Here is a 57,671-nt window from a genome sequence, read left to right on the forward strand (position 1 = left end):
AGGCCCGCGCACTGACAGGCCGATCATCGGTGCCGGTCCGCAACACGGCGCGCATGACCGCCTCACCCCAGACCTTGTAGTCCGCCGCCCAGGCTACCTGGCCTTGTTCGTCGGTCAGCTCCAGCGGCGCACCGATCTGGTCGCATTGGTACCAGTAGGTGCTGTGCTCTTCGCCCGCTCCCTGGATGGTGGCCAGCGGCACAAAGCTCCCCGGCTCGTAGATGTAAAGCGCCTGTCTTGCGCCCCGCTGGCTGTGCACCATGAGGTCGCCGTCCCAGAGGTAGTGGGTGCTGCCGAAGGCATCGCTTTTGGCGACACGTCGGCCCAGGGGGTCGTAGGCGTAGCGCGTGGCCTGGGTGACGCCATGGCGCGTGGTGTTCGATTCGATGAGCTGGTGGTCTGCGTTCCAGGTCAGGTCCAGCACTTCCTGGGTGCCGGCCTTCTGGTTGCCCCGGGTGCGCTTTGTGACGTTGCCGTGCACGTCGTATTCAAAGTGCAGGTCTTGGTAGAAGCGCAGGCGGTTGTCGCCGACCACGCCAAGAGTGGTGTCCACGGGTTGGCCGTCTTTGCCGGGGATGGAGTCCAGCAGGTTGCCGGCGGGGTCGAAGGCAAACAGTTCGCGGGCCAGCGGGCTGCCTTGTGCGGGCAGGCTGGCTAGGATGCGGCCCGTGGGGTCGTAGCGGAAGTCCTGGCGGCCGCGCAGGGAGTCGGCACGGGCGATGAGCTGGCCTGCGGCGTCGTAGGCGTAGCCACGCTCCAGCGTTGCGTTGGAGTTGCCGGGCCGGATCACGTGGCCGCTGCCTTGCAGCGCGGCGCGGTGGCGCAGCAGACGCCCGGCAGGGTCCCAGTCGTAGCGGCTGGACAGTGCGCCCTGGCTGCGGCGCACTTCGCGGTGCAGGGCGTCGCGTTCCATGTCGGCGATGACCTGGTGCGCCGCCGGAGGCTGGTCAGGGCCTTGCGCTGGAGCGATGTTGATCTGGTGCAGGTGGCCCGAGCCATAGAACAGCCAGTGCAGGGTGCGGCCATCAGGCATGCGGGTGTGGGTGCGGTTGCCCAGTTCGTCATAGCCGTGCGAGAGGCTGCGCTGCAGTTTCTGGCGGGCCTGGCCTGTGGCATTGCCGAGAGCCTGCAGGGTCTGGGTCTCGCTGAGCAACTGGCCCATGGGGTCATAGGCAAAGGCCAGGTGGGAGGCGGCGTTGCTGGCCTGGGTCAGGCGGCCCAGGGCGTCGTAGCGGTAGGTGGTTTCTTCCACGGGGCCGGTGTGGCCCAGGGCGCGCTTGGCCAGCAGACGGCCCAGGGCATCGCGCTCGAAGCAGGTGACCTTGCCGGGCCCGGCGTCGCTGCCACCGGCTTCGATGACGTGGGTCAGTTCACCGGCGGCGTTGTAGATGTAGCGCTGCCAGCGGTCGTCGAAGCCGACTTCGTCGGTGAGCTGGTCGCGTAGGTCGTAGCGGAAGTGGGTGCGGGCGTGGTTCTCGTTGTCCAGGGCAATAAGGCGGCCGGCGCGGTCGTAGTGGTAGGCGAGGCTGCGGCCTGCGGCGTCAATCCGGGTGAGCGGGCGGCCCATGCCGTCGTAGGTGTAGCGGGTGCTCTGGCCCATGGGGTCGGTGTAGGCCAGCAGGTGGCCTTCGCCGTTCCAGGCGTAGAGGTGGATGGGGGTGGTGGGCTGGCTGCCTGGGGCCGCGGGGCTGGACGGCTCGATGACGCGTATCAGCTGGCCCGCATCGTTGTATTCGTAGCGGGTCTGCTGGCCCAGCGCATCGGTGCGTAGCACGGGCTGGCCCAGGGCGTCGTAGGCGAAGCGCGTGGTCTGGCCCGAGCAGTCGGTGTAGGCCACAAGGCGGTCGGCCTCATCCCAGGCCAGGCGCTTGAAGCCTCCCTTGGCGTCAATGACTTCCACGGTGCGGCCCCGGGCGTCATGGCGGTAGCGCGTGGTGCGGCCCAAGGGGTCGGTGGCCTGCACAAGGTGGCCCCGGCTGTCGTATTCCTGTTGCCATTCGTGGCCGAGGGCGTCGCGCAGCGTGGTGACCAGGTCCAGCGGGTTGTATTGCAGCGTGGTGGCATGGCCCATGGCGTCGATGATCTGGACCAGGTTGCCGCGTGCATCGCGGCGCAGGGTGGTGCGGCGGCCCAGGGGGTCTATGCGGCCTGTGGAGGCGCCGGTGGCATCGGTGGGGGTCTGCTCGATGATCTGTTCGGGCGTGCCTTCCGCGATGACGGTGGCGATGATGTTGAAGCGCGCATCCCAGTGGTAGGCGGTGGTACGGCCCAGGCCGTCGGTGTGGCGCGTGACGCGCTCATGGGGCAGGTAAGTGAAGCGGTCGTCGTCCTGGCCGGGTACCGGCGTGTCGGCGCACCAGGAGCGCAGCACGCGGCCCTGGGGTCCTTCGATGTCGTACTGGGCGAAGTAGCGATGCCCGCTGGATTTGCGGTAGCCCACCAGCACGCCAGAGCGCCAGGCGTATTGGCGGTAGGGCTGGCTGCCGTGGTGCGTGGAGATAAGCTGGCCCTGGGCGTCGTAGGCGTACTGGGCCAGGGTCTGCGGGGCGTGCTCCGCGGCATGAAGGACCACGGCAGTCAGGCGTGCGCCGGCAAAGGCGTCCAGCGGCAGTGTGCCTGGCGCGCTCCAGTGCAGGTGCAGGCGGCGGCCTGCGGTGTCGCTCAGGCCGGCGAGCAGGGGGCGGGCGAAGGGCGCGGGTGGTTTGCCCTGTGTGGCGGGGGCAGCACCCTGGCCTGCGGCGTAGCGTGCACTCCAGGTCTGCGTTGTGGCGGGTTCGTCCGAGCCCAGGGCGTATTTCCAATGCAATTGCACGGTGTTGCCGTCGCGGTCCTGGAGCGCGGCCAGCGGCAGGCGCCATTGCTCGGGTGCTTCGCGGCGGAAGAGGCGGGACAGGCCTTCCTTGTAGGTGATGGCCCAGAGGTCGGGTTCGGGGTGGCTGAGCGTGAACTTTTCATAGATGTCGAAATGCTCGGCTCCCACGGCCAGGGAGGGCAATGTGACGTACAGGCCTGTGTCGTCTGCCAGCACGCAGCCATCGGCCGACAGGCGCAGTTCCTGCGTGAATTCATGGCTCCAGCCCCGGCCCCAGGGACTTTCTTCGGCAAGGCCCGAGATGTAGCGGCGCCGCCAGACGATGGGGATGGGGCCTGCGAGGGTGAAATCGGTTTCGTCCAGGTGCTTCTGGCCGGTGGACAGGATGACGGGCAAGGGTGTGGCGCACTGCGAGCAGGGGCCTTTGCCATCGGGCTTCTTGGTGTCGCTGTGCTCGGTGGTGGGGTGCTGATCGCTGTTGCCCTGGCTTTTGGTTTTGCGCTTGAATTTGCCTGTCAGGGCCGCCAGCACGGCCACGCCGCTGCCCATGAGCCACAGCGCCAGTTGCATGCGTGCGTTTTCCATTTGCGTAGGCGTCATCTCCGAGTCCCAGTTGGCCGTGATGTTGCGGATTTCCTCGGCTGCCTGTATGGCCGCCTGGCCCGTGCCCACGGCGCGGTCCACCATGACGGTGCCCCCTGCGATCTGTCCCAGTACAGGGACGCCCTGCACGGCAGTGGCGGCGATGGAGACGGCCAGGCCCGTGTAGGTGTCTGTGTCCTTGAGCATTGCCAGCAATTCCTCGGCCTGGGCCTGACCGGCCGCGCTGAAATGCCGCAATTCCATGCCGGTCAGCACGTTTTTGCCGTTCTCGATCATTTTGGCGGTTTCAGGCGCCAGTCTGATCAGGATGGCATTGGTCAGCGTGGTGACGCCGTTGACCACCATCTCCCCCGCTTCATGGACGACGGACTTGACGTAGGTGACGTGCTGGTTGGCGTGGTCCTTGACCTTGGTGAACAGGCCTGCGAGGACGGTGAGCGGATCGTGCTTGCCGGTATCCATGGCGCCGTAGCGGTTGGCCATGTCGGTGCCGTATTCCTTGACGGTGCCCAGCGGGACCTTGATGGCGCTGCTGTTGTTGGAGTGCCAGGCCACGCCGGGGTCGCCCTTGGGCTTGAGGTGGACCGGGGTGGCCGGGTCGAAGGTCCAGGCGTTGGCGGTCTGGGTGATGGCGCCATCGCCGCCGCTGAAGATGTGCGTGCCCATGGTGTTCAGGACTCCTTGCTTTGCAGAAAGCGGGCCGAGAAGGTCTGCGTTGCGGCGCCGTTGCTGCTGTGGATGGGGTATGCGTTGCGAGTGGACTGGACGCAGATGGTGCGTTCCAGCGCCACGGCGGCCACTTCCTCGCCTTCATCCAGCACCCAGCTGAGGATGGAGTTGGGCGGGCGTGCATCGTGGCGAAGGCGCTGGGCGGCCAGGGCCCAGTGCAAGGGGCCGGTGGCGGCGCCGACCTGGCCGGTCATGGCTGCAGGCTCCCAGGTATCTGGCTGGAAGCTGCCGTCCAGCCGAGCCCGTGCCATGACCTGGATGGCCGCGCGCCAGTCCGATCCGTCGAAATCGGAAACGGCGCAGCCCACGTGTTCCTCCTTCCAGCCCGCGCCGTCGAGGGCGCCGCGCAGCACCTCGGCCAAAGGCGCTGCATCGGCCCGCTGGTGTGGCAGGCGATGGGGGCCGGCGCCGCGTGCCAGGGCGGGGACATGCAGCACCAGATGGCGGTCATCCCGGTAGGTCGTGTCTGGCGCGGCCTGCAGCAGCAGGGCGGCAGCCGCCTCTCCGGCAATGCAGCCCTGTGGGCGGCTGTCGGTCAACAGGCCTGCCTGGGCATGGGCTTGCACCAGGGTGGCTTCGTCCAGCAGGCTGTCTACCGCCAGCAGCAAGGCATGGTCATCGGCTGCGGTGGGCGTCCCCAGGGTCTGCAAGGCGTCATAGCCGGCGCCATGTCCTCCGAAGACGGGGGTCAGGGGAATGCTGATCAGGGGGGCCGACGCTTTGGGGCCTGCCCAGCGTTCCAGCGCGGCAAGTGTCTGGCGCCACAGTGCAGCGGCCTCGTCACCGGATACGCGCATGGGCAATGCCAGCACGATGAGGCGTGGCAGTGCGACCGGGGCGTCGGCGGGCCGGCTTTGCACGTCCGCAATGAGGTCGGCCAGTGCCGCGCCCAGCAGCTTGGCCAGGCGTGCCGTCTGCTGCTCGCCTTCGGTGATCTCAGGACAGGGGGCGATGGTGACGGGATGGGGGCTGACGGCTGCAACGACGAGTTTGCGCATGCGCTTTTGCATGCCGACCCAGGAGGCAGCCGACTGCCAGGCGCTGGTGCCGATGCAGGTGACTGCCCCGGCATGCTGGATGCGCCACAGGCAGGGGGATGAGGGTGGTGTGTTCGAGGAGGCCATGCGGGAACTCATTGCGGGGCGGCGGGGACCGCGGGGGCGTTTTCATGGGCCCAGAGATGGACCACGGCGATGCGTTCCTGCGCGGCAAGGGGCAGCAGGGCGCGCCAGACCAGCGAGGCATCGGCTTGCTCCGTGTCCACGGCCAGCGTGTCCCAACGCAGCTCCTGGGGCGGCAAAAGCGTGCCGCCCGCAGTCTCAGCCTGTGCCACAAGGGCCACCCGTGGCCAGACGAAACGCATCAGCGGCTCGGTGCCCATGTGGTGCAGTGCCAGTACGTCTCCGGGCCGCGGCGACTCGGCCAGCTGCAGCGATTGCGGTGCGGCGTTGCGGTGGCGTGGATCATGGTCCAGGGGCAACAGCGGTGCGCGGCTCTGGCGCCAGGCGTCGTCGAAGCTGCCCTGCAGCGCGCGGCGCGGCTGGTGGTGGGCAGGCACCAGGCCCAGGCCAAGGGCCTGTTCCGCCACGGTGTCATCCCAGTACCTGAGCGGTTTGTCCAGCGCCTGCATCCATGGCAGGGGCGCCGAGGCGGCCTGCGCCGCCGTGCCGTAGAAACCCATGCCGTCCGGGTTGTGCTCGTCCACCAGGCTGTTGCCCCTGGCGTCCAGCGTTTGTCCTCCAAAGGCAAACGGCCGCAGCAGCGGGATGCGCAATGACGGCCCCAGCTCACTGGCCTTCAACTGGCCAAAGTCCTTGATCCATATCCGTGGGCTGAATGCCCTCAGTGCGGCCAGGCGGTGCTGGCGGCCCTGGCGCTCATAGTCCACGGCGACGTCGATGCTGGAGGCCGGGCGCCCGTTCGGCGATACGGCGCAGGCGTCGAGCAGCAGGTCGAACCAGGGTTTGGGAGGCACATGCTCCGGTTCGCAGATCGGCCAGGGTTGCTGTGCACGCGGCTGAAGCACCTGGGCCTGGAACTCGTCCCTGGCAAGACTGCCCAGGGGGCGCAGCAGGCCGGCGCGGTGGATGGGGCGCTGGCGCTCGGCCGGCCGCAGCCTGGGCAGGTTCGTGGCGCCGGCGGCCAGCTCCCAGGTTCCCTTGGCGACGAGGGCCAGCGAGTGCACGCCCTGCGCGTCCGTATGGGGAAAGGCCTGGGCAGCGAACGGGGTGTTGTTGAGGATGCTGCAGTTCATTGCGCCGTCCCGTCGTCTTCCAGGCTGCTGATGAGCTGGATCGTCTCTACGGCAGTCATCTGCCGCCGGGCATGGTCTTCGTGGGACAACGGGAACGGCCGGCCGGTGCGGGCCGCATGCTCCACATACAGCCAGCGGCGCAGGCCGTGGCCTACGTCAAAGGCTTCCTCGAGCGGCAGCACGGTGTGCAGTGGCCGACCCGCACGCAGGCGGATGCCGTCCAGCGGCCAGAGAAGCTCCTTGAGCGCGGGATCTGTCCAATCGCCGATCTGCCCGGGCTCCAGCGCCTGGCAACCATTGGCGGCAAAGACCTCGCAGGCCAGGGTGCGCAGCGCGGCGGTGCGGGCGGGAGCCTGCCCGTGTGTATGGGTGAGCTCGCCTGGCACTTTGCCAAACACCAGCCGCAGCAGATCGCGCTCTGCGGCTGTGACCGGCCTGTCCTGTTGCTCGATGAAGCGCAGTGTCGGCAGCAGGCCTTGAAGACGGCCGGCAAGGGCCACCGTGCGCAGTACGGTGTCGGGGGGCAGACGCAGGCCCTGGGTGACGGCCGAAAGCGCCTGCTCAGGCTGGCGCGCGGTCCACAGCGCCATGGCGGTGTCCGTTGCCGAGGCCCAGAGTCCTGGGTGGGATTCCTCCGTGGGGCCATCGTTGGCGGTGAGTCGCTCGATGTAGCGCGCAAGCTCCCGCTGCAGCAGGCTCCCACCGGCTACGCACAGGATCTCCAGCGCACGGCGCTGCAGCGCCAGGTCATGGCCTTGCAGTACGGCGGCCAGCCGGGGCGCGGCCTGATCGGGCAACTGGCCCATGCGGGCGCAGGCCAGCAGGCAGGCTTCAGTGTCCGCACCCCGCCTGGCCGCTGCGTGTACCGCGTCAAGGTGGCTTGGCAGGGCCAGCAGGCCGGCCAGCTCCACGCCCAGGGCCTGCAGGCGGTCGTCGCCCGATGCCAGCAGGTGGACGCAGGTGTCTTCAGCGGCGTGGAACCACAGGCCATCGCGCACGGCAACGGGATGCTCCGGGAGCAATTGCGCAATCAAGGCAAGCCGTGCTGCGGCATCGGCCTCATGCGCTTCTGAAAGGGCGATGCGGACATGCGCCGAGCCTGCCCGGTCAACCGGCAGTGCCTGTGCGTGGGACGCGGCAGCTTCTTCCTGGGCCACTGTGCCGCCGTAGTAGCGGCATGCCGCCATCAGCATGTCCAGCCGCTGGTCGGTGGCCTTCAATGCCCTGAGTGTGTGTTCGGTCCGCAGCAATGCGGCGCGGCGGCCATAGGCACGGATGGCTGTCGCCAACTGGCGTGACAGCATTGCGGGCAGCGGCGGAGCGGCAGGAGCGCGGAAAAGGGGAGTTGACGTGTTCATTCGGTCGAAGCGAAGGGAAGGGCTTGCGGCGCATGCCGCGTTCGCAGGGGCGTTGCCTTCGGCGGCCTGGTCAGTTGAGTTCGATGGAGCCACCTTCGAGACGGTGGGTTTCGACGGCGGCAGCCGTGATGGTCTGGCCCCGGATCTGTACTTGCCCATCACGGGTGAACTGCAGTCGCGTGTCGGCGCAATGGATGAGCACGCTTTGCACGGCTTGCAGCTCCAGGCTGGCCACGCGCAGGCTCAGGGCACCGCTGGCGCGGTCGAATTCCCAGGGCGGGCAGGCCGGTGCCTGCGCTGCGGGCCAGGCGGCGACGATCAAGGGGGCAAGGTCGTGCTGCCCCTCCTCGGGACTGGGCATTGCGACCAGTACGTGCTGTCCGCTCACCAGTCTGGGCAGGTGGGTGGACGCGACCGCCTGCCACTGCTGGCCAAGGCACTCGATGGTGATGCTTCCATCGTCTTGCTGGGGTTGCAGAACCTGTGCGGGCTGCAGGCCAGATGCCGTGGGGATGGCCTGTGCCTGGGCCGGGCGTTGGAGTGCGGTCATGGGTGTGCTCCTTGAAGACTGGGGTGCTGTTGGGTGTGGCCGGGGCCGTGGCGTGGATCAGTTTTCATGGATGCCGCCGGAACTGGTGGTGACATCGTTGGCACCGATGAGCTGGATGCTGTTGCCATTGACGGTGATGGTTCCGTCTGCCTTGAGCACGAGGCTGCTGCTGCCCACGGTGATGGCGACGCTTTGCGCGTCCATGGTGATGTTGGAGCCGCCGCCGCCACCACCCGAGCCGCTTTCGGACGGCGCAACCACATTGCTTGCGAGACCGCCGCCGCCTGCGGAAGATCCGCCGCCACCACCGCCCCCAACGGTCAGCGAATACGTGGAGCCGACCGTGGTTGTCTTGGTGCTGCCGACCGTGGTGGACTGGCTGCTGCCCACGCTGGTGGTCTGGGTGCTGCCGACGATGGTGGCCATGATGGCGCCCACGTTCAGGTTGTAGGCGACGCCGACGTTTTCCATGCGCCCCACGCCCACGTTCTGCATGTAGGCGATGCCGATGGTCTCGGTCTTCATCTTGCCCACCTTGATCGACCAGTTGTTGCCGATCTTGTCCTTCTCGTTGCGGCCTATGGTCTTGCTGCGGTTCTTGCCGATGGAGATGTTCTCGTCGATGCCAACGTCTTCATTGCGGTTGTCGCCGATGCTGATCTTCTCGTTGTGGTCCACACGCTCCGTGCGGTTGTTGTGCACGGTGATGGTCTCGTCGCGGTCCACGGTCTCGGTGCGGTCCCGGTGGATGACGTTGGTCTCGTCTCGGTCGATGGTCTTGCGCCGGTCGTTGCCCACCCATTTGTCCTCGTCGTTCTCCACTTCGGTGAGCTGGTCCTTTTGCGCGTGCAGCCACAGCTGTTCGGCGCCCGCCTTGTCCTCGAAGCGGATGGCGTTGGCGTCGCCCTGGCCGTTCTTCATGCCCGCGCCTGGGGCGCCGCCCTTGCTCGACCGGGTCTTGATGCCCGATTGCGTGGCGTTGGCCGGCAGTGCCCAGGGCGGCATGTTGGCCGCGTTGTAGACGCAGCCCATGACGATGGGGTGGTCAGGATCCCCGTTGAGGAAGTCCACGATGACTTCCATGCCGATGCGCGGGATGTGCACGGCGCCAAAGCCCGGCCCGGCCCAGCTGGTGGCCACGCGCATCCAGCAGCTGGAGTTCTCGTTCATGCCGCCGATGCGGTCCCAGTGGAACTGCACCTTGACGCGGCCGTACTGGTCGCACCAGATCTCTTCGCCTGCGGGGCCCACGACGACGGCGGTCTGCGGGCCCGTGGTACGTGGTTTGGCGGTGATGCGCTGGGGCTTGAAGGGAAGGCTGGTGGGCTGGGCCTGGAGCACGAATTTCTGCACCGAGCCTTCGCCGCTGCCGCCGTCGCTGACGCGCGGGTTCTCCTCGAAGGCATAGTCGACCGCCGTGACCAGGTAGGCCTGGTTCTGGTCGCCGCGCGGATAGTTGTCCAGCGTGAAGGTGTAGCCCGGCGCCATGGCGCGGTGGTTGGAGCGGCCCTGCACCGTGCTCTGGCGCGTGAGGCTTTGCTGCAGGCGCACGCGGATATAGTCCTCGCCGTCGCCGGTCTCGGTGTAGCCGCCCGGCCATTCGTAGATCTCGTAGGCGTCGTGCGCGTGGCCGGGCGGGTTGCGGCGCATGTTGGACAGCTCGGCGCGGGGCTTCTTGAAGTCGTAGTCGTCGTTGTAGTGCCGGCCGGGCTTGACGCGCTGGTGCAGTTCCCAGGCGTGTATGCATTCCTCGCGCGCCACGGCGGCCTTGCCCGGCGGGTGGAAGGGGATGACGGCGCCGCCCTGCAGCGGGTCGTGCGAGGCGATGACATCGTCGCCCAATGTCAGCACATGCTGGCCCGCGCTGTGCTGGTGGTAGTAGCAGATGCCCTCGTGCTCCATGAGGCGCGAGACGAACTGGAAGTCCGTCTCGTTGTACTGCACGCAGTACTCCCAGGTGCGGTAGGAGCGCGTCAGGCGCTGCTGCATGGGGTGGCCGTAGATGCCCAGGACCTCGTTGATGATGTCCGGCACCGTCTTGTTCTGGAAGATGCGGAAGTCGCTGCGGCGCGTGGCCAGCCACAGCCAGGGCGACAGGCGTGCGCGGTACAGGAAGTTGCGGTGCTCGTCCTGGCCGCGCATGCCAAAGGCAGTGACCAGGCCGTCGATGTAGCGCTTGCCGCCGTCCTGGGTCTCCACCACCACGGTGGCGCCCTTGCCCAGCAGGGCCTTGGGGTCGATGCTGTCGTCCTCGCTGAGCAGGTCGATCTCCAGGGCGAACAGATGGCTGATTTCCTCGCGCCCCTGCAGCCGGCGCAGCTGCAGCTGGTCTGCCAGGGGGGTGTTGATGGTGACTCTGCGTGTCATGGTGTCGGATCTCGCGGTGCTTGGATGTAGACAAGGGGCGGGGGCGTCAGGTCCGGGTGGGCGGACCTGCGTGCGCCGGCGGTGGATCGGGTGGAGAGGTGCCTTTGCTGCTATCGGGCTGCGTACACCAGCCCTGGACGGGCGCCGTCTGCGTCATCCAGGGCTGGATCGATGACGGGATCGGGGCGAAAGGTGTGCCCCAGCGCGATGAACTGGTAGTTGCCGCGCCGGTCGGTGAAAACAGCCAGGCCGCCAGGCGTCAAGGCCACGTTGAACCAGTCGTTGTCGGTGCGCGGTTGGTCCAGGTCCAGCTTGCCGGACTGGCTCAGTGCAAGCACGCTGCCTGCCAGGCTTTCCAGGTTCAGAACGCTGAGCTGGCGGCCGTCAGCGCCATACAGCCGTAGCTCTCCGGTGGCTTCGACCTTGCTGAGGCCCTCGCCAAGGGGGACGGATCGCTTCATGGTGGCCAGCACGAACTGGCCGCCCGGCGCCAAACGCAGGTCCGGGGGGATGTCGCCGGAGCCATGGCGGAATTCGGCCAGGCGCACGATGCGCGCATCCGTGCGCAGCGCCAGCGCTGCGCCCGTGCCGCGCTGATCGGGCAAGGCATAGGTCAGCAGCACATTGCCTGCTGACCATTCGATGGCATTGGCCCAGGTCATCGCATCGGCTCCCGCCCAGGACTGAACCTGCGCGGCCATGGCTGCAGCCGGGTCCTCGTCCCGGGGCTGCACGGTCAGGCTTGCGTTGGCGGAGATGGCCAGACGGGGCGGTGCATCCAGGCTGCCCAGGTTGCGGGTCTGCTGCAGTGTCCATTGGGGCAGCTCGAATGTCAGCAACTGATACGGCTTGCGGCCATCGGCATCGGGATCCACATGGCTGCTGGCAACGATGTGGACCATTGCGGCAGTGCGATCCTGCGCATCGTCCGTGGCCACGGAGCGGGCCAGGCAACCGCCGGGGCGCACTCCCGGCTGTGCAAGCGCCGCAACGGCAGGGGGGCTGCCGCTGCGCTCGGACAGCTGGAAACTGCCCACTTTGGATCGTTGGACGAGGTCCAGGCGATCAACGGTGCCGTTGCAGTAAACGGTATAGAGATAGCGGTACGGGTCCTGGTCGTTCGACGAGGCGAAGCTGGCCGGCTTCGCCTGCACGGACGAGACGGCAGGGCTGTCATCCGCATTGCGCGTGCATGCGACCGACAGCAAAGCGCTGGCCAGCATTACGCCAATGGTCGCGAAGCGGCGGGAAGTAGCACTCCAGGGCATGGCTAGAAGTCCTCGCGGGCAAGCACGTTGTCGACATAGTTGCGATCGCCCACGGCGCCGCGCTCGGCGGCGGGAATCCTTTCCCATTCGGCGCGGGCCGTATTGCCGTCGGCGCTGACCGTCACCCACAGTTGATCGCCTTGCATGCGTATGCGGTACTCATGCAGATTGTTGGCATAGCCGTTGAAGCCGCGCAGGGTGTCGAGTTCGAGCTGCTCGGCCGTGTAGTCCGGCAGTTCCACGGGAATGGCTGGCAATCCTTGTGCGGTTCGGGCCTGGTTCCAGGCTCTGACCAGACCTTTGAACCGCTCGCCCTTGCGCTGCTTGCCAGGATATGCCCTTGCGAAGGCCTCCTTTTCCAGGAAGAGCTTCCAGCCGCCGCGCACGTTGTCCTTCCAGTTCCAGGTCTGATTGGCGGTCGGTGCCGGTCGGGTGAGTTGGCACAGGCCCACGCCACCCAGGCCATCGCTGCTGTATTTCGGCCAATTGCCGGGAGTGCGGAATTGTTGCAGCGAGCTTTCCTGCCGCATTTTTTTTCGAAACACGATCCTGTCGGCGCCAATGCTGTTGGCAAAGGCACGGATGGCGGTGCTCGTGGGATTGGTGCCGACGATGGTCCAGGTGGCGCGCGCCCGGCGCTCCACACCGGCCGCCCGCATCGTGACCTGCACGGTCAGCAGGCCTCCACGGACTTCGGTGAACGGGATGCGCCAGCTCGGGCTGGCGCTGGTCTGCGGTGGCAGAGGGCTGTGTGCAGTGCTTCGGCCACTTCCATACGCGGTGTTGGTAGGCGGTGTGCCGCCTTCGAACGTCAGCGTGGCCGACCATTCGAAGATGGGCGTGCTCCCTGCAGGCAGCGCTTCGTTCTGCAGGACGGCAGTCACCGTGATGGTGGGCATTTGGGCATCGGCCGTGATGGCGAACTGCGGTCCTGCGGGCTGGCTGGTAATGGCAAGTGGCATGTTCAGGGGTCTCCGTAAGACGATGGATGGCTGGTCCTAGCGCGATGCCTGCACAGCGCGGGCGCGCTCCAGGTGGAGCACGGCAGCGTCCAGCAGCGGGTCGCCGCCGGCCTGGATGGAGGCGGTGAAGGCCGCGTCCACGGGCACGCGCAGGCGCGGGGTCACGCCTTGGGCTTGTGCGGCGGTGTTGTTGCCGGCAGTGGGGCCGGTTTCTGCGAGCAGGGGGACTTGCACGATGAAGCCAGCTGGCAGGTGCACGCGTGTGGCGGGGCCGGTGGCGCCGGCCGTGGTGCTGGTGGCGACGATGTCGGCACGTTGGCTGTGCTGCAGCCAGGCGGCGAACAGTTCGCAGGGGCCGGCGCAGCCGGGGCCGGTGAGCACGGCGACGGGGGCCGTGAAGGGCGTGCCCGAGGCGGCCAGCGGCAGCTGGGCCGGCAGGCCCAGGCCGCCACGGCTGCGCCAGACGCGGGCGGCGGGGTCGAACAGGCGCTGGGCGGCGTCCTGCATGCGCAGCGGCTTGTCGCGTGTGTAGAGCGAGGCCAGCATGTGGGGCAGCAGCTGGTAGGCGTCGTCGCCCCGGTGGGCGCGCAGGTCGATGACCAGGCCCGTGACCCTGGCCTGGGTGGCTGCGGCCAGGGCGCCCTCCCAGCGGCTGAGCTGGCCGGTGGCGCCGTCGGCAAAGCTGTCGAGGGCGATGTAGGCCAGGTTGCCGCCCTGGGCGCTGCGCAGCAGGAAGGAGGCGAGGGCGGGCTCGGCCGCAGGCAGGGCCGTGGTTGCGGCGGGGGCGGCGTCCAGGCGCAGGGTTTGCTCCTGGCTGGCCGAGGGTGTGCCCGCTGCGGTGCGCAGGCTCAGCGTGGCGGGCGTGCCCAGGTCCAGCGCCAGCAGGTCGGCGCGGCGGGCTTCGGCACCGGCGCGCAGCGAGGCGGGGGCAATGCGGTCCAGGTAGCGGGTGGGGCTTTCCCCTTCGATGGCGAGGATGTCGCTGCCGGGCTGCAGGCCCGCCTTGGCGGCGGCAGAGCCTGGCGCCACGCCGGTGATGGCGATGCGGCCGTCCTCGCGCAGCCAGGTGCGCGGCATGGGCAGGTTGACGCTGCCGCGTGCCAGCAGCTGCGGGGACAGGCCCCGGTCTGTGCGGGCAGGCCAAGCCTGGCCGCCGGGCAGCAGAACGCGGTACTGGCCATCGCCCAGGCGCTGCCCCATTTCTGCCAGGGCCTGGGCCTGTGCGGCGCTGTCGCCGCGCTCGGCGGCGGTCTGCAGGCGCTGGCCGTAGTCGGCACGCAGCTTGCCGGCATCAAAGCCGCTGGCAGCGGCCAGCGGGTGGCGCTCGGCAATGAGGCCGATGAGGGCCTGGGCCGCATCGCCCGCGCCCAGGCGGGACAGGTCGATGTCCTGCGCGGGCTGGACGGCATGGAAGGCCAGGGCGATTTCCCGGGCGCGGTCGAAGCGCAGGCCCTGCGGCTCCAGCGTGACCACGGTGTAGCCGCGCGGCAGGGTGACCATGGGGTCGTCGGCGGTGAACAGGCGCCCGTCGGCGCCAAAGCCGGAAGGGAAGCGCTGCGTGGCATCGCTGGCCCAGACCAGCAGCTTGCCGCCCGTGGGCTCCAGGATGTCGCCGCTTTGGCGCGGCCATTCGGTGCGCACCGAGCTGGCGCGCAGCATGGCGTGCTGCTCTATGGCGTCCAGGCTGCGCCGGCCCGCGCGCTGGGGCACGTCGGCATGGACGGACAGGGCGAAGATGCGCACGCCCCGGCCCCCGGGGCGGGCACGGCCGGTGGACAGGTCATAGGTCGTGCCGTCGGGGTCGCCGGGCAGTTCGATGGCCACGCCGGTGCTGTCGCCGCGCGGCAGGGCCAGCCATTGCGACTTGGCCGGCGCCACATGGGCGGCCTGGCGCTGCACGAGGTACGGCCCCTGGTCCATGAGCGCGACCACGGCCTGGCCGCGCCGGGCGCTGTCCGTCCAGGCGTCGCCCAGCACGGCCATGACGCGGCGTGGGCCGCCCTGGTCGTCCTGCACGGGGGCGGCGCCGGAGGGCGGCGACTGTGCCGCCTCGGGCTGGGCCTGGTTGCGGTCCCACCAGGCACGGGCCTCGCTGGCGGCGCCGGTGGCCGCGTTGGTGGCCGTGCTGGCCGCGCTGCGGCCGGCCTCCAGCGCCTGCTGGCCGGCTGTTGCGGCGCCCGAGGCCCGCTGCACGGTGTCGGCCGCCTGGCCGATGGCGCCCAGGTCCAGCGCCTGCGCAGCCGGGGCGGCCAGCAGAGCTGCTGCGATCACTGCCGTGGCGGCGCGTGGCAGGCGGTGCCTTCTCATGCCGGCTCCGCAGCGCGGGTGCGCACGTCCAGCGTGAAGTCGTCGCCGCTGGCGCCGGCATGCAGGCTTTGCAGTTCCTGGCCTTGCACGGTGGCCTGCAGGAAGTGGGTAGCCATGCGCGGCAGCAGGTTCTGGGTGAGGATGCCGTCCACCATGCGCGCGCCCGATTCGACCTCGCTGCAGCGGCGGCGCACCAACTCCACGGCGGCTTCGTCGAAGCTGAACTGCGCGCCGTGGCGTTCCTCGATGCGCCGCTGGATGCGCAGCATCTGCAGCCGGATGATCTGCTCCAGCATGGCGTCGGAGATGGGGTAGTAGGGCACGACGGTCAGGCGGCCCAGCAGCGCGGCGGGGAAGGTCTGCAGCAGCGGCTGGCGCACGGCCTGTGCCAGGCCTTCCGGCGTGGGAGCCAGGTCCGGGTCGCGGCACATGTTGGCGATCAGGTCCGAGCCCACGTTGGAGGTCAGGATGATGACGGTGTTCTTGAAGTCGATGTAGCGGCCCTCGCCGTCCTCCATCCAGCCCTTGTCGAAGACCTGAAAGAACATCTCGTGCACGTCGGAGTGGGCCTTTTCGATTTCGTCGAGCAGGACCACGCTGTAGGGGCGGCGGCGCACGGCCTCGGTGAGGACGCCGCCTTCGCCGTAGCCCACGTAGCCGGGCGGCGCGCCCTTGAGGGTGGAGACGGTGTGCGCCTCCTGGAACTCGCTCATGTTGATGGTGATGAGGTTTTGCTCGCCGCCATACAGGGCTTCGGCCAGGGAGAGGGCGGTTTCCGTCTTGCCCACGCCCGAGGGGCCGGCGAGCAGGAAGACGCCAATGGGTTTGTTCGGATCGTCCAGCCGCGCGCGGGAGGTCTGGATGCGGCGCGTGATGGCCTCCAGGCCGTGGCGCTGGCCGATGACGCGCTTCTCCAGCGTGTCTGCCAGCGAGAGCACGGACTGCACCTCGTCACGCACCATGCGGCCCACGGGAATGCCGGTCCACTCGGCCACGACGGCGGCGACCACGCCGGCATCGACCACGGGCTGCAGCAGCGGGGAATCGCCCTGCAGCTCGGCGAGCTGGCGGCGCAGCGCTTCCAGCGAGGCCACGCTGGGTGGCTCGGCAGGTTCGGTTGCGGTGGCTTCGGCGGCCGTTTCCGGCGCCGCAGCGGACGGGTCTGCGGCGGCGCCGGTGGAGAAGACGGGCGGCTTCAGTCCCATGAGGGCGGCCTCGGTTTCCAGGATGCGGCGGGCCAGCGCGCTTTCCTGGCCAAAGCGCTCGGCCAGCGTGGCCTGGCGCTCGCGCAGGCCGGCCAGGTCGGTTTCCAGCGCCTGCAGGCGCTCGGCCGTGGGCAGGCCGAGGGCGGCCTCCCGCAGCAGCACTTCCTGCTCCACGCCCAGGGCCTCGATGCGGCGCTGCACGGCTTCCAGCTGGGCGGGCGTGGCATGCAGGGCCATGGCCACGCGCGAGCAGGCCGTGTCCAGCAGGCTGACGGCCTTGTCGGGCAGCTGGCGAGAGGGAATGTAGCGGTGCGACAGGCTGACGGCCGCGGCCACGGCGTCGGCCGCAATGCGCACCTGGTGGTGGTTTTCCAGCTTGGCGGCCACGCCGCGCAGCATGTCCACGGCGCGAGGCTCGTCGGGCTCGTGCACCTGAACGAGCTGGAAGCGGCGTGTCAGGGCCGGGTCTTTTTCGATGTATTTCTTGTACTCGGCCCAGGTGGTGGCGCCGATGGTGCGCAGCGTGCCGCGCGCCAGGGCGGGCTTGAGCAGGTTGGCGGCATCGCCGGTGCCGGCCTGGCCGCCCGCGCCCACCAGGGTGTGGACTTCGTCGATGAAGAGCACGATGGGCGTGGTGCTGGACTGCACGGCGTCCAGCAGGCCGCGCAGGCGGTTCTCGAACTCGCCCTTCATGCTGGCGCCGGCCTGCAGCAGGCCCACGTCCAGCACGCGCAGCTCCACGCCCCGCAGCGGCGGCGGCACATCGCCCTGGGCGATGCGCAGGGCCAGGCCTTCGACCACGGCGGTCTTGCCCACGCCGGCCTCGCCCACCAGGATGGGGTTGTTCTGGCGGCGGCGCAGCAGGATGTCCACCATCTGACGCACTTCGTCGTCGCGGCCGGTGACGGGGTCCAGTTCGCCCGCCTTGGCGCGGGCCGTCAGGTCCACCGTGTACTGCTGCAGCGCACCGCCCTGGCCGGGTGCGGCGCCCGTGGCCTGGCTCGCTTCGCCCGGCGTGCCTTCCAGCCCGCTGCCATCGGCCGCGCGCATGCGTGCCTCGGGCGAGTCGGGCAGCAGGCGGGCGAAGGCATCGCTGAGCGCGGGCTCGGAGATCTTGTCGAATTCGCGCGAGATGGAGCGCAGCTCATTGGCCAGCGAGCGCGTGCGCACCATGCCCGACAGCAGATAGGCGCTGCGGATCTGGCTGTCGTTGAACATCAGCGTGGCATAGACCCAGCCGCGCTCGATGGCGGTCTCTATGTGCTCGGAGAAGTCGCTGATCGAGGTGGCGCCGCGCGGCAGCTGGTCCAGGCGGCGCAGCACATCGGCGGCCAGGCGGTCGGAGGCGATGTCGAAGTGGCGCAGGATGCGGATCAGGTCGCAATCGTTTTCCTGCAGCAGCTGGTGCAGCCAGTGCACCAGCTCCACATAGGGATTGCCGCGCAGCTTGCAGAACACGGTGGCGCCTTCCAGCGACTTGAACAGCAGCGGGTTGAGCTTGCCGAAGAGGGATTGGCGGCTGATTTCTGTCATGGGTCTTGGGTGCTTAAAAAGAAGGGATCAATGGGCGGTAGGAATTGCCGGCTAGCGTTGGGGGCGGACTTCGACCTTGCGGCCCTTGGCCTGGCACTGCGCCAGCAGCCGGTCGACCCAGGCGCGTTCGACGAGGAAGCTGCTGCCGGTGATTTCCTGCGCCGTTTCACGGACGTCGGCGGCGAGGTGGATGGCCTTGGCTTCGGACAAGGCATCGCCATCCCAATGCGCTTCATCCGGCGATGGTTTGGCGGTGAAGCGGCGCTGCCCCAGATTGGCGATCTGGCCGCCTTCCAGCCAGACCATCCAGACCGACGAGCGCGCAGGGACTGCGCTGCGGTTGTGCTGTTGCACGAAGCAAAAGCGCTGGAGGGCTGAAGGCTTTCCGGGGCCAGTCGATGCCTGGCGGCTCTTCAAATAGATACGCAGGGCGGCTGGAGAAGGAATCAGGGATTGCGCCGGACGCGAGAAATCGGAAGCCCGCCCGCTTTCAGGCGCTGCCAGCAAAGGCAGGGCCGACCCCGCCAGGGTGGCCAGCAGACACCTTGCGAGCAGGCGACGGCCTTGCCTGACACGGCATGGGCCGGGAAAGCGGTTGCGTCCGATATGCGGCATGCGGCTATCGGGCAGGAGTCACTTTGATGGTGCGGCCCTTGGCCTTGCATTGCGCCAGCAGCATGTCCACCCAGGCGCGTTCGACGAGGAAGCTGCTGCCGTAGATTTCCTGGGCCGTTTCTCGCACGTCGGTCGCGAGCTTGATGGATTTCATTCTTGCCAGGCTTTCACCATCCGCTTTGGCGTCTTCTTTCGTCAGCGTTTTGGGCGAATAGAGATGCCAGCCCATATTGACGATCTCGCCGCCATTGAGCCAGACCATCCACACGTTCGGCTCGGGATCGGACGGATGGTCGGGACGCTGCTGCACGAAGCAAAAGGTATTGCTCTGGCGGGCTCTTTGGGTTTCCCAGACTTCATCCTTGAACTTCAGGTATTGCCGCAGCGCAGTCATGGACGCGACTCTTTCCTGCGCAGGCCGAGAGTAGTCGGCAGCCGTCGGCTGGGTTTGCTGGCTGCTGATTTCAGCCGGCGATGCCGGTGGCGGCGATGATTCGGAGGCTTGGGCACCTATCAAGCAGGCGCTCACTGCAATGGCAGTGGCAAGGCTGGCCATTGGGAAATGGCGATGCGGTTTCAAAGCGCTTGATCCGGTATGGGTTGGTGACATGGAGTGCCCTCCTTGGTTTTCGATGTGTTTGGGGATCAGTCGCGTTTGCGCAGCCGGGCATGTGTGTAGAACATGTTTCTAGCCAGCGCGGCGTGCTGAATGAAGTCGGCACCGGGAGAGCTGGATTTCGCAGTTCTCCAGGCGAACAGGCCTGTGGGGGTAGGGTCTGGCGGCACCGCGCCGGTGGCAACGTCCAGGGCCGCCTGCACAAAGTCCAGATAGGCCTTGCGTTTGGGATGCAGGCCGTTGTTGGCGTTGTCCACATAGTCGCGGAGGTTCTTGGCAATGTCGGGACCCAGCTTCGGATAGACGTTGAAGCCATGGAATTGGACCGATCCCCGGTCATCCGCCATGACGATGTCCTCGACGCTGGTGGCACCGCGGGCCATGAAGTCTTCAGGCTTTCCGCTTTTCAAGCGGTTCTCGATGACTCGGCGCATCCATTGCATTCCGGTTTTCACGTTGTCGAGATTCCAGGCCAGTGAGGTGTCGCCCGGCGAGACGCTTTCCGCCAGGAACAGCCTTGCCAGCATCCCCTCCGTCGTGCTCTCCGCAGGCAGCGAAATGCTCTTCTCCACCTGCACGGTGATGGCTGCGGGCATGACGCTGAGCCCGCTTCCCTGCACCGCCACGATGCTGAGCTTGGTGAGCCCGGGCTGCTGCGCCACGAAGTCGAATTGCCAGCTGTCGGCGCGGGCGTTGTGTACGGGGGGCTGGGCCGCAAGAATGCTGGGCGCATCGATCCTGGCACCCAGCTTGTAGGCCTTTGCGACGGCCTCGATCTTGACGCGCAGGCGGTTGCCCTCGACCAGCGTCAGCGTGGAAGGAACCGGTGCGTTGTGCGGGAACTTGATCTGTACGGTGGGCATGTGTGCGAGCAGGGAAGTGGTGATTCAGTGGTTCGGTGATTCAGTGGCTCGAGGACTGGGGCCGGGGCCGGGGCGCCGGCCCCGCACGGGCTGGCGGCGCTGGCGCAGCCAGGCTTCGGGGTCCATGCGGAAGTCGCGCGCGTCCTGTGCGGGCTCGGCATGCGTGAGCCAGGTGGTCCAGCCGAGCTGGGTGCTGCTGCCCAGCCGGGCGGCAGGCACTTCCTGGCGGCGCAGTACCAGCACATAGTCCCAGGCGTATTCGATGCCCAGGTAGTTGCGCACCCAGTCCACCAGGGTCTGGAACAGTGCGGCCTGGGGCAGCAGCTGCTGGTACTGCTCCAGGCCCAGCGGGCCGAGCACCAGGCGGAACTTGCTTTGCGCATCGGGCACGCGCGAGCCCACGACGGCATCCACTCCCAGGCGCGAGTTGCAGGGGCGGCTTTGCAGCCGGGTCTGCTGCCCGGGTTCCAGCTCCAGGTGGTGCAGGCAGTTTTCTTCCAGCCGCACGGGGATCTGGAAGTAGTGCGACAGGGCCTGGCACAGGCCTTCGGGATTGCGTGTCCAGCGGGTCAGGTGGCCGGCCATAAAGCGCTTGGCGTGGTCGGGCACGTCGTCGCGTGTGCGCTGGCTGGGCAGGCCGGTGCCGATGAAGCTGTCTATGTAGCGGCCGAAGGGGTCCTCGCCGGGGCGGTCCAGCGATGCCGTGGGCTGGGCGTCCGACCAGGCGCGGAACAGCAGCAGCAGCATGCGGTGGTGAAAGATGTCTGAAAAACGCGCCAGCGTGGCGTCGTCATGCTGGCGCAGGCGCTCGCGCACGTATTCGGTGATGTGCGTGGGCAGCGGTCCGTTGGGGCCGTAGAGGCCGAAGTTCCAGACCGTCATGCGCTCGGGCTCGCCGGCGCGCGAGGGCAGGATCTCGGCGATGGTGGCGGGCGCGAAGGCCAGCGACGGGTCCTGGCCCAGGCGCAGCGGTTCGTCCTTGGGGCGCGTGGCCTGGCCCAGGCGCGGCAGGCCGGGGTGGCGCGCCTGCAGGTAGCGCAGGCTGTGCATCAGGTCGAACTGGTAGGGCCTGGCGCTCAGGCGCTGCCAGAACAGGCGCGCCCGAGCGTCCTCGGACGCGTTCGCCTGCACGGTGGGCAGCTCCGGGTCCTGATCGGGCACCGGCTGGGCAAGGGGAGCGTGCGCGGCGTTGCTCATATGCCGGGCCGTTGTCCGGGGCGTGGCGCCCAGTGCGCGACGGGGCCGCGCTGGCGAGAGTGCAGCTGCAGCTCGGTGAAGCTGTTGACGCCCACGTGGCGGGCAAAGAACCGCTCCAGCATGTTGGCCAGGGGCCAGGGGCTGACACCGGCCATGGCCGGCTCGTCCACGCTCAGGTGCACGCCCACGCCGCGCCCGTAGACGAGCTGGCGGTGCTGGGGCAGGCGGCGCGTGATGGGTTCGATGCGCATGCCCTGGATGGCGGCGATCTGTCCGGCCAGTTGGTGGTTGCCCAGGTCCAGGTACAGGCGCAGCAGCTCTTGCAGCGTGGCCGCGCCTTCCTCGTCGGACAGGTCGGTCATGGCCAGGTAGTTCAGGCTCAGGTGGGAGATCAGCCGCCAGGTGAGGCCGCCATCGGCCACGGCCGGTATCGGGGCGCTGGGGCCGGCGATGACACGGGCCCAGTCCACCGGTGCCGACTCCTGAAGGGCAAAGTCGCCGCCCGGCTGGTTGACGCGCATGAGCAGGGGCAGGTCGCGATTGGTGCACAGGGTATGCATGGACAGTTGCTTGAGCTCGTCGGAGAACGGCGCCTCGCGCTGGTCCACCAGCGAGATGAAGACTTCCGAGCCCAGGTACTGCGTGCGCGGGCCGCTGCGCAGGCTGCGTTCGGAAAACAGCCGGGGCTCGCGCCGCGTGGTGAAGTAGGCCTGCTCGGTGGAGTGCAGGCCGTGAGTGGATGCGTACAGCGGCGCAAATTCACGGTCCTGCGTCTTGCCTTCGTGGTGCCCGGTGACGGCCTGCACGCCGTAGACCTCGAAGTCCAGCGGCCGCATGCGGTCGGCAACGACGTGGTATTCGTGCACGTTGGAGGCCACGTGCAGGCGGTCCGCCGTGTACTCGAACAGGTTGATGGCCGGAATGCAGTGCATCAGCAGCTTGGCCGCGTCGATCTGCGGCTCCAGCGTGGGCGCGGCGCGGCGCAGCAGCAGCGTGATGCCCACGCCGTCGTGGGCAATGCGGCGCATGCTGCGCGACAGGCCGTTGATCGAGAAGAACCGCTGCCGCGCGGGAAACGCGAAGTACTCGTGCAGCAGCCGGTGGCCCTGGAAGGCGCGGTGCGAATAGGGAATCAGGGCCTGTTCGCTGTCATGGCCCTCGGCGCGCAGCGCATCGGGCGGGAGCACGTCCCAGACCTGGCGCGGGTCCTGCGGGTGGTGGACCACGATGGCCAGCGTCTGCGTGTGGATGAGCTCCTGCAGATGGGAAGCTACGACGTCGCCCGCATGGATGTACACCCACAGCTGGTCCAGCGCCACCTGCATGCACTGCGAGGCATCCAGCGTGGCCAGCTGCAGCCGCAGGTGGCCGCCGGCCTCGCCCAGCTGGGGCACCAGCGCATGGGGCAGGTCCAGCGCCGGGCCGCCCAGGCGGGCCTGGCGTATCTCCAGCGGCCACAGCGTCAGCGGCCCGCCGGTGCGGAAATCGCAGATGGTCTGCTCTTCCTGCACCTTGTGGGTGCGCAGCACGCTGCCCGAGGGCAGGGTGAATCCATCGACCAGGTTGCCTTCCTTGGCACTGGGCTTGAGCTGGACCACCACCATGGATGGCGTGGGCGCCAGGTAATGGGGGCAGACCATTTCCAGCATGCGCTGGGACAGGCGCGGGAACTCCGCGTCCATCTTCAGCTGGATGCGTGCGCTCAGAAAGCTGAAGCCCTCCAGCAGGCGCTCCACATAGGGGTCGGCCACATCGGTGTCGTGCAGCGAAAGACGGCCCGCGACCTTGGGAAAGGCGGCAGCGAACTCGGCGCCCAGCTCGCGCAGATAGGCCAGTTCGCGGTTGTAGTACTCGACGAGGCGGGGATTCATGGTGTGTGTGGCGGCGTCCGGGCTCAGGCCCTGAGGTTTTGCAGCGAGACCTGGCCCGTCTCCAGGTCCAGGCTGGTCTTGAGCAGCAGCTCCAGCGGATAGGGCATGGACCAGAACTGGCAGCGGATCTCGAACTGCAGCGTGTTGTGGTGGTTGAGCTGCTCGGTGGAGGCCAGCAGCGTCACGGCCAGCGTCTTGGGCAGGATGCGCGGCTCGAAGGCCAGGATGCTTTCGCGGATGCTGCGTTCCACATGGCCCCAGTCCAGCTCGGACAGCAGCTGGCCGGCCAGCGGCGGCATGCCGTAGTTGATGACCGAGCGCTGCACATGCTCCAGCCCCTCCATCTCCACGTGGTCCCAGGCATCGCGCGCATTGAGCAGCCAGCCCAGGTCGCGCAGCAGGGCCTCGCGCAGGCGGGATTCGTTCACGAAGACCGCATCGGGCCGCTCGGTGCGCAGATGGGGCTCATGGTCGGTCAGCCGGTCCAGCAGGGCGGGCTGCAGCCGGTCCTTGGCTGCGGTCGCCTGGTTCTGGCGCGTGCGCAGCGTGGGCATGGGGTTGAGGGGACTGGGGCGCATGGCTTGTTTCTTCAGGAACCGGCCGGCCGGGCAGCCGCCAGGGGGGTCACGGGCTCCTTCGCCTTCAACGCCGGGTCTTGGCGGCAGGCGGAAAGAGGGCGCGAACGGGCAGAGAAGATCTGAACGATCTGCTCCTTGTCATCGGTGGACACCTTCATGCAGGCGCAGCCATAGCCGTGGCTGCCATGGCCGGTACGCAACCAGTCACGGTTTGCAAAGCGGGGCCAGTCACCCTGGGCCTGATGGCCGCCCTGCACGCCAACGGTCCAGTCGGTATCGCGATCGGTCAGCGAGGCATTGGCGGGCGTGGGATTGTCGAACCAGCCGCAGCGCAGGGCATTGGCCGGGCCGTGGCTGGAGGCCGATGCAGGCCACGGGCCCAGATACAGCAAGGCAGCCAGCAGCAAGAACGGGCAGCGCAGGGCTTGCGGGGACGCGGGGGCGACTGTTCCGTGCATGGCCTGCTCCGTCATCGCGTGGCGGTGCTCAGCGCCAGCTGGCGCACCTGCAGCATGGGAAAGTCCTCGGAGTCGGTGACCCAGGTGCGCTGGCCGTGGCCGGCGACGTGGCCTGCGGATTCGTCAGGATCGGAGGCATCTGTGTCCAGCGGGCTCCACTGCGTGCGGCGCGACATGCGGACGGCGTCGTCATCGCCGGGCGCCAGCGGATAGCGCGCAGGCATGAAGCCCTGCAGCGCGCCGCCCTCGCGCAGCGTGACCTCGCAGGGCAGCCAGATCAGGTCGCGCAGGTCCTGCACGGGCTCGAAGCCGATCTGTGCAATGGCGTCGAAGGGCAGCCAGTAGTAGCTGCCGTGGGCCAGCAGCTCGCACACGGGCCCCAGGCGGGTATCGCTGTCGGCCAGCCATTCGAAGCGGTGCTCGCCCATGTGGCCGGCCGTGGCGGGCGCTTCGTCCAGGGCGCGGGCGCGCAGGTCCTGGGCGGCCGCTCCTTCATGGGCCAGGGCGTCGATCAGGCAGGCCAGCCATTGCGCGGGCTCGCCCATGAGAAAGGGCTTTTTCTTGCCGGCGAAGACCTCGGCGCGCAGCACCTCGCAGCGGATGGCCTCGCGGTAGGCGCGCGCCATGGGCTCGCACGAAGGGTCGAGCTGCGCGCACAGCTGCAACTGCTCCAGCGCCTTTTGCCATTCGCCCAGCACGCACAGCAGCTGGAAGTAGTAGACGCGCAGGGGCGCCGAGGCCGGGGCCTGGCGGATCTGGTCCTTCAGGGCCTTGAGTTGCTCGTCCAGGGAAAGCTGTGAGGTGAAGCTGGGCAGGGGCATGGTGAAAACGCAGGAAAAAGAGAGGGGCGGGGTGCGGCTGCGCCCCGGTCAGTCGTCGTAGGAGCGGCAGCCCCAGCGCACGGCGTCGGGCGCCTCGCCGGCCACATGGCCGATGACGATGCGCGGTGGCGTCTCGTCCACGCCCTTTCTGAGCGGCATGGCGCGTGCGTACTGGGCGGGCAGTTCGCCGAAACCTTCCAGGTTCCAGCTGCTGCGCGCCTGCGGTCGGGCCTTGGTGCGCTGGACCAGCGCCTGCAGGCTGCCCGTGGCGCGCGCCGCGACAATGCTGCCGCTGCCGCCGCGCACGGTGATGGAGGACACCTGCGTGCCATCGATCTCCAGCGGCGTGGCAAACAGGTAGAGCAGGTCCAGGCTTTCGCCGGGCGCGCGGTCCACCACGGTCACGCCCTGCGCGCGCAGGCGCTGGGCGAGCGCTTCGTCGCGGCCATCGGGAAACTCGATGCGGCAATGCAGGGCGTCGGTGAACAGGGTGGTGATGTCCGCTGCCGTGGCAGGTGCGGCTTGCACCGTGGCGCAGGCCGTGCCGGCCAGCAGCAGGGTGAAGAAGGTTTTGGAACAGGCGTTCATGGCGTGGCTCAATGGGCGCATCAGGCGCATCAGGGATGGCGGTAGATCTTGAAAGCGGGCTTGTGGGTGCGGTAGCCGGGGCCTGCCCAGAAGCCGTTCTGCTTGAAGTCCGAGATCCAGACGCTTCCGTCGAACATCTGCATGTGGCCGGCGGGCGATGAGGTGAAGCCCTGCATCACCGCCACATCGCCTTTCTTGTAGCCACCTTCGGGCATGGCGTCGTAGCGTGTGAAGCCGGCGGCCACCAGGCTGGTGCCGTAGTCCTTGGCATCACGCGTGCGCTGCAGTGCGATGCCGCCAGCGCCGATCGCATCGCGCACATAGCGCGCGCAGTAGCCGGCAGAACTGGCGCGGGCATTGGTCTGCAGGGTGGCGACGGCGTTGTCTACATTCCAGGGCATGAAAAGCCTCTCTGAGTTGGGTCCTGGAGGGGAAAGCTTCTCCAGGCCTGTTTCTTGTTATGGGGCCTGGCCCTGGTGCGAGCGTGTCGGCACCAGGAGCCAGGTGGACGGACAGTCTTACTTCGCGCCCTGCTTCACGGAAGGCAGCTTGGACACCAGGCGCAGCGACACCGTCAGGCCTTCCAGCTGGTAGTGGGGGCGCAGGAAGAACTTGGAGGTGTAGTAGCCGGGGTTGCCCTCGACTTCCTGCACCTGCACCTCGGCGGCGGCCAGGGGCTTGCGGGCCTTGGTTTCCTGCGAGGAGTTGGCCGGGTCGCCGTCCACGTAGTTCATGATCCAGTCGTTGAGCCAGCGCTCCATGTCGGTGCGCTCGCGGAAGGAGCCGATCTTGTCGCGCACGATGCACTTGAGGTAGTGCGCGAAGCGGCAGCAGGCGAACATGTAGGGCAGGCGCGCCGACAGGTTGGCATTGGCCGTGGCGTCGGAGTCGTAGTACTCGGCGGGCTTGGCCAGCGACTGGGCGCCGATGAAGGCGGCCACGTCCGAGTTCTTGCGGTGCACCAGGGGCATGAAGCCGTTCTTGGCGAGCTCGGCCTCGCGGCGGTCGCTGATGGCGATTTCCGTGGGGCACTTCATGTCCACGCCACCATCGTCGGTGGGGAAGGTGTGGGCCGGCAGGTTGTCCACCGCGCCGCCCGATTCCACGCCGCGGATGGAGGTGCACCAGCCGTAGTACTTGAACGAGCGGTTGATGTTGACCGCCATGGCGTAGGCCGAGTTGGCCCAGCAGTACTTGCCGTGGTCGCCGCTGTCGGTTTCTTCCTCGAAATCGAATTCATCGACCGGGTTGGTGCGCGCGCCGTAGGGCAGGCGTGCCAGGAAGCGGGGCATGGCCAGGCCGATGTACTTGGCGTCGTCGGACTCGCGCAGACTGCGCCACGCGGCGTACTCGGTGTTGGTGAAGATCTTGGTCAGGTCGCGCGGGTTGGCCAGCTCCTGCCAGGATTCCATCTGCATGATGGCGGGCGCCGCGCCCGAGATGAAGGGGCAGTGGGCCGCGGCAGCCACCTTGGCCATTTCACCGAGCAGCTCCACGTCCGGCGGGCTGTGGTCGAAGTGGTAGTCGCCCACCAGGCAGCCGAAGGGCTCGCCGCCGAACTGGCCGTACTCCTCTTCGTACACCTTTTTGAAGACGGGGCTCTGGTCCCAGCCCACGCCCTTGAAGCGGCGCATGTTGCGGTGCAGCTCCTTCTTGGAGATGTTCATGACGCGGATCTTGAGCATCTCGTCCACCTCGGTGTTGGTCACCAGGTGGTGCAGGCCGCGCCAGGCGCCTTCGAGCTTCTGGTAGTCGTCGTGGTGGATGATGCGGTTGATCTGCTCGGACAGCTTGCGGTCGATCTCGGCAATGATGGCCTGCACCGTCTGGTAGGCATCGTTGGACAGCGTGATCGCCGAGCCCAGGGCCTGCTGGGCCAGCGTCTGCACGGCCGCTTCCACGGCTTCGCGGGCCTGGTCGGTCTTGGGCTTGAATTCCTTTTGCAGCAGGCTGCCGAATTCGCTGCCGGCCAGCGCCTGGGTCGATTGTTCGAGTTGGGTTGCGGTATTCATGACGTGCTTGCCTTCCTGATGTGCTGCCTCAAGCCTCGGATGCAGGGCCCGAGGCCTGCGGGGCAGTGATATTGGGCGCGGCGGCCAGCGACTTGAGCAGCGCAGGGTCCTTGAGCACCTTGCCGATCAGCTCCTCGGCGCCCTGCTTGCCGTCCATGTAGGACAGCAGGTTGTGCAGCTGGGTGCGTGCCTCCAGCAGCGAGTTGAGCGCGCCCACGCGCCGCGCGATGGCGGCGGGGGAGAAGTCCTCCATGCTCTCGAAGCTCAGGTCGATGTTGAGCTTGCCCTCGCCCGTCAGCGTGTTGTCCACCTGGAAGGCGACGCGGGGCTTGATGGACTTCATGCGCGCATCGAAGTTGTCGATGTCGATTTCCAGGAACTTGCGGTCGGCGATCTCGGGCAGCGGATCGACGGGCTTGCCCGACAGATCGGCCAGCACGCCCATCACGAAGGGGATCTGCACCTTCTTTTCCGAACCGTAGATCTCGACGTCGTACTCGATCTGCACGCGCGGCGCACGGTTGCGCGCGATGAATTTCTGACCACTCTTGCCGGTTTTGGTGAGCGACATGCGGGTGTTCCTTTCAAGAAAAAAATAGGTCGCAGAAGTAAAAAGCCTGGAGTCCCGCCTTGCGGCGGACCGAAGGGCTGAGGGCGCAAGAGGCCGTTTGGAAACGGTCAAAGCCGTGGAAAGGCGCAGATGTCATGGGGACGCTGGCTCCTTGAAGTCGAAGTCCGGCTCCAGCAGATCAGTGCAGGCTTCGCAATAGAGGTAGGACACAGAGCGTTTGCTCTCTGTGGTTCCCCAGCCGGTGCCGTCATCGATGGCCAGCCGGAATTCGCGGCCACCCTTGAAGCGCACGACGGCACTGGCGCTGCAACTACCGGTTTCATAGGCACGCGCGTAATTGAACTGGCTGCTGGGCCTGGCGTGGCGCAGGAAATAGCGCACACGCTTTTCGTCAATGCGCAGTGAATCGCAATGGATATTCGGATCTTCGCTTTTGGCGGCGCTGACCGGGATCGTGATGCGCTCTATGACGGGCTTGGAGCGTGTATCCGCAAAGGCCGCCACGGCGAAGCCAAACGCTACGGCGAGACACCATTTCATTGCCATGTCGCGGTCTCCGCTTCGGTAACGTTCTTGTAGCTGACTGCCGGGTGGCGATGAATTTCGGTTCCCGGAATCTGCAGGCTGTTCTTCAGCTCTTCCACCAGATAGCTCAACGCGCTTTGCTGAGGCCCGTTCACTGCCTCGTAGACGGCGTTTTCGTTGATGAACTCCTGCTGCTTCTTGGGCGTGAGATTCGGGGGCATCTTTTTGCTCGGAGGCAACGACGCGATGCCAACGATTTCAATGCCGATGCTGTCCAGGTTGGAGGGGTAGCGCTCAGGGACGCTCTTGGTCATCTCTGTGCGGCTAATAGCCTTGGGGCCGCTCTTGCTGTACTGCTTGATCTCCGCTGCAGTACACCGATGCTCTGCCAGGCAGCGTGCGCGCACATTGCCAACGTGGTTGGTCCGCCGATACAGCGAAGCTGTCTGGTAGATCGTGCCCTGCTTGCTGATGAGGAAGTGCGCCCCGTTGGCGCCAGGGACCAGGTAGCTGTTGAAAACAGCCTGCTCCGTGGAGGAACCCGTCTGGTGGACGATGATCCCTCGGACCGTGGGCATGGCCGCGCGCTCAATGGCCGTGGTGCGTCGCGGCAGGATGCGTGCGTTGTTGATCACCATCCCGTTCTTGTCGACTTCAAGCATTGCTTGCATCCTTTCGTTTAAACAGCGCCTCGTTCTTGGCGGTGGCCCTCATGTCTGCTGCTCCTGCAGGTGGGCGCCCGTGATCACTTCCACCTGGGCCAGGCTGTCGGGCGACAGTTCGCGCAGGATGTCCATGAAGCCCATGCGCATGAAGCGGGCGGCGCGGCGGATGAGCAGGGGGGCGGGGTTGGAGGGCTCGGTGCGCTCCACGAAGGCGGCGATTTCCAGCAACTGGGCAATCGCCTGTTCGCGGTTGCGTGCCGGGGTGTGGGGGGTGCCGGGCGCGGGCTGGGATGCCAGGCCGTCCCCGGTGCCGGCCTGTGCGGCCGGATCGGTTTCAGCGGCCGTGTCGGCGTCGCCTGTGGACTGGGGCAGCCATTGACCGAGGGCCAGCAGCAGCTGGCGCAGGCCGTCGAGCTCGGGCTGCTGGTGGCTGGGCAGGTGCTGTTCGCAGCAGGCGCGGATCCGGTCGAGTTCCTGCAGCGCGGGGGTGACGGCCAGCAGGGTTTCGTGGCCCTCGGCATGTGCGCGGGCCGAGGCCATGCGCAGCTCGTCGGCGGTCAGGTGCGGCAGGTCCTCGGGCACGTTGCCCCTGGCCATCAGTTCGGCGTCGCGCACGCTGATCTGGCCCAGGGCGCCGCGCAGGAAGTCGGCGTTGCGCAGGTCGCGCACAAAGCCCGTCACGTCCGACAGGGTGCCCAGGGCGTTCATGCGCATGAAGTAGTCGTCGCCGTCCTCGGGCAGGGGGTGGACATGCTCCCAGTGGCGCTCCAGCAGGGCGGCGCACAGCTGCAGGCCCTGCAGCGTGCCGGGCAGGCCGTGCAGGATGGTCCAGGCACGGCACAGCAGCACGGCCACGCGCAGGTCCTTGGTGCGCTGCATCAGGGCCGAGGCCTGGCGCTCCACGTCGCGCCAGTCCGGTGGCTCGGCGGGGATGACGGTGTCGCCGAACTGCTGTTCGACCTTGCCCTGGGCAGCGCTTTCCATGGACTGGAAGTCGTTGTCATAGGTGAGGTCCGGGCCGCAGGGGGGCTCGGCGGCGGTCTCGGTCAGCAGGTCCTGGATATTGGCCATGGGCGGGATTCGATGTGGCTTGGGGTTTGGTGTGCAGGGGCAGTGCGCTCTATGCGGGTTCAGGCGCCCTTGAACAGGCGGGTGAACAGGCGGCGGTGCAGCACTTCGTGCTGGACCACTTCGTCAGGTGCGTGGCGCGGCGTGGCCGAGATCCACCAGACGGAGGTGGTGGAGCCCGGGCGCATGCAGGCGCGCCAGTCCATGCGCGGCAGGCGCGCGGCGTTGCCTTGCGAGGCGCCCATGTCAAGGTCCGCCAGCAGGCTGTGGATGGAGGTGCTGTCCGGCGCGCTGCGCTCCTGCTGGAACGGCCATTGCAGGGTGGCCAGCCGCTCGTCGAGCTGCTGGGCCGACAGGGGCAGGCGTCGCGCGTCGATGAGCGCATCGCGTGCGCCGCTCAGAAAGCGTTCGATGTCCTGGTCCGACGCCGGTATGCCGGAGCTGCCGTCCACCGTGGCCATGATGGCCAGCGGAAAGAGCCTGCCGATGCGGTCGGAGCTGGGTCCGATCACGCCCACCATGGACTGGCCCAGGATGGAGGCAGGGCACAGGAAGAACCACAGCGGCGAGTGCACGAAGCGCGTGGACCAGCCGTCGGCCGCATCGCTGCGCAACTGGTCCATGCCGTTGCGCAGCCATTCGTCCCAGCGCATGGTCAGTGCGTGGGGCATGCGCCGGCCGACGAAATCGCCCTGGCTGGGCAGCTTGCCCCACCAGGCGGCGCAGGGCCGCTGGACAGTCATGGCGTTCACAGCCGGTCCGGACATTCGAATTCCTCCATGGCCTTGAGCCGGAATGGGTTGAGAACGCTGCTGGTGGTGACTTCCATGCGCAGCTTGCGCCCGTCGATGGTGAAGATGGCCGTGAAACGCTCGGGCGAGTTGCCCGGCAGGATCTGGGCGCGGTCGAACAGGCGGTGCAGGGCCCAGGGGCCTTCGGTCACGATGCCGGTGTTCTGCGCGCCGGCGGCCGTGATCTGCAGCCGGGCCTGGCCGGTGCCGCGCGTGCCGGGCCAGGAGACGGCCTTGGGGATTTGCGGGCCGTGCTGGTAGCGCACGATCTCGCCGTCCACGTCCAGCACCATCTGGGAGATGGAGGCGTCCATGTCCAGCGGCTTGATCTCCAGCCGGATGCCGGGCGTGTTGCCGCCTGCGCGGAAGAACACGTCGCGGATGGAGGCCGCGCGCTGGAAGGCGGCCAGCGAGGCAGAGCCCCCCACCGGCGTGCCGTCCACACCCTGCTTGAAGGTCCAGGGCACGGTGGAGATGTCCACCATGGTCTGCAGCTGGGTGCGGAAGAACTCGTCCATGGTGCCGCCGGTGGCGAACAGGCGGGCGAAGTCGTCCGTGGTCACGTCGCGCGTGGCGCTGCGCGTGAAGGGGTAGCGGCCCAGGATGGCACGGCGGCAGAAGTCGCCGATGGTGGCGTTGAGGTTGCCGCCCAGCGTGCTGCGCACGCTGCTTCCCACGAAGGACGAGGTGGAGGTGGCCAGGGCCTCGTACATGCTGTTGAGCGGAGGCGGCACGCGCTTGGCCTCCGAGCGCACCTTCTCCAGCGTGCCGCTCAGCGAGGGAGGCACGCCGCCGCCCTGGATCACCTGTTGGCGCGCCGAGGCGATGACGGCCGCCGCCTCGTTGAGCACCTGCAGGCTGGCGGTGATGGGCGCCGGGCCCGAGCCGTTGCTGGTGGCAAGGCGCCGGTATTCGCGGAAGCGGAAGTCCACGATGTCGGCCTCCAGCGTGCCGGTGGCCAGCATGCCGCCCACGTTCAGCGGCTTGCCGGTCAGGCGGCTGAGCTGGTGCTGTTCCTCGCGGATGCGCTGCAGTTTCTCGCCCAGCCAGCTGCTGGTGCTGCCCGAGCTGCCGCCTTCCTGCTGGTCCGGGCGGCGGGCGAGCGTGGTCTCGCGGGCCACGGCGCGGATGAACTGCTCCAGGCTGGAGTTGGCGGACGAGTACAGGCGGGCCTGCTCGCCGGCCTGCTCCAGCGAGGCCGTGCGTATGGGGCGGATGTCGGCCAGGAAGGTTTCCCACAGGCGCGCGTACTCCATCAGGTACAGGCGCTTGACCTCGTTGGCCAGTTGGCCCGTGAGCACTTCCTGGGCCACGCTGCGCCGGCCTTCGGCCTGGCCCAGCACCCAGGTTTCCTCCTTGGCCAGCAAGGTGGTGACCTTGGGCAGCTCGTGCAGGAAGAGGCCGTGGTAGCCGTCATAGGTGAACAGGCCGCTGATGCCCTGGGTGAGCGGCTTGCCGCTGGCACGCGCAAAGACCTGGGGCGCCTCGGGTCCGCTGGCACGCACCACGCTGAAGTCGGGCGGCAGCTTGTCGCCGGTGTTCAGCAGCTGCTTGAGGCGGCTGTAGGCACGCTGGGCGGGCGACATCTGGGCCAGGCGCTGGCGCACTTCGGCGACCAGGTTGGCGTCGATGGGCTGGGCGGAGACCACCACGCGGCCGTCGATGAGGCGGTCCAGGTGCTCGGACAGCTGGTCCACCAGGCCGGCCTGCACCAGATGCTGGGGCAGGGTGTTTTCCCAATCGCTGCGCAGCCAGGCCTTGACGAAGGTGGCGTCGAAGTGGTCGGGCTCGTAGAGCATGAGATAGGCCTTGAGCGTTTCGTAGCTGGCCTCGGGGCTGCCGGTGCTGACCTGGCGCAGCGAGCGCGCGACATGGCTGCTCAGGCGCGGCAGCCAGGCGTCTTCCAGCAGGCGCAGGTAGGTGGCGTGGGCGGCCGTCTGCACCTTGGGCACCTGCAGCAGGCCCCAGCGCCAGCCCAGCGGGGCTGATTCCTCGAAGCGGCTGCTCTGCGCCACGCGCGCCGCGTGGTTGAGCATGGGCACCAGGGCGACCACGTTGTCGGGATCGGTGGCCTTGGATTCCTCCACGGCCTGGCGCAGCGTGCCGGCGTTGTCGGCCACTTCGTTCAGGTAGCGCTGGTTGTTCTCGTAGCTCAGCGTCCAGGCCAGGGCCGCGCCGCCCAGGGCCAGCAGCAGGGCGCACAGGCCGGCGGCCTGCATCAGGCGCAGCTGGCGCTCTTTCTTGGCGTTGCGCCCGGTCAGGCCGGACTCGTTGAACATCACGTCCTTGAACAGCGACTCCAGGAAGTAGCTGCGGCCCTGCTGGGGCACGGCATCGGCCGGCAGGCGGCCGCGCAGCGCAAAGCGGCGCGACAGGGCCGACATCACGCGGTCAAAGGGCATGCCCTCCTGCGTTCCGCTGGTGAAGTAGACGCCGCGCAGCAGCGGTTTTTCCTTGAAGCGCGAGGCGGAGAACGCCGCATCCAGCGTGTCGCGCACCACGTCCTTGAGGCCGGCAAACTGCTGGGGCAGTGCGTAGAGCAGGCTGCGGCGCGCAAGATCGGGCTCGGTCATCAGCCGCTGGGGCAGCAGGCGGTTGATCTGGGCGACAAGGGCGTCGAACTCCTGCATGTACAGGGCGCTGGCGGCCTGCGGGTCGCTGGCGGGCGAGCGCTGGGTCTTTTCGTCATAGGGGTAGGTGAAGCCCCAGACCTGGGCGCGCTCCTCGCGGCTCATGGCCCCGAAGAACTCGTTGAAGCCCGCCAGCAGGTCGCTCTTGGTGACCAGCACGTAGACGGGAAAGCGGATGGTCAGCTCCTCGCACAGCTCGCTCAGGCGCAGGCCGATCAGCTGGGCCAGCTGGGCACGCTCGGTATCGCTGCTGCTGAGCAGTTCCTGCACGCTGAGCGTGACGATGACGCCGTTGACCGGCTGGCGTCCGCGAAAGCGCCTGAGCAGCTGCATGAAGCCCTTCCAGGCAGCCTTGTCCTGCTCCGCATCGCTTTCCTGGGTGGTGTAGCGGCCGGCCGTGTCCAGCAGCACGGCCTGGTCGGTGAACCACCAGTCGCAGTTGCGTGTGCCGCCCATGCCGGGGATGGCGCGCTTGCCGAACTGGGCCGCCAGCGGGAAGTCCAGCCCCGAGTTGATCAGGGCCGTGGTCTTGCCCGAACCCGGCGAGCCGATGATCAGGTACCAGGGCAGCTGGTAGATGTAGCGCTTGTTCCAGCGCCCGAACAGGCCGCCTTCGGTCTGGCCGAAGCGGGTCTTGCTCAGCGTGTCCAGGGCTTCCTTGAAGCGGGACTCCAGCTCGGCCACTTCCTCGGAGCCGGCAGCGGGCGTGCCGTCCGCCTCGCGCGGCGAGGTCAGGCGGGACAGGCCGGTCATGAGGTGCTCGTTCATGCGCTGTGCGCGCCACCATTTCAGCAGCAGGCGCAGGAACCAGAGGATGAACAGGCCGGCGATCAACCACCAGCGCACGGTGGGGCTGCCCAGCGGCTGGTAGGGCTGGATGAAGACGAGGGGGCCGACGAACCAGATGAGCAGGCTCAGGGCCACCAGGCCCAGAAGCTCCAGCATGTAGCGGTTGAACAGCCATGAGGCGATGCGACGGATCATGGGGGTCAGTTCCTGGTCTCGGGTGCGGCAGGCAGGGCCTGCAGTTGCTGGTCACGCTGCTGGGGCGCGACCAGCAGGACGATTTCCACCCGCCGGTTCAGCGCCCGGCCTTCGGCCGTGTTGTTGGGGGCGACGGGGTCGCTGTCGGCACGGCCCTCGGCATGCAGGCGCTGGCGGTCGCGCAGCGAGCCGCCCAGCATCTGGGACACGGCCTGGGCGCGCTCCTGCGACAGGTTCCAGTTGGACGGGAAGCGCGCCGTGCGTATGGGCAGGTTGTCGGTGTAGCCATTGACGATGACCTTGCCCGGCACTTCGTCCAGCGCCGCGGCCACGCGGTGGATGACCTGCACGTAGCGGGGCTTGACGACGGTGGCAGCCGGGTCGAACAGGCCGTCGCCGCGCAGGATGACGGTGCTGCGGTCGGCTTCGTCGCGCACGCTGACCAGGCCTTCGCGGATTTCGGGCTCCAGGAATTGCCGCAGCCGCGGCTTGATGGTGGCCACGGTGGCAGCCGCCGAGGTGCGCGGGAACCGGATCTCGTTGATGGCGGCGAACAGATCATCCGAGCTGTTGGACAGCCGGTAGCTGAACCACAGGTAGATGAAGAACGCCAGCAGCAGCGTGATGGCTGCCGCCACCCACAGCGGCACCATGGCCCAGGGCGGCGAGGCCAGGCGCTGCACGCCGCGCCAGTGCACGGACAGCAGGCTGCTGCGGTCGCCGCGCGTCGATTCGATGAGCTGCAGCAGGCGCGCCTTGAGCGTCTCCAGCTGGGCGCGGCCGTTGTCGATCACGCGGTAGCGGCCTTCGAAGCCCAGCATCACGCAGTAGTACAGCAGCTCGATGAGGTCGATGTGCTGGTGCGGCGTCTGCACCAGCCGGGCCAGCAGCTGGAAGAACTTCTCGCCGCCCCAGGTTTCGTTGTGCAGGGCCACGAGCAGGCTGTAGTGAGGCCAGATACCTGCGCTTCCCCAGGGCGTCTGGGCGGCGGTTTCGTCGAGCACGGTGCAGATGCAGTAGCGTGCGCCGATGATGGTTTCCATGGGCACGCCGCTGGCGCCGGCACGCTGCTCGAACTCGCGTATGTGTTCGAGCAGCAGCTGCTGCAGCGCGCGCGGGTCTTCGTTGGTGACCATGGCGCGGATCTGGGGGATGAGGTTCAGCAGCTGGTTGGCGGCGGCCACCAGCGGGTTGCCGCCGCTGACCACGTCGGGCAGGTTGGAGCGCAGCGGCTCCTGGCCGGCAGGCGCGGGCGAGGCGCTGGCTGCGCCTTCGGCACGGCCCGCGTCGCCGTCTCTCCCCCAGGGCATTTGGTGGCTGATGTTGGAACTGTTCATGTCGGAAGATGCGTCGCGCCGTCAGCGGCGGATGGCCCAGAACTCCAGCTGCAGGTCGGGGAATTCACCGGAGACGTGCATGGCAAGGCCGCCGGAGCTTTGCAGCTGGTTCCACAGGTCGTGCGTGGTGTCCACCTCGAAATAGTTGTAGCCCGCGTGGTAGGGGATCTCGCGCGGGGCGATGGGCAGCGGCCGCAGCGTGACGCCGGGCAGGTGCAGGTTCACCAGGTCGCGTATGCGCTCCACCGGGCCCAGCTTGGTCTGGGTGGGGAAGTGGGTGCGCAGGAATTCCGGCGTGGTCTGGGCATGGGCGGCCAGCACGAAGTCGCAGGTGGTCAGCAGCTCGGTGGACGGGATCAGCGCCACGCGCACGCCGTACTGGCGGTCGTGCAGCGGGATCTGGATGGCGTTTTGCTCCAGCACCGAGGACAGGCTGCGCCGCAGCTCCAGCATCAGTGGCGGAAAGCTGCGCCGCTGGTCGTCATGGTCGTAGGCGGGCAGCACCTCGGGGCGGCGGCGCTCGTGGTCGAAGGTGGTCAGCTCGGCGGCCAGGCGCAGCAGTTCCTCGAACAGGCGCTCGGGATGGATGCTGCCGGTGCGCACCCAGTGCTGGGCGGCGCCCGTCCAGTGGTTGATGAGCTGCAGCAGCAGGAAGTCGCCGACCTCGCCGATGCCGCCGCGCTCGGGCTGGATCATGCGCTGGGCCAGAACCTCGCCGCGCTGGCGCAGCAGGCCGTGGATTTCCTTGCAGAAGGTGTTGAGCACCGAGCTGGGCCCGTTGTTGACCACGGTGGGAATGAAGCCGGGCTCCAGCAGCACGCCTCCGCTGGCCTGGCGCTCGACCACATGGGCCACGGGCAGGCTGACCCAGCCTTCGGTCAGCTCGTGGGCGGGGCGCAGGCTCAGGCGCAGCCGGCCCAGCTGCACCTCGGCGGGCTGGGCGCCGACGTCGTTGCTGTCCGCCACTTCGGTCACGTCACTGAGATAGCGCGCGGGGCTTTGCGTGCCTTCGCCAAAGGTGACCTCGCTGCCCGACAGGCGGCGCAGCGGCAGGGCCAGGTGCACCACCACGTCCTTGAGGTCCTTGCCGATGTCCAGCGGGGTGGGCGCCTCGTCGTCGCCCGGCAGCTGGAACGGCGTGCCGTCGGGCAGCACGCCGTGTGCCGAGCGTATGCCCAGCTTGCCCATGCGCAGCAGATCGGTGTCCAGCTCCAGTTCCGAGAAGCCCCAGAAAAAGGGCTGTCCCGGCAGGCTGCGCGACTGCAGTTGCCGGAACAGGAAGCGCTCCTGCTGCTGGAAGTGCTGGGGCCGAAGGAACATGCCTTCGGCCCAGATGACTTTGCGTTGCCAGACCATGGTGGATAGATGTGCGTTTATTGGGATGCGGGTTGGATGCGCACGGTGACCTCCTCGCGGGTCAGGTGCACCTGGTAGCGCACGGGCTGCAGCTTTTCGGTGGAGCCCATGCCCCACCAGCGCCTGCGCAGCTCCACGGAGTTGGGCGCGGCGGCCGAGGCGCGCCAGGTGCTGCGCTCCAGATCGCGGTAGGCGGCGAACAGGCCGAAGGCGCGCACATCGGGGTTGCCCTTGCGCTCAATCACCTGGCGCTGGCCGGGCGCGATCAGGAATTCCTCGCGCCGCACGAAGTCGCTGCCCAGCTGGCCGTCGTCCTTGTCCTGCAGGTCGAAGAAGCCGGCGCGGTCGAAGGCGGCGGAGGCGCGCAGCTCGTAGATGCGCAGCAGCACGGGCTTGGGGATGCCTTCGCGGTCGGGGTTGATGTCCATGTCGGCCACCACCTCGAACACGGCGGCGGGCACGGCCGTGGGCGCCACTTCAGGCGCGCGGCTCAGGGGATTGAGGGAGCCGCAGCCGGCCAGGCCGGTCGCCATTGCCGTGCCCAGGCCCAAGGCGCCCAGCGTTTGCAGCGCCTGCCGGCGCGCTTGCGGTACATGCGGTGCATGCGATTTCCACATGGCTTCTCCTGTCTCGATATCAGTCATTGGTGTCACGCGGGCAGATCCACACCGTCAGCGCGCTGAGGTTGTCCTGGTGCGGATTGCCGCTGGATACGACGCGGCCGACCATGCGCTGTATCCATTCGTCGGGGCGCTGGCTCGCGGCCAGCAGCTGCTCCATTTCCGACTCGTGCATGCCTTCCCACAGGCCGTCCGAGCACAGCAGGAAGACATCGCCGGGCTCCAGGGCCACGGCGGCGGAGCGGATGCTGGGCGGCACCTGGCCTTCGGCACCGATGGCGCCGGCCAGGACGTTGCGGTTGGGCAGGCGGCGCGGGTCGTTCTCTTCGTACAGGCCGGCGTGCAGCAGCTGCTGCACCAGGCTGTGGTCTTCGGTGCGCAGGTGCATGCGGCCTGCGCGGAACCAGTACAGGCGCGAGTCGCCCCAGTGCGCCCACAGGGCGCGGCCCTGTCCGGGGTCGATGCACAGCACCACCACGGTGGCGCTCATGTGCATGCGCGAGGCCGAGGTGGACTGCTGGCCGCTGACGCGGTGCTCCGCCTGGGAAATCAGGGAGGCCAGGCTGGCAGGGGCGAACAGCGGGTTCTCCCGGAAGCCCTCCAGCACGGCCTGGACCGTGAGCTGGGCGGCAAGTTCGCCATGCCCGTGCCCGCCAGCCCCATCGGCCAGGGTGCAGCACAGGCCGCCGGCGCCCAGGTCCATCAGGCCCATGGCGTCTTCGTTGCTGGAACGCCTGCCGCTGTGGGATGCGCTGGCCACCTGGATGCTGTAGCGGTGGCCGTCTCCGTCGAGGTAGGCGATCACGGCTGGCCTTTCACGGACTGCTCGGCGTTTTCGTAGGCCTCGACGAAGGTGCGGCCCGAGAAGGCCATCAGATCGTCCTCGGCATGGCGGCGCAGCACGTCGAAGTTGTGCTTGTAGTCGTCCCACAGCGCAGCCTTGCGGCCATTGGTCAGCAGCTTGTCCAGCAGGCCGGGGTTGGTTTCGGTGCGGCGCTCCAGCTCGGTCGGATCGAACCGGGTCAGGGCCTCGGCATAGGCGGCGCGGATGCCGGCCATCAGGGCCAGCTGGTGTACGTGCAGATCCTGGAAGGCGTCCTGCATGGCGGGCAGCGGCTTCATGAAGCCCGGGAAGGTCTGGTGGACCATCTGCATGAGCACGCCCTCGGAATTGGGCAGGAACTTGAGCGGATTGTTGGCGCCCGTGGCAATGATGGTGACGCCGGCACGGAACTCGCGCTTGATCTCGGAGCGCGCCGCCAGCAGGTCGATGGTGCCCTGCACGGCAATGCGCAGGGCTTCGCCGAAGGTGCGCATGAATTCGGGCGTGACCTCGAAATGGGTCTTGGCCGGGTTCAGGCCCGCGCCTTCCATGAAGGCCGTGGCCAGGGCCTGCAGGTCGGCGTGGGCGGCGCTGGCGGCCGGCTGGGGCTGCACCGGAGCATCGACAGGCGCGGCGGTGCAGGGCAGGGTGCCGACGGGAATGGCGGCGGCGCCCTGGCCGAGGATGCTGGAGGCTGCGTTGAAGTGGGCGCTGGAGCTGGAGCTGGTGTTGGCGGGAGCGGCGGCAGCGCTTGCGGCAGAAACGATGGCTGGCGCAGCTTGGCCTGCGCCGGACTGGAAGATGTCCAGGTCCAGCCCGTTGGTGGGCAGCAGTCCGTCGAGCACGACGGGCTCGGCGGGGATTTCGGGGGCCGTCGCGGCAGCGGGGGCCGTGGCCATCGGTGCAGCAACTGGTGCAGCGGCAGGTAAGGGAGCTGGTACGGCAACTGGTACGGAAGTTGGTGCGGCCTGAACCTGTACAGGTTGCTGTGTCTGCGCCGCAGGCGCCAATGACTGCTCCAGGCCGGCCGGCTGGGCCGGCGCCGCTGCACCCTGTGCAGCAGGCTGCGCAGGCTGCGCAGGCGGCTGCATGCGCGGCAGGTTGAAGGCCTGGCCCAGCTCGGAGCCCCGGCCCGATGCCTGTTGCAGCGGCGCTGCGTCGGCGGGCAGGCCGCCCTGGTCGAACAGCGCGAGCGGATCGAGCTTTTGCGATGCCTCGAAGCACGAAGGCAGGCCGGTATGGGAGGCGTCATGCAGTGCCTCGGTGCTCAGGCCCTTGAGGGGAAGCGTTTGGACCATGCCGTCATGGCGCTGCTGAATCAGCTCGCCCTTGCCGTGCGAGGGCAGGCCGGCCCAGCCTTCTTCCTGCTGCCGAGCCTGCTCGGGCGGCGGTGCAAAGGGGTCGAAATCATTGGGAATCAGCAGCGGGCGATGCTGCGGCCTGGCCGGCTGCGGCATCGCCATGGCCGCTTGCTCGGGGGGGATTGCACTCTCGGCAGAAGGCGCAGGCGGGGTCTGGATGTCATCCAGGCTCAGCGCCGTCAGGCCTTCCCAGGGATCGGCGATGCCGGCGGCGGCTGGAGGCAGAACGTCTGCCAGTGGCGCAGCTTCTGCCGGCCCCGTTGCTTGCGGCTGCAGCGGGCTGTCAACTGCGAGGGGCTGCTGGATCGGTGGCTGCGGGATTGCCGTGACCGGCGAGGGAACCGATGGCGTTGAGGGTGCTGAGGGCGTCACAGCCGCTGCAAATGCTGCGCTGGCAGGCGCCGGCACGGCTGCACCGGGCGAGGCCGGTGCCTCGAAAGGGGTGCCCGGCGCCACGGCGGCCAGGGTGTAGGCGCCGATGCGGATGCGCGCGCCCAGTGTCAGGGCCACTTCCTGGCCCGAGCGCACGGGCTGGTCTGCCACCCAGATGGGATCACGCTCGCTCAGGTTCGCAACAAAGGCTCCCTCGGAATCGAGCCTGACCATGGCGTGCACGCGCGCCACGGAAGCGTCCGGATCCGAGATGATGAGCTTGTTCTGGCCACTGCGTCCGATCGTGCCGCCTGCCATGCCGAATACGGCATGCCAGTGGCGGTCGACCGCAACGCCATCGTGGTCCACGACCCTGAGTTCGATTTTGTCCATGGAGTCTTAGGCTAGGCAGTTTTCAGGAAGCGTCGGGGGCCTCGGCAGGCCTCAGGAGGCCTTGCGCGCGGGCGCCGGGCGCTTGTTGCGCAGCGCGGCGCGGGCATTGTTGAATTCCCGGCCCCAGGTGGGATGGCCCTTTTCGGCCTCGGTCAGCTGGAAGGTGGGGTCCAGGGCCAGGGCCATGTCGAAGTGCTGCCGGCAGGGCTTGCGGCGGCCTTCCACGCAGTGGCTGAAGGCGATGTACTTGAGCGCCTTGACCTGGCTGCTCATCGGCAGCTCCTGCGCGGTGGACAGGGGCGTCAGGGCCGTGATGGCATCCTCGTAGCGGCCATCCACGTAGAGCTGGATGGCCTCGACCAGCTCCTGCTCCTTGATCACCACCGGGTCCACGGGCTTGACGGGCTCGACAGGCGCCTGCACGACGGGCGGTGCTGGCTCGGGCTCCACCGGCTTGGGTGCGGTTTCGCAGGCGGCCAGCCCGAAGGCAACGGCAAGGGCAAGGGTCAGGCGCTGGAGGGAGTGAGGGATATGCATGGACATGGTCATCGGGCATCAAAGTCATGGGAAAGGGTCACCGACTGGCCGTCGGTGATGCGGATCACCTGCCGATAGCTCTCGAAGCCGGGGTTGCGCAGTTCCACCGTGTGGGAGCCTGGCGCCAGCTTGAGCAGCACGACGGGAGGGGTGACGCCGGACGGCTTGCCGTTGATCAGCACGTTGGCCCAGGGGCTGACCCTCAGGCGCAGGTTGTGATCTGTCCGTGGCGTCTCAGGCCGTGCGGCCAGTGCGGCGGAGCGCACCGGGGCCGAGCCCGATGTCAGTGCGGTGATCGATGTGATCACGCGGCTGTTCAGTGCAAAGCCGCCGGCCGTGGGCGCTGCGGGTGCCACGCGCAGCCGTTGGGCGGCAGGGCAGCGCTGGGTCCAGCGTTCCTGGGCGCGGCTGTAGGCGTCCCGCCACGGCGTACCCGTGGTCTCGTAGGCCTGCAGCGCAAAGCCGGGGTGGGCGGCGAACGCGGCGTCGAAGGCGGCCTCGCAGCGCGCCCATTCCTTGTGCGTGCAATAGGTGTAGGCCAGGTACTTGTGGGCGGAGGCCCGCTCCATGGGATCCGCCAGCCCGCCAAACAGCGCAGCCTGCAGCGCACGCTCGGCCTGGGCCAGGTCGCGCGCCTCGAACAGCGCAATGCCCTGCGCCAGCTGCGGGCGTCCTGCCGAGCCGGTTTGGGCCGGCGCGGCCTCCTCGCATGCCGCCTGGGAATGCGCCAGGCAGGGCAGGCCGAGCACTGCAGTGCACAGCATCCATCGCCAGCGGTGGTTCATCAGTCGAGCCATGCGCCGCGCTCATTCGAAAAGATGGTTCACGGTCACCGACTCGCCCTTGGTGACCGTGATGGTCTTGGTCACCGTAGAGGCCGCACCCGGGTTGCTGATGTCGATGCGGTACTCGCCCTCCGGCAACTCCATCTGGGTCAGCGGCGGGCTGGTCCGTGCCGGGGCGCGGTTCACGGAGACATAGCCCCAGGGCACGACCCGGAACACCACCTTGCCCGTGGCCGCTGCGGGCTTGGCGGGGCGGGCTTCGGTCTTGGGCGGCTCGGTGGGCAACGGCTCGGGCACCGCGGCCACCGTGACGGGGGCGACGGGCGCGCCCTGCTCGGGCTGGGAAGGGGGGAGTTCAGCCAGCGCGGCCTGCTCCGGCGGGGTCATCGGCTGCACCTGCTCCGTGGAGGCCAGCGAGGCCTCGTTGAGCAATTGCTTGAGCAGCGCCTGGGCCTCGGTGCGGTGCTGTCCTTCGGGGAAGCTGTCCAGGTAGTCCTGCAGGCGGGCCAGGCTGGACTGGCTTTGGGCCTGCTGCCAGGCCAGGCTGTCGCGGGCTGCCAGGGTCTTGGCACGGGCCTGGTCCTGGGAATGGTCGTACCACAGCACGCCGCCGCCCGCGATGGCCGCCAGCACCAGGGCGCCGATGGCCATCGGCACGGCCATGCCGCTGCGCCTGGCCTTGGGCACTGCCTGGACGGCAGCGGCCGGAGGCTGCACCCCTGCGGGCGCGCCCTGAACGGCGGGTGCTGAGGCGGGCTGTTGGGATGCAGGCGCCTGCGCCTGAACCGGGGGCTGCGCAGGCTGAGCGGGGGGCAGTGCCTGGTCGATGTCGATGTACGGACCGTTGTCCAGGCCCATGGGATCGGCGGCTGATGCCTGAGGCGTCATCTGGGGCGCGGCTGCGGCTGCAGATGGCTGGGCAGGGCCGCCTGTTGCCAAACCCCCAGGCGTGGTGGGAGCGGGCGGCACCGGTGCGACCGTGGCGACAGGAGGGACCGATGCAACAGATGCAACAGGCGGGACCGCAGGCACGGGCATGGCTGTGGCCGCGGGCGCTGCCTGCGGCGCTGCTGCAGGAACGAAGATTTCCGTGATCGGCACGAAGCGCGGCGCCTGCACGGCTGCCGACTGGGTGGCCATGGCGGCCTGTACGGACGCAGGCGGCGTGATCGGGATGTAGATGGGGCTGGGTTCCCCCGGCGCAGGCGCTGCCCGGGCGTCGGTGGACAGGCCCAGCAGGCTGCGCAGCTCGGCAATGGATTGGGGGCGGTCCTGGGGGCGAACGGCCAGCGCCCTTTGCATGCCCTGCAGGAAAGCATCGGAGTAGCCCGGGACCTGTTCGGAGGTCAGCGGCTGCATGGGATCGGTGACCATGCGCGCGACCGAGGTGGCCGGGATGCGGCCCGTGGCGGCCTGGTGGATCAGTGCGCCGACCTGGTAGATGTCCGTCCACGCGCCTTGGGGCATGGCGCCGTCGTCCACGTATTGCTCGATGGGCGCAAAACCGGGCTTGAGCACCATGGTCAGCGCCTGGGTCATGTCGCCGATGATGCGGCGCGCGGCGCCGAAATCCAGCAGCACGGGGCTGCCATCGCGCTGCACGAAGATGTTGTCCGGCGCGATGTCGCGGTGGAAGCAGTCCTGCGCATGCAGCACTTCCAGCACGTCCAGCAAGGGGATCAGCAGCGCGCTGAGCCCGGCCTGATCCATGCGGCCGGACGATGCCTTCAGCACCTGGCCCAGCGTCTGGCCCTCGTAGTGGCGCATCACCATGTAGGCCGTGCCGCCGGCTTCGAAGAATCGGTAGACATGCACCAGGGTGGGGTGGGAGAAGCGCGCCAGCAGGCGGGCCTCGTTGATGAAGCTGCGCAGCCCGGCGTCGAAGGCGCCACGGTGCTGCGAGCGCACATGCACCTGATGGGAGCTTTGCCGTCCGGCCAGTGCCGAAGGCATGTACTCCTTGATCGCGACCTCGCGGTCCAGCGAGAGGTCACGGGCCTTGTAGACGATGCCGAAACCGCCTTCGCCGATGACATCGAGCACGCGGTATTCGCCAATCTGGACACCTGCCGGAAGGCAGTTGGTCGAACATGCTGCTTCGCTATCCATGCAATCCCACCCAAGATGTTGTTTCACACGCTGGCGGGCGAGGTCTGTCGCAGTGCCAGGGTGCCGAATCTGTTCGAGGCCATTGGACAAGCACAAAGCCGGCATCGCACCGGCAATCTGTCTATGCAACCGCTGGTTTTCCTCGATCAGCCAATTGTCTGAAGCCGGGGGCCAAAGACGAACGTCATGGACTCGTCATGAATACAAGATCGTATTTCAATCGGACTCCGAATGCGGCGTGAGTGTAGCTTGAGTTCTGCAAAAAGCCATGACACGTATCGAATGGATAAGCGATGGATACATTTTTTTTCAGATGTATCGGCCGTAACAATTCAGTCGGGCCAATTGTTTGTATTTTTCCGATCTTATCCACTATCATCGCGGCTCCAACAAAGGAGGGCGGTTCACGACAGTGAGGATTGCAGGCGATTGTCAATACATTCCTTGACCATCCAGGGTATGCGCCGCACTGATCTGAATCACATGTTCAGTGAATCGGTTTCGTGCGCTCTGCCCGGGAGTGGTTTTCCCCTTTGTTCGCGTGTGAACCATCCGATGCAGTCGGTCTATTGGGTTGCATGCGAACGTTTAATCCATTAATTCGAGAGGTGTGCAATGTCCGTTGATATGTTCATGAAGGTCGAGGGCGCCAGTGGCGAATCCCAGGATTCCAACCACAAGGGCTGGACCGACATCGACTCCTTCACCTGGGGCGCGACCCAGCCCAACACCATGGCCAGCGGCGGCGGTGCCGGCGCCGGCAAGGTGAGCTTCCATGACCTGAACGTCATCGCCAAGGTGGACAAGTGCTACCCCGCCGTGCTCAAGCACTGCGCCACGGGCAAGCACCTGGGCCAGGTCGACATCTCGCTGTGCAAGGCCGGTGGCTCGCAGATCGAGTTCACCAAGATCACCCTGACCGACGTCATGGTGACGAACGTGACCGTCAGCGGCGCCAACTCCTCTGACACCGTGACTGTCAACTACTCGTTCCAGGCTGCCAAGGTCAAGACCCAGTACTGGGAACAGACCAACCAGGGCGGCAAGGGCGCCGAGAGCCAGATGGGCTTCAACATCAAGGAAAACCGCGAAGCCTGAGTCTTCTTGCGCAGGCTTGCTGCTGCGGCAAACCCGCGTCGGATGCATCCGGCGTGGGTTTGCCGTGGATGCGCGGGAATATGGCCTCCATCCATCGATGGAGGCTTTCCAGTATGGAAAGCTGGAATCGAGCGGTGGATGGAATATCGGGCAGGACGTGCCTTGTCTCTGCACGCGCAAGGCCGCTGCTAGCAGATTCACATGTCAGTTCCTTGACAGAAAGCCGCCTTCCATTCCTGTCAGAGGCTGAATGCCTCAATATCTTGCAATATTTAACAAATACACAAACCCATGGCCGCAGGCATGGGGAAATTGATGTGCTCGTTGCACCAGGTGTGTGCAGAAACTCTCTGGAAAAAATGGATTGGCGCAAATATGCGCAGGATTACCGCGAGTGGGTTCCTGTTGGTGTTGGTCCAGTCACTTTGAATGCCTGGTGCCGGGGGCTGCCAAACGCTGTGGTGCGTATGGCCTTTGCGGCGGCAAGTCGCGGAGCATACACGAAGATCGGCCGTTGTCGAGGATATTCTTGTAGGTCCAATTATTAAAACGCAATTCGTTTCTTTAATAAATCCCACTGCCAACTTGTGTACAAGAAAGAGTACTAAATGCGTGAATGGACCATTGCCCATTGCCTGATCGCAAATCAGGCAATGGTATTGCTGCTACGGTCGGCGTATACCCTGTCTTCGGCCATGCGCGAGTCCGGAGTCGAAGGCAAGGCCTGGCCCTTCTTCAGGGCTCCGGGCATGTCGTTGCCAGCCCCTGGCGGCGGCCAGCGGCAAGGCCTGCGTGCTCCAGCAGGCGTGGCAGTCGCATGAGCATCGCGGTTGTTTCCTCGCCGGTGTGCGAGACGCGCCAGGGGCCTGCAAGCAGCGCGCATTCGCTGGCTGCGCAGATCTACGCCTGCCTGAAGAACGACATCTTCGATTTCCGTCTGCTGCCTGGCGACCGTTTCAGCGAAGGCGAGATCGCCACGCGCATGCAGGTCAGCCGCACGCCCGTGCGCCAGGCGCTGTTCTGGTTGCAGCGCGATGGCTATGTGGATGTGCACTTCAAGAGCGGATGGCAGATCAAGGCCTTCGACTTCAAGTACTTCGAGGATCTGTACGAGGTGCGCACCCTGATGGAGACCAGCGCCGTGGCCAGCCTGGTGGGCGAATCGCTGCAGTCATTGCAGCCGCTGCGCGAAGTCTGGTGCGTGCCCGAGGAGCAGCGCGAGACCGACCCCGCCGTCGTGGCCTCGCTGGACGAGGCCTTCCATACCGGCCTGGTGGCCGCGACCGGCAATCAGGAGATGGCGCGCATCCACCTGGACATTACAGAGCGCATCCGCATCATCCGCCGCCTGGATGTGATCAAGCTGCCGCGCGTCTCGGCAACCTATGACGACCATGCCGCCATTCTTGCCGCCATCGAGGCCGGCGATGCCGCGCTGGCCCAGTCCTGCCTGAAGCAGCACATCGCCGACAGCCGTGCCGAGGTCAAGCGCATCACCTTCTACATGCTGCAGACGGCGCGCGAGCGCTATGGAGCCCTGCAGCAGACGGCTTGATGGTCGGGATGTGTGGAACGGGCCTCTTCGGAGGCCCTTTTTCATGGGCGCACGGGCCGCTGGGCGAAGGCGGGCGTGCATCCGGCCCGGCAAAGGCTGCAAGTCGCGGGTAAGCGGCCCGCTTATCCCTGCATTGCGGCGGCGGCGTCCCGGTAGTCTCCCTGCCAAACCGTGGACGGGCCCTGCGCCCGCACCATCCGCAAACTTACAGGGAAGAGAACATGAGCATCAGAACCGACAACCTGAATGTGCAAAGCCTGTTGGCCCGAGCCCAGTCCAGGCTCAACAGCAGCACCACGGCGCAGACGGCTTCGGACTCGGCCATCAAGAAGAGCGATGCGCAGGCCGGCGCCACGAAGACGGACAGCACCAAGACGGAGACCACCGAAGCGGAGAAAGTCCGCAAGCTGGCGCCTTCGCTGTCCAAGGCGCACGAGCGCATTGCGGCCCAGGCCCAGGCGGGCTCTACCTCGCTGTCGGCGCTGGGGCAGTTCAAGTCGTCCCTGGTGGATCTGGCCACGGCGGGCAAGGAGATGGCGGCCCTCACGGCGACCAGCACCACCCAGTCGGTCCAAGGTGCGCTGGAAAAGCTGGTGGCGCGCTACAACGCCAGCGCGGCCAAGGGCAATGCCAGCGCGGCCGCCGGCTCCACCACCGATGTGGGTGCCACCCGCGCGCTGCGCGAGTTGCGTGCGGCCATCATGAGTGTCACGGGCAGCGCGACTTCGCCCAGCCTGGCCAGGATCGGCATCGTCCAGCGCCAGGACGGCACGCTGGCGGTGGACGCCAAGGCCCTGGAAAAGTCCATGGCCACAGATCCCGCAGGCGTGACCTCGGCCCTGGCCGGCATTGGCAAGGCGGTGGAAAACAGCGCCAACGATGCACTGTCCACGGGCAGCCGCCTGAGTTCGTCCATGGCAAGCCTGGGCGACCGGGTCAAGGCGCTGCAGCAGCAGCAAAGCGCCGTGGTGGCGACGGCCGAGAAGCTCGGCGATTCCCTGGTCGGCTCGGCCAACTGGAATCGCATGGTGCTGGACGCCTACCTCAAGAACTAGTTTTCGCCGCGTTCCGTCCCGCATCCTGTTTCCCCATCATGAAAAATCTGCGCATAGGCCTTCGTCTCGGAGGCGGTTTCACCATTCTTTTGCTGATCATGCTGCTCATCAGTGTCACCAGCATCGTCAGCATGGGGCACATGGCCCGCTCGACCACGGAAATCACCGAGGTGGCCCTGGCCAAGGAGCGGATGATCAGCGACTGGTTCCGCAACATCCACTCGGGTTCGCGCCGCACCACGGCCATTGCCAAGAGCAGCGATCCCTCGCTGGCCACCTTCTTCGCCGAAGACGCAGCCGAGTCCTCGCGCCAGTCCAGCAAGCTGCAGGACCGCATCGAGCCGCTGCTGCAGACCCAGGAGGAAAAGGACATCTGGGTCGAGATCAAGAAGGCCCGCGCCGGCTATCTGGCGGGCCGCGACGTGGTGACCAAGGCCAAGGCCGAGGGCCGCGCCGAAGACGCCGAGCGCCTGTTCACCCAGCAATACCAGCCCGCCACGCAGCGCTATATCGACATGGTCCAGCGCCTGCTGGACATGCAGCGCGCGGCCATCGACAGCTCCGCCGCCGATGTGCTGGTGCGCTTCTCGGCCAGCCGAGCCGCCATCATCACGGTGGTCTCGCTGGCCTTTGTGCTGGGCGCGCTGGCCGCCTGGTGGATCACGCGCGGCATCACCAGGCCGCTGGCCGAGGCCCTGCGCGTGGCGCGCACCGTGGCCAACAACGACCTGACCAGCCGCATCACCGTTGATTCGCGCGACGAAACCGGCCAGTTGCTGCAGGCGCTGCGCCAGATGAACGACAACCTGGCCCAGGTCGTGGGGCAGGTGCGCTCGGGTGCCGACAGCATTGCCACGGCTTCGGGCGAGATCGACGCGGGCAACCAGGACCTGTCCTCGCGCACCGAGCAGCAGGCCAGCTCGCTGGAGCAGACGGCCGCTGCCATGGAGGAGCTGACCAGCACGGTCAAGCAGAACGCAGAGAACGCGCGCCAGGCCAATCAGCTGGCCGCTTCGGCGTCGCAGACAGCCGTGCAGGGCGGCAAGGTGGTGGCGGGCGTGGTGGACACCATGGGCGGCATCAGCGAGTCCAGCCGCAAGATTGCCGACATCATCGGCGTGATCGACTCCATTGCCTTCCAGACCAACATCCTGGCGCTGAACGCCGCCGTGGAAGCGGCGCGTGCCGGCGAGCAGGGCCGCGGCTTTGCCGTGGTGGCCGGTGAGGTGCGCGCGCTGGCGCAGCGCAGCGCCTCGGCGGCCAAGGACATCAAGGACCTGATTGCCGACTCGGTCTCCAAGGTGGAGGCGGGCACGCGCCAGGTGGCCGAGGCCGGACGCACCATGGACGGCATCGTGCAAAGCGTGCAGCAGGTCAGCGACCTGGTCGCCGAGATCACCGCCGCCAGCCAGGAGCAGAGCAGCGGCATCAACCAGGTGCACCAGGCGATTTCGCAGATGGACACGGTGACACAGCAGAATGCGGCGCTGGTCGAGGAGGCGGCCGCTGCAACCGGCTCGCTCAAATCCCAGGTGCACCAGTTGGCCGCTGCAGTGAGCGTATTCCGTATCGAGGGCGTGGCGTCCGCTCGTCCGGCGGTGCCAGCCCCAGCCCCTGCCGGACGTGCACAGCCTGCGGCAGCGCAGATGCGCGCTCCTGCCAGGCCGCTGGCCGCGCCTGCGGCTGCTGCGTCCCCGGGCGCACCCGCCGCCAAGCCTGCAGCTGCCAAGCTGCCGGCCTCTCGGCAGTCCGTGCCCGCCACTGGCAAGGACGACGGGGACTGGACCTCGTTCTGAGCCCGGCCAGGTTACTTGGGGGCGCCCAGCTCGTACTTGGAGCCCTCTCCCTGGCCGTCGGTGATGGCGGCGGCCTGGCCGGCGGCCGGATTCACGCCGCCTGCATCTTCCTTGTTGGTGGCACCTGACCCGCTTGCCGGTTCAGACGCCCGGGCGGGCAGCGGCGCGGCAGCCGGCAACGGCTCATGCGGGTCGCCCTTGGCATGGGGCATGACCTGCTCGGCCGTGATCACGGGCTGGCCCAGCAGGGGCTTGTCCGGTGGCGGCTGGTTGAAGCGCGGCACTTCGGCCATGGGAAATCCCGCGCGCTGCGACGAGGTCTCGCCCGAGCAGGCGGCCAGCGTCAGCAAAGAGCTTGCGGCGACGCCCAGGGCCAGCCGTCTGGCAAGTGTCGTGGCATGCACAAATTCATGGGGCATGGTTGTTCTCCGGTGGTCTATCTTCCGGCCGACATGCTCCCACGCGCCCAGGTCTGGTGGCGTAGGTCCATGCCGGATTCCCGGCCGCCGACCACCGCAATCCTTGCTCAGGGCTGGCTGCCGCTGGCCTTCCACGATCCGTCGGACTGCTTGCAGAACCAGAAGCGCCAGTTTTCCGAGGTCTTTTTCAGGCGCACATCGGCCGACAGCAGGCGGCAGCTTCCGGCCGTCCCGGTCTGCACGGTCTGCTGCGGCTGCAAGGCCATCGTCACGCGCTGGTTGGTACGGTTCGGGCCGCTGGTCCATTCGGTCACGGAGCCGTCGGCGGCCTCGTTGAGCACCTTGGCCACGGTGGCCTTGGCATCGGGCAGGTCCCTGGCGGGAATGCGCGCGGCGATGGTGTCGTTGAGGAAGATCGAAGCCGCAGCGCTGGCGCTGGTGGACACCAGCGAAGCGGCAGCGGCCAGCGATGCGACGGTGATGGCAAAGGTTTTCATGCAATGGGTCCTGGAAAGTGGGCCGACGCCCGCAGCGGGGTGTCGGAAGGAAAGTATCGGGCCATGTTAACGGCTGCAATGGCGCCTGCGGGCGTCGCGCGTCGCCGAAACCAGCGCAAGCTGCGCCACAGTGCTGCCGAGGGCTGCGCAAAACGTTTACAGTCCTTGGCGGATTTCCCCGTCCCTTCCTGCCAGAAACTCCACTGCATGCCACGATCCTCCCGCAATCAGAGCACCCAGCGCTTTGCCATTCCATGGACACTTGTTGCCGGCTTTGGCGCGGCGGCACTGGCCACCCTGGTCATTGCCTTCGTCAATTTCAGGGCGTCTGAGACGCGAGGCCAGGCCGTGGTGGCCATGGACCGCACGACACTGGCCATGCGCCAGCTCAGTCAGCTCAATGCTTCGCTCAAGGACGCTGAGACCGGGCAGCGCGGTTTTCTGCTCACGGGCGACCCGGCCTACCTGCAGCCCTACCAGCAGGCACGCGATGTGCTGATGCAGCAGCTGGAGGCGCTCAAGGCGCGCACTTCCAATGACTCCGACCAGCACCGGCTGCTGGCGCAGATCGAGGAGATATCGGCCCAGAAGCTGCGCGAGCTGCAGGAGACCATAGACCTGCGCAAGTCCGGCGATCTGGACGCCGCCATGGCCCTGGTGCGCCTGGACGTGGGCAAGAACGCCATGGACCGGCTGCGCGAGCTGATCGACGACCTCTACACGCACCAGACACGGGAGCTGGCCCAGCGTCGCCAGCTGTGGGTGGAGGCATCCACCACCTCGACCTACTATTCCTGGGGCGGCTCCCTCATCCTGCTGGGCCTGATCCTGGCATCGGCCGCGCTGACGGTGCGCGAGTACCGCGTCAAGGCCCGCCAGTCGTGGGTGACGTCCGGTCTTTCCGGCCTGGGGCAGCAGTTGCAGGGAGACCACCGGCTGGAAGACCTGGGCCAGAAGGCGCTGGAGTACCTGGCCAACTATTTGCGTGCCGATGTGGGCGCCGGCTATGTGGTGGACTGCGCCGATGGCGGGTTGCGCCTGTTCGGCGGCTATGCCCTGCCGCGCGAGCGACTGCAGCAAAAGCTGCTGCCCGGCGAGGGGCTGGCGGGCCAGGCGGCCGCGTCGCGCAAGCTGCTGCATGTCAGCGATGTGCCTGCCCAGCATTTGCAGATTTCCTCGGGCACCGGCCAGTCCAGCCCCTTGCAGCTGATGCTGGTGCCCGCCATGGAAAACGGCGAAGTGTTCGCCGTGATCGAACTGGGCTTTCTGCGCCCCGTGGGCGAAGCCGAGCGCAGCCTGCTGGAGCGCGCCTCCGAATCGCTGGCCGTGGCCATTCGCTCGGGCCTGGACCGTTCGCGCCTGGAGACCTTGCTGGAGGAAACGCGCCGCCAGTCGGAAGAGCTGCAAGCCCAGCAGGAAGAGCTGCGCGTGAGCAACGAGGAGCTGGAGCAGCAAAGCCGCATCCTGCAGGAGTCGCAGACCCAGATGGAGCACCAGCAGACCGAGCTGGAGCAGACCAATGCCCACCTGGAAGAGCAGACCCAGCAGCTGGAGTACCAGCGCGAGCAGTTGCTGCGCGCCCAGGGCGCGCTGACCGACAAGGCCCGCGAGCTGGAGCTGGCCAGCCAGTACAAGAGCGAGTTCCTGGCCAATATGAGCCACGAACTGCGCACGCCGCTGAACTCCACCCTGATCCTGGCCAAGCTGCTGGCCGACAACAGGCCGGGCAATCTGCAGGCCGAGCAGATCAAGTACGCGCAGACCATCCACGCCGCAGGCAGCGACCTGCTGGCGCTGATCAACGACATCCTGGACCTGTCCAAGATCGAGGCCGGCCAGGTCACCGTGGTCGCCGAGCCCGTGACCATTGCCACGGCGCTGCAGACGCTGATGGAGCCGCTGCGCCCGATTGCCCGCGAAAAGGGCCTGGAGCTGTCCTGGACCGTGGACCCGGGCGTGCCCGCCACCATGCAGACCGATCCCATGCGGCTGGCCCAGGTGCTCAAGAACCTGTTGTCCAACGCGCTCAAGTTCACGGCCAAGGGCTCGGTGGGCCTGCAGGTGTCCTGCGCGCCCCAGGGCATGCTGTCTTTCGCGGTGCGCGATACCGGCATCGGCATTGCCGAGCAGCAGCAGCAATTCATCTTCGATGCCTTCCGCCAGGCCGATGGCAGCACGCACCGCAAGTTCGGCGGCACGGGCCTGGGCCTGTCGATATCGCGTGATCTGGCGGGGCTGCTGGGCGGCACGCTGACCGTCTCCAGCACGCCTGGCCAGGGCAGCGTTTTCACACTGACCGTGCCCGTGAGCCTGGAGTCGGCCGAGTCCGGCCCGGCCACGGCCACGACTGCCGCACCGCAGCCTCAGCCGCAGGGGCTGCGAGAGGCCTTGGCAGCGTCGTCCGTGCCCGTGCTCGCAACGGCCAACGTTGCGCCCGCCGCACCTGCGTTCGCGCCGCCCATGTCGCCTGCCATGGCACCTGCCGCGTCGGCGGCAACGGACGCCCTGCGCAAGAGGGGTCAGAGCGGGCGCCGCATCCTCGTGATCGAGGATGACCTGCGCTTCGCGGACATCCTGTCGGAGCTGGCACGCGAGATGGATTTCGAGTGCGACGTGGCCAATACGGCGTCCGACGGCCTGTCCATGGCGGCCGACAATCAGCCCAACGCCATCGTGCTCGATATCAACCTGCCCGATTTCTCGGGCCTGGGCGTGCTGGACCAGCTCAAGCGCAACCCGGCCACGCGCCACATTCCCGTGCACGTGGTCTCGGTCGCGGACTATTCGCAGGAAGCCATGGGGCGGGGTGCCGTCGGCTACGCGCTCAAGCCCGTCAAGCGCGAGGAACTGGTCCACGCCCTGCAGCGGCTGGAGGCCAAGTTCACCCAGGACCTGCGCCGCGTGCTGGTGGTGGAGGATGACGAGCGCCAGCGCGAGAGCGTGCGCCACCTGCTCAGCCGCAGCGATGTGGACATCGTCTGCGCGGGCACGGCGGCGGCCGCGCTGGATCATCTGCGCGGCTCCACATTCGACTGCATGGTGATGGACCTGAACCTGCCTGACATCAGCGGCTACGAGCTGCTGCAGCGCATGACGGACCAGGACGATGTTTCCTTCCCGCCTGTCATCGTCTACACGGGCCGGGCGCTGTCGCGCGATGAAGAGCAGCAGCTGCGGCGCTTTTCCAAGTCCATCATCATCAAGGACGCGCGCTCGCCCGAGCGCCTGCTCGACGAGGTCACGCTGTTCCTGCACCAGGTGGAGTCGGAGCTGTCGGCCGAGCACCGCCAGATGCTGCAGGTCGCGCGCAGCCGCGAGTCTGCGCTGGAAGGGCGCACGGTGCTGGTGGTGGAAGACGATGTGCGCAACGTGTTTGCGCTGTCCAGCATCCTGGAGCCCACGGGCATCCGCGTGGAGATCGCGCGCAACGGGCGCGAGGCGCTGGAGGCGCTGGAGTCTCGCGGCGCAGCGCAGGCCGGTATCGACCTGGTGCTGATGGACATCATGATGCCCGAGATGGATGGCTACACCGCCATGCGCGAGATCCGCAACCGGCCGCAATGGCGCCGCCTGCCCATCATCGCCCTGACCGCCAAGGCCATGAAGGACGACCAGGAGAAATGCCTGGCCGCCGGTGCCAACGACTACATCGCCAAACCGCTGGACGTGGAAAAGCTGCTGTCGCTGGTGCGGGTGTGGATGCCCAAGTAGCAAGGAGGACGCGATGCCTCAGCTGAAAAATAGCCCCCACGCTCCCCTTGCTGCGCAAGGTCCGCTGCCCCCCAAGGGGGCCGCTTTTCATCTTGGGGCGGCCCGGCGATGAAAAAAGCCCGCACCGCCGACATCGAGCAGCGCCTGCTGATCGACGCCATCTACCACCGCTACCACTACGACTTCCGGGGCTATGCCCAGGCCTCGCTCAAGCGGCGCCTGCAGACGGCCCTGGTGCAGTTCGGCTGCCAGACGCTGTCGCAGCTGCAGGACCGCGTATTGCATGATGCAAGCGTGTTCCCGGCGCTGCTGGAATACCTCACGGTCCAGGTCAGCGACATGTTCCGCGACCCGAGCTATTTCCGGGCGCTGCGCACCGAGGTGGTGCCGCTGCTGCGCACCTATCCCTCGCTCAAGGTCTGGGTGGCCGGCTGCAGCGCGGGCGAGGAGGTGTATTCGCTGGCCATCCTGCTGGAGGAGGAGGGCCTGCTGGACCGCACCCTGATCTATGCCACCGACATCAATCCGCATGCGCTGCGCGCGGCCGAGCAGGGCGTGTTCGACATGTCGCGCGTGGCGGCCTTCACCGACAACCATGCGCGCTCGGGCGGGCACAGCTCGCTGTCGCACTACTACACGGCGCGCTACGGCCGCGTGGTCTTCGACAAGGGGCTGCGCGAGCACATGGTGTTCTCCGACCACAGCCTGGCCACCGACAGCGTGTTCGCCGAAATGCACCTGGTGTCCTGCCGCAACGTGCTGATCTATTTCGAGCGCGAGCTGCAGGACCGGGCGCTGGGCCTGTTCCGCGAAGCGCTGTGCCATCGCGGATTCCTGGGGCTGGGCTCCAAGGAGTCGCTGCGGTTTTCAGGGCATTCGGAGGCCTTCGAGGACTTCGTGCTCGAGGACCGCATCTACCGCAAGAAGGCCGGGCTGTGATGCCCGTGACCACGAACACACCCGCCTCCGACGCCGCCACAGCCTACGAGGCCATCGTGATCGGCGGCTCGGCCGGCGCGCTCGACGCGCTATCGGTGGTGCTGCCCGCGCTGCCGGCCAGCCTGCGCGCCTCGGTGCTGGTGGTGCTGCACCTGCCGCGCGATCGCCGCAGCCTGCTGGCCCAGCTCTTCGGCCCGCGCTGCGCCGTGCCGGTGCGCGAGGTGCAGGACCAGCAATGGATCGAGCCTGGGTGCCTGTACTTCGCCCCGGCCGACTATCACCTGCTGGTGGACAGCGGCCCCCGGCTGGCGCTGTCGCTGGATGCGCCCTGGCATTTTTCGCGGCCCTCCATCGACGTGCTGTTCGAGTCCGCTGCGGATTGCTATGGCGAGCGGCTGCTGGCGGTGCTGCTGTCCGGCGCCAATGACGACGGCGCGCAGGGCATGGCCAGCGTGCACGCCGCCGGTGGCCTGGCCGTGGTGCAGGCGCCCGAAGGCGCCCGCATGCCCACCATGCCGCTGGCGGCGCTGGCCCGCGTGCCGCAGGCCCAGGCGCTGGCGCCCGAAGGCATTGCCTCCCTCATTGCATCGCTGCACCGCCAGGGAAGGCTTTGAATGTCCAGCCGGCACGCCCCCACAAGACTAAATACCGAGAGAGAATCCATGCCCCATACAGATCGCGTCAAATGCTTGATCGTCGATGACATCGCCGAGAACCTGATCGCCATCGAGGCGCTGCTGCAACGCGACGGCATCGAATTCCTCAAGGCCCAGTCCGGCCCCGAGGCGCTGGAGCTGCTGCTCAACCACAGCGACGTGGCCCTGGCCCTGCTGGATGTGCAGATGCCCGAGATGAACGGTTTCGAGCTGGCCGAGCTGATCCGCGGCAGCGAGCGCACGCGCCATATCCCGCTCATCTTCATGACGGCCGGCTCGCGCGAGCACAACTGGCAGTTCCGTGGCTATGAGAGCGGCGCCGTGGACTTCCTGTACAAGCCCATCGATCCCCACATGCTGACCACCAAGGCCAATGTGTTCTTCGAGCTGCACCAGCGCAAGCAGGCACTGGCCCATCAGCTGCAGGAACGCACCGAGGCGCTGCGCATCAACGAGATGTTCATGGCCGTGCTCAGCCACGACCTGCGCACGCCGCTGCAATCCATCAAGGCCGCCGCCACGTTGCTCACGCGCCAGCCCGATACGGGCAAGGTGGCCAGCATGGCCGAGCGCATGCTCAGCAGCAGCCAGCGCATGTCGCGCATGATCGAGGACCTGCTGGACGTCACCCGCATCCGCCAGGCGGAAGGCCTGCCGCTGTCACCGCGGCCTACCAGCTTGCAAGCGCTGCTGCAGCGCACGCTGCAGGAAGTGGAGACGGGTTTTCCGCAGCGGCGCCTGGACAGCGAGATGCTGGGCAATCTCGATGGCACCTGGGATGGCGAACGCCTGTGCCAGGTGCTCACCAATCTGGTGGGCAACGCCATGCACCATGGCGATCCGGCGCAGCCTGTGCAGGTGACGGCCGATGGCAGGCAGGACCATTGCGTGGTCATCACGGTGCGCAACGGCGGCACCATTCCTGCGGAGCTGATGCCCACCCTGTTCAACCCGTTTCGCGGAGGAGAGCGCAAGCCGGGCCAGCACCAGGGCCTGGGCCTGGGGCTTTTCATCGCGCACCAGATCGTGCGTTCGCACAACGGGCGCATCGATGTGCACTCCGCCGATGGCGTGACCAGCTTCAGGGTGGAGTTGCCGCGCGAGATGGCAGCGGGAGGCTCCAAGGCCGTGCTGTGACGGCGGGAGCCGATGGACCGGCAGGCCGGTCTCGGAAAAATGGGCTCAGTGGACGGGCCTGGTGTGCAGCGCTTCCTGTATGGAGTCCAGCAGCGTTTCCAGGTCCTCGATCTCGAAGGGCTTGAGCAAGGTCCGCACCTGGGGACCCCAGGCGGCCGGGTAGGGCCCCAGATCGTAGCCGGAGCACAGGATGATCCAGCGCTGCGCATCGGCCTGCAGCAGCTGCCGCGCCAGATCGGTGCCGGACAGGCCCGGCAGACTGACATCGGAGACCACCACGTCGAAAGGCTGGCCCGCATCCAGTTCCAGGGCCT

General features: G+C 67.6%; 46 protein-coding genes (2 of these 46 only partly in view). 8 read left to right on the forward strand and 38 right to left on the reverse strand.

All coding sequences use genetic code 11. The annotated features are described in order from the left end of the window. The 35 genes from G4D77_RS30310 to G4D77_RS30480 form a co-directional block, all read right to left on the reverse strand. Positions 1–4,081, reverse strand: partial view of an RHS repeat-associated core domain-containing protein gene (locus G4D77_RS30310; protein ID WP_154834265.1) — the 5' portion only. Its footprint begins 617 nt before the window's first position; only the first 4,081 of its 4,698 coding nucleotides appear in the window; it begins with the start codon at positions 4,079–4,081; the stop codon falls past the left edge of the window. A 5-nt stretch (positions 4,082–4,086) separates the two neighbouring features. Further along, on the reverse strand, positions 4,087–5,268 hold the full coding sequence (locus tag G4D77_RS30315; protein ID WP_154834266.1) for a hypothetical protein: 1,182 nt from the start codon (positions 5,266–5,268) through the stop codon (positions 4,087–4,089). Positions 5,269–5,276: 8 nt separating this feature from the next. After that, the gene (locus G4D77_RS30320) at positions 5,277–6,398 is read right to left on the reverse strand and encodes a DUF2169 family type VI secretion system accessory protein (RefSeq protein WP_016453364.1); all 1,122 of its coding nucleotides are present in this window, start codon (positions 6,396–6,398) and stop codon (positions 5,277–5,279) included. Next, entirely contained in the window at positions 6,395–7,756 is a 1,362-nt protein-coding gene (locus G4D77_RS30325; protein WP_227741005.1) for a hypothetical protein, read from the reverse strand. Before G4D77_RS30325 ends, G4D77_RS30320 begins: the two co-directional genes overlap by 4 nt. Before the next feature lie 70 nt (positions 7,757–7,826). Continuing rightward, positions 7,827–8,306, reverse strand: a complete 480-nt coding sequence (locus tag G4D77_RS30330) for a hypothetical protein (RefSeq protein ID WP_016453366.1) — start codon at positions 8,304–8,306, stop codon at positions 7,827–7,829. Positions 8,307–8,363: 57 nt separating this feature from the next. Beyond that, positions 8,364–10,673: a type VI secretion system Vgr family protein gene (locus G4D77_RS30335; RefSeq protein WP_154834267.1), complete on the reverse strand. Its 2,310-nt coding sequence runs from the start codon at positions 10,671–10,673 to the stop codon at positions 8,364–8,366. A gap of 110 nt (positions 10,674–10,783) precedes the next feature. Next, a complete protein-coding gene (locus tag G4D77_RS30340; protein WP_016447001.1) occupies positions 10,784–11,941 on the reverse strand; it encodes a hypothetical protein in 1,158 nt (385 codons plus the stop codon). A 2-nt stretch (positions 11,942–11,943) separates the two neighbouring features. Then, the gene (locus G4D77_RS30345; RefSeq protein ID WP_223275298.1) at positions 11,944–12,840 is read right to left on the reverse strand and encodes a hypothetical protein; all 897 of its coding nucleotides are present in this window, start codon (positions 12,838–12,840) and stop codon (positions 11,944–11,946) included. A gap of 99 nt (positions 12,841–12,939) precedes the next feature. After that, positions 12,940–15,210: a S41 family peptidase gene (locus G4D77_RS30350; protein WP_154834268.1), complete on the reverse strand. Its 2,271-nt coding sequence runs from the start codon at positions 15,208–15,210 to the stop codon at positions 12,940–12,942. After that, positions 15,207–17,948, reverse strand: a complete 2,742-nt coding sequence (gene tssH, locus G4D77_RS30355) for a type VI secretion system ATPase TssH (protein ID WP_154834269.1) — start codon at positions 17,946–17,948, stop codon at positions 15,207–15,209. The genes G4D77_RS30350 and tssH overlap by 4 nt, the downstream gene beginning before the upstream one ends. 51 nt (positions 17,949–17,999) lie before the next feature. Next, on the reverse strand, positions 18,000–18,563 hold the full coding sequence (locus tag G4D77_RS30360) for a hypothetical protein (RefSeq protein ID WP_154834270.1): 564 nt from the start codon (positions 18,561–18,563) through the stop codon (positions 18,000–18,002). Between the two features lie 4 nt (positions 18,564–18,567). Further along, positions 18,568–19,173, reverse strand: a complete 606-nt coding sequence (locus tag G4D77_RS30365) for a hypothetical protein (protein WP_227472492.1) — start codon at positions 19,171–19,173, stop codon at positions 18,568–18,570. A gap of 35 nt (positions 19,174–19,208) precedes the next feature. Beyond that, the gene (locus G4D77_RS30370; protein WP_126311374.1) at positions 19,209–20,042 is read right to left on the reverse strand and encodes a hypothetical protein; all 834 of its coding nucleotides are present in this window, start codon (positions 20,040–20,042) and stop codon (positions 19,209–19,211) included. A 24-nt stretch (positions 20,043–20,066) separates the two neighbouring features. Continuing rightward, positions 20,067–21,239, reverse strand: a complete 1,173-nt coding sequence (gene tssG, locus G4D77_RS30375) for a type VI secretion system baseplate subunit TssG (protein ID WP_154834271.1) — start codon at positions 21,237–21,239, stop codon at positions 20,067–20,069. After that, positions 21,236–23,110, reverse strand: coding sequence for a type VI secretion system baseplate subunit TssF (gene tssF, locus G4D77_RS30380; protein WP_016446993.1), 1,875 nt, complete (start codon positions 23,108–23,110; stop codon positions 21,236–21,238). Before tssF ends, tssG begins: the two co-directional genes overlap by 4 nt. Positions 23,111–23,133: 23 nt before the next feature. Further along, positions 23,134–23,688, reverse strand: a complete 555-nt coding sequence (tssE, locus tag G4D77_RS30385; RefSeq protein ID WP_016453373.1) for a type VI secretion system baseplate subunit TssE — start codon at positions 23,686–23,688, stop codon at positions 23,134–23,136. Positions 23,689–23,699: 11 nt separating this feature from the next. Next, the gene (locus G4D77_RS30390) at positions 23,700–24,146 is read right to left on the reverse strand and encodes a DUF4087 domain-containing protein (RefSeq protein ID WP_154834272.1); all 447 of its coding nucleotides are present in this window, start codon (positions 24,144–24,146) and stop codon (positions 23,700–23,702) included. Between the two features lie 11 nt (positions 24,147–24,157). Next, the gene (locus tag G4D77_RS30395) at positions 24,158–24,967 is read right to left on the reverse strand and encodes a type VI secretion system accessory protein TagJ (protein ID WP_154834273.1); all 810 of its coding nucleotides are present in this window, start codon (positions 24,965–24,967) and stop codon (positions 24,158–24,160) included. Positions 24,968–25,015: 48 nt separating this feature from the next. Beyond that, on the reverse strand, positions 25,016–25,555 hold the full coding sequence (locus G4D77_RS30400) for a hypothetical protein (protein WP_227741007.1): 540 nt from the start codon (positions 25,553–25,555) through the stop codon (positions 25,016–25,018). Positions 25,556–25,584: 29 nt separating this feature from the next. Further along, on the reverse strand, positions 25,585–25,956 hold the full coding sequence (locus tag G4D77_RS30405) for a hypothetical protein (protein WP_013802359.1): 372 nt from the start codon (positions 25,954–25,956) through the stop codon (positions 25,585–25,587). A gap of 117 nt (positions 25,957–26,073) precedes the next feature. After that, the gene (tssC, locus tag G4D77_RS30410; protein WP_012205676.1) at positions 26,074–27,567 is read right to left on the reverse strand and encodes a type VI secretion system contractile sheath large subunit; all 1,494 of its coding nucleotides are present in this window, start codon (positions 27,565–27,567) and stop codon (positions 26,074–26,076) included. 28 nt (positions 27,568–27,595) lie between these two features. Then, positions 27,596–28,138: a type VI secretion system contractile sheath small subunit gene (gene tssB / locus G4D77_RS30415; RefSeq protein ID WP_012205675.1), complete on the reverse strand. Its 543-nt coding sequence runs from the start codon at positions 28,136–28,138 to the stop codon at positions 27,596–27,598. Between the two features lie 132 nt (positions 28,139–28,270). Then, entirely contained in the window at positions 28,271–28,684 is a 414-nt protein-coding gene (locus G4D77_RS30420; protein ID WP_047219160.1) for a hypothetical protein, read from the reverse strand. After that, the gene (locus tag G4D77_RS30425) at positions 28,675–29,325 is read right to left on the reverse strand and encodes a peptidoglycan recognition protein family protein (RefSeq protein WP_047219161.1); all 651 of its coding nucleotides are present in this window, start codon (positions 29,323–29,325) and stop codon (positions 28,675–28,677) included. The genes G4D77_RS30420 and G4D77_RS30425 overlap by 10 nt, the downstream gene beginning before the upstream one ends. A gap of 48 nt (positions 29,326–29,373) precedes the next feature. Further along, the gene (gene tssA / locus G4D77_RS30430) at positions 29,374–30,399 is read right to left on the reverse strand and encodes a type VI secretion system protein TssA (protein WP_016446988.1); all 1,026 of its coding nucleotides are present in this window, start codon (positions 30,397–30,399) and stop codon (positions 29,374–29,376) included. Between the two features lie 59 nt (positions 30,400–30,458). Continuing rightward, on the reverse strand, positions 30,459–31,163 hold the full coding sequence (tagF, locus tag G4D77_RS30435) for a type VI secretion system-associated protein TagF (protein WP_016453379.1): 705 nt from the start codon (positions 31,161–31,163) through the stop codon (positions 30,459–30,461). Then, positions 31,145–34,801, reverse strand: a complete 3,657-nt coding sequence (tssM, locus tag G4D77_RS30440; protein ID WP_154834275.1) for a type VI secretion system membrane subunit TssM — start codon at positions 34,799–34,801, stop codon at positions 31,145–31,147. Before tssM ends, tagF begins: the two co-directional genes overlap by 19 nt. 5 nt (positions 34,802–34,806) lie before the next feature. Continuing rightward, positions 34,807–36,138, reverse strand: a complete 1,332-nt coding sequence (locus G4D77_RS30445) for a DotU family type VI secretion system protein (RefSeq protein ID WP_016446985.1) — start codon at positions 36,136–36,138, stop codon at positions 34,807–34,809. A gap of 21 nt (positions 36,139–36,159) precedes the next feature. Next, positions 36,160–37,494, reverse strand: a complete 1,335-nt coding sequence (tssK, locus tag G4D77_RS30450) for a type VI secretion system baseplate subunit TssK (protein WP_154834276.1) — start codon at positions 37,492–37,494, stop codon at positions 36,160–36,162. Between the two features lie 17 nt (positions 37,495–37,511). Next, positions 37,512–38,111, reverse strand: coding sequence for a type VI secretion system lipoprotein TssJ (gene tssJ / locus G4D77_RS30455; protein WP_016446983.1), 600 nt, complete (start codon positions 38,109–38,111; stop codon positions 37,512–37,514). 19 nt (positions 38,112–38,130) lie between these two features. Further along, on the reverse strand, positions 38,131–38,919 hold the full coding sequence (locus G4D77_RS30460) for a PP2C family protein-serine/threonine phosphatase (protein WP_046240040.1): 789 nt from the start codon (positions 38,917–38,919) through the stop codon (positions 38,131–38,133). Next, positions 38,916–41,063 carry a type VI secretion system-associated FHA domain protein TagH gene (gene tagH, locus G4D77_RS30465; protein WP_154834277.1) on the reverse strand — a complete coding sequence of 716 codons (2,148 nt, stop codon included), beginning with the start codon at positions 41,061–41,063 and terminating at the stop codon, positions 38,916–38,918. The genes G4D77_RS30460 and tagH overlap by 4 nt, the downstream gene beginning before the upstream one ends. 51 nt (positions 41,064–41,114) lie before the next feature. Then, positions 41,115–41,600, reverse strand: coding sequence for a TssQ family T6SS-associated lipoprotein (locus G4D77_RS30470; protein WP_223275220.1), 486 nt, complete (start codon positions 41,598–41,600; stop codon positions 41,115–41,117). 8 nt (positions 41,601–41,608) lie between these two features. Further along, the gene (locus G4D77_RS30475) at positions 41,609–42,397 is read right to left on the reverse strand and encodes a PEGA domain-containing protein (protein ID WP_016453383.1); all 789 of its coding nucleotides are present in this window, start codon (positions 42,395–42,397) and stop codon (positions 41,609–41,611) included. A gap of 9 nt (positions 42,398–42,406) precedes the next feature. Continuing rightward, positions 42,407–44,494 carry a serine/threonine-protein kinase gene (locus G4D77_RS30480; RefSeq protein WP_126311364.1) on the reverse strand — a complete coding sequence of 696 codons (2,088 nt, stop codon included), beginning with the start codon at positions 44,492–44,494 and terminating at the stop codon, positions 42,407–42,409. A 615-nt stretch (positions 44,495–45,109) separates the two neighbouring features. Here G4D77_RS30480 and G4D77_RS30485 point away from each other — a divergent pair. From G4D77_RS30485 to G4D77_RS30500, 4 genes are all read left to right on the forward strand, one after another. After that, a complete protein-coding gene (locus G4D77_RS30485; RefSeq protein ID WP_016446977.1) occupies positions 45,110–45,592 on the forward strand; it encodes an Hcp family type VI secretion system effector in 483 nt (160 codons plus the stop codon). A gap of 817 nt (positions 45,593–46,409) precedes the next feature. Then, a complete protein-coding gene (locus G4D77_RS30490; RefSeq protein WP_016453385.1) occupies positions 46,410–47,147 on the forward strand; it encodes a GntR family transcriptional regulator in 738 nt (245 codons plus the stop codon). A 221-nt stretch (positions 47,148–47,368) separates the two neighbouring features. Next, positions 47,369–48,202, forward strand: coding sequence for a flagellar filament capping protein FliD (fliD, locus tag G4D77_RS30495; protein ID WP_017407064.1), 834 nt, complete (start codon positions 47,369–47,371; stop codon positions 48,200–48,202). A 38-nt stretch (positions 48,203–48,240) separates the two neighbouring features. After that, the gene (locus tag G4D77_RS30500) at positions 48,241–49,998 is read left to right on the forward strand and encodes a methyl-accepting chemotaxis protein (RefSeq protein WP_047328078.1); all 1,758 of its coding nucleotides are present in this window, start codon (positions 48,241–48,243) and stop codon (positions 49,996–49,998) included. An 11-nt stretch (positions 49,999–50,009) separates the two neighbouring features. On the opposite strand, the gene G4D77_RS30505 is transcribed toward G4D77_RS30500, so the two are convergent. Both G4D77_RS30505 and G4D77_RS30510 read right to left on the reverse strand, forming a co-directional pair. Further along, a complete protein-coding gene (locus tag G4D77_RS30505; protein WP_034367181.1) occupies positions 50,010–50,417 on the reverse strand; it encodes a hypothetical protein in 408 nt (135 codons plus the stop codon). Positions 50,418–50,524: 107 nt separating this feature from the next. Next, on the reverse strand, positions 50,525–50,914 hold the full coding sequence (locus G4D77_RS30510) for a hypothetical protein (RefSeq protein ID WP_047328079.1): 390 nt from the start codon (positions 50,912–50,914) through the stop codon (positions 50,525–50,527). A gap of 207 nt (positions 50,915–51,121) precedes the next feature. Between G4D77_RS30510 and G4D77_RS30515 the strand changes: the two genes are divergently transcribed. The 4 genes from G4D77_RS30515 (at position 51,122) to G4D77_RS30530 (ending at position 57,357) form a co-directional block, all read left to right on the forward strand. Further along, a complete protein-coding gene (locus G4D77_RS30515; RefSeq protein ID WP_034367184.1) occupies positions 51,122–54,625 on the forward strand; it encodes a response regulator in 3,504 nt (1,167 codons plus the stop codon). 108 nt (positions 54,626–54,733) lie between these two features. Next, positions 54,734–55,564, forward strand: coding sequence for a CheR family methyltransferase (locus G4D77_RS30520; protein WP_126311358.1), 831 nt, complete (start codon positions 54,734–54,736; stop codon positions 55,562–55,564). Continuing rightward, the gene (locus G4D77_RS30525) at positions 55,564–56,178 is read left to right on the forward strand and encodes a chemotaxis protein CheB (RefSeq protein WP_016453388.1); all 615 of its coding nucleotides are present in this window, start codon (positions 55,564–55,566) and stop codon (positions 56,176–56,178) included. The genes G4D77_RS30520 and G4D77_RS30525 overlap by 1 nt, the downstream gene beginning before the upstream one ends. Positions 56,179–56,226: 48 nt before the next feature. Continuing rightward, the gene (locus G4D77_RS30530) at positions 56,227–57,357 is read left to right on the forward strand and encodes a hybrid sensor histidine kinase/response regulator (RefSeq protein WP_016446968.1); all 1,131 of its coding nucleotides are present in this window, start codon (positions 56,227–56,229) and stop codon (positions 57,355–57,357) included. A gap of 45 nt (positions 57,358–57,402) precedes the next feature. On the opposite strand, the gene G4D77_RS30535 is transcribed toward G4D77_RS30530, so the two are convergent. Continuing rightward, positions 57,403–57,671: the 3' portion of a response regulator gene (locus tag G4D77_RS30535; protein WP_016446967.1), read on the reverse strand. It continues 103 nt past the right edge of the window; the window shows 269 of its 372 coding nt (coding positions 104–372); the start codon falls outside the window, past its right edge; it ends in the stop codon at positions 57,403–57,405.

This window comes from Delftia sp. WY8 (genome assembly GCF_018437695.1).
Taxonomy (GTDB): Bacteria; Pseudomonadota; Gammaproteobacteria; order Burkholderiales; family Burkholderiaceae_C; genus Comamonas; species Comamonas tsuruhatensis.

Coding starts and splice junctions, on each gene's coding strand:
- G4D77_RS30315 (WP_154834266.1), bottom strand. CDS start 5,268: ATGGCCTCCTCGAACACACCACCCTCATCCCCCTGCCTGTGGCGCATC.
- G4D77_RS30320 (WP_016453364.1), bottom strand. CDS start 6,398: ATGAACTGCAGCATCCTCAACAACACCCCGTTCGCTGCCCAGGCCTTT.
- G4D77_RS30325 (WP_227741005.1), bottom strand. CDS start 7,756: ATGAACACGTCAACTCCCCTTTTCCGCGCTCCTGCCGCTCCGCCGCTG.
- G4D77_RS30330 (WP_016453366.1), bottom strand. CDS start 8,306: ATGACCGCACTCCAACGCCCGGCCCAGGCACAGGCCATCCCCACGGCA.
- G4D77_RS30335 (WP_154834267.1), bottom strand. CDS start 10,673: ATGACACGCAGAGTCACCATCAACACCCCCCTGGCAGACCAGCTGCAG.
- G4D77_RS30340 (WP_016447001.1), bottom strand. CDS start 11,941: ATGCCCTGGAGTGCTACTTCCCGCCGCTTCGCGACCATTGGCGTAATG.
- G4D77_RS30345 (WP_223275298.1), bottom strand. CDS start 12,840: ATGCCCACCATCACGGTGACTGCCGTCCTGCAGAACGAAGCGCTGCCT.
- G4D77_RS30350 (WP_154834268.1), bottom strand. CDS start 15,210: ATGAGAAGGCACCGCCTGCCACGCGCCGCCACGGCAGTGATCGCAGCA.
- tssH (WP_154834269.1), bottom strand. CDS start 17,948: ATGACAGAAATCAGCCGCCAATCCCTCTTCGGCAAGCTCAACCCGCTG.
- G4D77_RS30360 (WP_154834270.1), bottom strand. CDS start 18,563: ATGCCGCATATCGGACGCAACCGCTTTCCCGGCCCATGCCGTGTCAGG.
- G4D77_RS30365 (WP_227472492.1), bottom strand. CDS start 19,173: ATGTCACCAACCCATACCGGATCAAGCGCTTTGAAACCGCATCGCCAT.
- G4D77_RS30370 (WP_126311374.1), bottom strand. CDS start 20,042: ATGCCCACCGTACAGATCAAGTTCCCGCACAACGCACCGGTTCCTTCC.
- tssG (WP_154834271.1), bottom strand. CDS start 21,239: ATGAGCAACGCCGCGCACGCTCCCCTTGCCCAGCCGGTGCCCGATCAG.
- tssF (WP_016446993.1), bottom strand. CDS start 23,110: ATGAATCCCCGCCTCGTCGAGTACTACAACCGCGAACTGGCCTATCTG.
- tssE (WP_016453373.1), bottom strand. CDS start 23,688: ATGCGCCCCAGTCCCCTCAACCCCATGCCCACGCTGCGCACGCGCCAG.
- G4D77_RS30390 (WP_154834272.1), bottom strand. CDS start 24,146: ATGCACGGAACAGTCGCCCCCGCGTCCCCGCAAGCCCTGCGCTGCCCG.
- G4D77_RS30395 (WP_154834273.1), bottom strand. CDS start 24,967: ATGCCCCTGCCCAGCTTCACCTCACAGCTTTCCCTGGACGAGCAACTC.
- G4D77_RS30400 (WP_227741007.1), bottom strand. CDS start 25,555: ATGAACGCCTGTTCCAAAACCTTCTTCACCCTGCTGCTGGCCGGCACG.
- G4D77_RS30405 (WP_013802359.1), bottom strand. CDS start 25,956: ATGCCCTGGAATGTAGACAACGCCGTCGCCACCCTGCAGACCAATGCC.
- tssC (WP_012205676.1), bottom strand. CDS start 27,567: ATGAATACCGCAACCCAACTCGAACAATCGACCCAGGCGCTGGCCGGC.
- tssB (WP_012205675.1), bottom strand. CDS start 28,138: ATGTCGCTCACCAAAACCGGCAAGAGTGGTCAGAAATTCATCGCGCGC.
- G4D77_RS30420 (WP_047219160.1), bottom strand. CDS start 28,684: ATGGCAATGAAATGGTGTCTCGCCGTAGCGTTTGGCTTCGCCGTGGCG.
- G4D77_RS30425 (WP_047219161.1), bottom strand. CDS start 29,325: ATGCTTGAAGTCGACAAGAACGGGATGGTGATCAACAACGCACGCATC.
- tssA (WP_016446988.1), bottom strand. CDS start 30,399: ATGGCCAATATCCAGGACCTGCTGACCGAGACCGCCGCCGAGCCCCCC.
- tagF (WP_016453379.1), bottom strand. CDS start 31,163: ATGTCCGGACCGGCTGTGAACGCCATGACTGTCCAGCGGCCCTGCGCC.
- tssM (WP_154834275.1), bottom strand. CDS start 34,801: ATGATCCGTCGCATCGCCTCATGGCTGTTCAACCGCTACATGCTGGAG.
- G4D77_RS30445 (WP_016446985.1), bottom strand. CDS start 36,138: ATGAACAGTTCCAACATCAGCCACCAAATGCCCTGGGGGAGAGACGGC.
- tssK (WP_154834276.1), bottom strand. CDS start 37,494: ATGGTCTGGCAACGCAAAGTCATCTGGGCCGAAGGCATGTTCCTTCGG.
- tssJ (WP_016446983.1), bottom strand. CDS start 38,111: ATGTGGAAATCGCATGCACCGCATGTACCGCAAGCGCGCCGGCAGGCG.
- tagH (WP_154834277.1), bottom strand. CDS start 41,063: ATGGACAAAATCGAACTCAGGGTCGTGGACCACGATGGCGTTGCGGTC.
- G4D77_RS30470 (WP_223275220.1), bottom strand. CDS start 41,600: ATGCATATCCCTCACTCCCTCCAGCGCCTGACCCTTGCCCTTGCCGTT.
- G4D77_RS30475 (WP_016453383.1), bottom strand. CDS start 42,397: ATGGCTCGACTGATGAACCACCGCTGGCGATGGATGCTGTGCACTGCA.
- G4D77_RS30480 (WP_126311364.1), bottom strand. CDS start 44,494: ATGGATAGCGAAGCAGCATGTTCGACCAACTGCCTTCCGGCAGGTGTC.
- G4D77_RS30485 (WP_016446977.1), top strand. CDS start 45,110: ATGTCCGTTGATATGTTCATGAAGGTCGAGGGCGCCAGTGGCGAATCC.
- G4D77_RS30490 (WP_016453385.1), top strand. CDS start 46,410: ATGAGCATCGCGGTTGTTTCCTCGCCGGTGTGCGAGACGCGCCAGGGG.
- fliD (WP_017407064.1), top strand. CDS start 47,369: ATGAGCATCAGAACCGACAACCTGAATGTGCAAAGCCTGTTGGCCCGA.
- G4D77_RS30500 (WP_047328078.1), top strand. CDS start 48,241: ATGAAAAATCTGCGCATAGGCCTTCGTCTCGGAGGCGGTTTCACCATT.
- G4D77_RS30505 (WP_034367181.1), bottom strand. CDS start 50,417: ATGCCCCATGAATTTGTGCATGCCACGACACTTGCCAGACGGCTGGCC.
- G4D77_RS30510 (WP_047328079.1), bottom strand. CDS start 50,914: ATGAAAACCTTTGCCATCACCGTCGCATCGCTGGCCGCTGCCGCTTCG.
- G4D77_RS30515 (WP_034367184.1), top strand. CDS start 51,122: ATGCCACGATCCTCCCGCAATCAGAGCACCCAGCGCTTTGCCATTCCA.
- G4D77_RS30520 (WP_126311358.1), top strand. CDS start 54,734: ATGAAAAAAGCCCGCACCGCCGACATCGAGCAGCGCCTGCTGATCGAC.
- G4D77_RS30525 (WP_016453388.1), top strand. CDS start 55,564: ATGCCCGTGACCACGAACACACCCGCCTCCGACGCCGCCACAGCCTAC.
- G4D77_RS30530 (WP_016446968.1), top strand. CDS start 56,227: ATGCCCCATACAGATCGCGTCAAATGCTTGATCGTCGATGACATCGCC.